Raw genomic sequence first — 48,685 nt, forward strand, 5'->3', positions numbered from 1 at the left:
GCGCGCGGCGCCGCGCGACAGGGCTCCGGGGGAGGCCTAGGGCCGCCGGATCGGGACGGCGGTCGCGCAGCAGCCGCGGCGCCGGGGCGCCCGGCGGGCGGCGTCCCGTCCGCCAGCCGACGCGGCGCCAGAGGCAGGGCACGAGAAACGCGGCCAGGGCGCCGGCGGCCACCGCCGCGGCATGGGTGGCGGGCCACCCCGCCAGCCCGATACCCAGCGCCAGCAAGGCGCATCCCGCGACCGCGCACGGGCTGATCTGGCGCATCCGTCCGGACATTCCGCTCTCCCCTGATCCCGGCAGCACAACACGTTTGCCGGGGCGAAGGCTCCCGTGGTTTGCGAAAATCGTCCCGCCGGGCCGCATTGGCGCGCCGCGGACGACAATCCGCGGCGTGACCCGGCCGGTGTTGCCGGGGCGGATACGGCCCTGCGCCGGGTGCGGCGCGAATCGCCGCGCCGCGGCGCCGGCGTCTCACTCGTCGAACAGGCCCTCGGGGGGATCGGCCACGATGGTGCCTGAGGCGAGGTCCACGGTCGGCACGGTGGCGCGGGTGAAGGGCAGCAGCACGGTCTCGCGGCGGCCCGCCACGGTCAGCTCCAGCAGGTCCGAGGCGCCATGGTTCTGCACCGCCTTGACCCGGCCCAGCACCGCCCCGCCGGTGTCGCGCACCGTCAGGCCAAGCAGGTCGGCATGGTAGAATTCGTCGTCGGGCAGCGAGGGCAGGCGGTCGCGCGGGGCGTAGAGGCGGGTGCCGCGCAGGGCGTCGGCCTCCTCCTTGCTGCGGATCCCCGTGAGGCGGGCGGCCAGCCCGCCCTTCACCGACCGGGTGATCTGCACGTCGAAGCTGCGGCGGCCGTCCTCGGTGCTGAGCGGCGCGTACTCGGCCAGGGCCGCGGGATCGGCGGTGAAGCTCTTCAGCCGCACCTCGCCGTGGACGCCGAAGGCGCCGGCGATGGCGCCCACGCAGATCTTCTTGTCGCTCTTCATGCCGCGCTCATAGCGCCGCCGGGCAGGGTTTGGCAATCGCCGCTGGGCGTGCGCTCAGCGGCCGAGCCGCACCGCGCGGGTGATCGCCAGGCGGGCGCCCCACTGATCCTGGCTGCCCTGCTGCACGATCGGGCTGTCGAGCGCGTCGTTGGTGAAGCGGTCCCAGCTCACCGCGCCCTCGACGCCCCAGACATCGGTGAGGCGGTAGCGCATGCCGAGTTCGAGCCCGGCCGAGAGCAGGCCGCCCTCGGGATCGTAGGCGGCGTAGCTGGGAGAGGCGGCGGCCTCGGCCGCCGAGACGCCGAAATAGGTGTCGGCGTAATCGTCGCTGCCGAAGAACATGCGCGGGCCGAAGGTCACCGCCAGCCGGTCGGAGGGCCGGGAGATGTAGTCGGCGCCGAGCTCCGCGACCCAGGCCTCGTGACCGCCGAAGCCGCGCCGCACGTCGAGCCAGATCGCGCTGTTCTGCTGGGTGTAGCCGAGCCCGAGGCCGAGCTCGAGCGCGGCGTCGATGTCGTCGAGGTTCTCCAGCTCGGAAAACTCCCCGGAATCGCGCTCGGGGATGTAGCGCAGCGACCCGCGCGGCGCCAGGCCCTGGCGCGCCGCCCAGGGGTCGGGGTCGCCGAACTCGAAGCGGCCGAAGCGCAGGTAGGACGGGCTGAAGCCCAGATCCGGACCCACCGTGTAGCTGTCGGCGCCGAAATAGTCGGGCGCGGTGGCGACGCCGCCGCGCAGGGTGAAGGCGAGCGCCGGCCCACCGGCGGATTGCGTCGACAGGACCGGCGCGGGGGTCGCGCTCTCGGCCGCGGCGAAGGCCGGTGCGAGAGCCAGGGCGGCGGCGGCGAGCAGGGCGAGGCGCGAGGTCATCGGCGGCATCCTTTATGCGGCGGGAGCATTGGCGGTGAGTGTTAGGCCATGCTGCCGCAGCGGCAAGAGCGCGGGGTGAGACAGGCCGTGGGCGCGGCATTCGGGAAACAGGTGCGCGGCCCGCCGGGGCGGTGGCCGCGCCTGCCGCGGCCGGGGCCCCGGGGGCGGCGCGGGGCCGCCGGACAGGCGCGGCGCAAAGGCAAACGGGCGCGCCGGGGGTCCGGCGCGCCCGTCGTCATCGCGGCACGGGTTTGATCACTCGGCCGAGGCTTCCTCGGCGGCCTTGGCCTTCTCGGCGCGCGCGGCGGCGCGCTCCTGGGCGGCCTTGCCCGGGGTGCCCTTCTTGGGGTTGCTGCGCTCGGTCTTCTGCGCGGCGCCGGCATTCTCGAGGAAGCGGCGGATGCGGTCGGTGGGCTGGGCGCCCTGGCTCAGCCAGTACTGCACGCGCTCGACATTCATCACCACGCGGCGCTCGTCGTCCTTGGCGAGCAGCGGGTTGTAGGTGCCGAGCTTCTCGATGAAGCGGCCGTCGCGCGGCATGCGGCTGTCGGTGGCGACGATGGCATAGTGCGGGCGCTTCTTGGAACCGCCGCGGGCGAGCCGGATCTTCATGGCCATGGGGGTGTCTCCTTAGTGTCTTCTGGGTTGCGGGCGGGGCGGCTCAGCCGTCCTGGCCCTGGTGCTTCTCGTGGTGCTTGATGACTTCCTGAATGATGAAGTTCAGGAATTGCCGGGCGAAGGCGGGGTCGAGATCGGCCTCCTTCGCCAGGGTTTCGAGCCGCGCGATCTGGGCGGCCTCGCGGGCCGGATCGGACGGCGGCAGGTCGTGCTGCGCCTTCAGGACGCCGACGGCCTGGGTGTGCTTGAAGCGCTCCGCCAGCGTGAAGACGAGGATCGCGTCGAGCCGGTCGATCGATTCGCGGTGCCGGACCAGCAGGTCGGCGGCGCGCGCGGTGGCATCGGTTTGCGGCGGCAGAGCGGTGTCAGTCATGGGCGGTGCCTTTCGCAAGGGGCGGCGTCTCGCCGGTCTCGCCGGTCTCCCCGGTCACCTCGGGGTGGCGGAAGACCAGCACCGGACGGTGGCGCAGGGTGGTCTCGGTCTCGAAGCTGGCGCCCAGCCGCTCGGCCAGGCGCAGGGAGCGGAAATTGTCCGGCGCGATGAACGAGGCCGGGCGGCGGATGCCGTAACGCTCGGCCGCGGCGCGCCGCGCCGCGATGGCGGCCTCGCGGGCATAGCCCTTGCCCTCCCAGCCGGCGAAGATCGAGAAGGCGAGCTCGGGCTCCGGCCAGTCGAAATGGTGCACGATGCCGGCATGGCCGATGGGTTCGCCGGTGACGGCGCGCGCCACCACCCAGAGCCCGTAGCCGCGCAGCTGCCAGTGCCCGGCCACGCGCAGCAGCCAGGTCCAGGTCTCGGCGCGGTCGAGCGGGCCGCCGACGAAGCGCGAGCGCTCCTCGGAGTAGAACCGCGCGAAGGCGTCGAGGTCGGAGCTGCGGGCCTCGCGCAGGCAGAGCCGGTCGGTGCGGATCCCGGGCACGGCGACGGTCATGCGAGATCCTCCGGGCCGGGATGGCGGTAGAGCATCTCGGCGCCCATCATGACGTTGTCGTAGGTTCGCTCGTGCACCGCGCCGAGCCGTTCGGCCAGCCGCACCGAGCGGGTGTTGCCGGGCACGATGTTGGAGGTCAGCGTGGTCATGCCGAGCGCCGCGTAGGCCCAGGAGCGGGCGCGCTCGGCCGCCTCACGGGCCAGGCCCCGGCCCTCGTAGCCCTCGTAGACCACCCAGCCGACCTCGGGCTCGGGCCAGCCCTCGGGGTTCCAGATGCCGCAGAGCCCGCAGGCCGCCCCGGTCTCCTTCGCCTCGACGCTGAAATAGCCGTAACCGCGGATGTGCCAATGGCCGATATTCGAGGCCCACCAGCGCCAGGCCTCGTCGCGGCGGTAGACCGGGCCGAAGCCCAGGCAGCGCGCGGGATCGGCGTGGAAGGCGGCGAAGGCGTCGAAATCGCGCATCTCGGGGCCGCGCAGCACCAGCCGCGCGGTCTCGAGCCGCGGCGCGGGCACCAGCGCCGCGGCGGGCGCGGCCGGATATGCCGGCGCGCGGCTCATTTCTTCTTGCCGAAGCCCGACAGGCCGGCGGGCAGGCCGCCGCCGCCCATGCCGCCGAGACCGCCCATGCCGCCGGGCAGCTTGCCGCCCATGGCGCGGGCCGCCGCCTCGAGCTGCTTGGGATCCATCTGCGACGGGTCCATGCCGGCCGGCGCGCCGCCCTTGCCGAACATGCCCGACATGGCCTGCTTGAGCATGCCGCCCTTGCCCATCTTGCCCATCTTCTTCATCACGTCGCTCATCTGGCGCTGCATCTTCAGCAGCTTGTTGAGCTCCGCGACCTCGAGACCGGCGCCCGCGGCGATGCGCTTCTTGCGGCTCGCCTGCAGAAGCTGCGGGTTGGCGCGCTCCTTCTTGGTCATCGAGTTGATCAGCGCCACCTGGCGGGCCAGCATCTTGTCGTCGATGCCGGCGCCGTCCATCTGCTTGGCCATCTTCTGGGCGCCGGGCAGCATCGCCATCATGCCCTGCATGCCGCCCATCTTGGCCATCTGCTCGAGCTGCATCTTCAGGTCGTTCATGTTGAACTGACCCTTCTGGAAGCGCTTCATCATGCGCTCGGCCTGTTCGGCCTCGAGCGTCTCCTGCGCCTTCTCGACCAGCGCCACGATGTCGCCCATGCCGAGGATGCGGCCGGCGATGCGCTCGGGCTCGAAGGTCTCGAGCGCGTCCATCTTCTCGCCCAGGCCGACGAACTTGATCGGCTTGCCGGTGACCTGGCGCATCGACAGCGCGGCGCCGCCGCGGCCGTCGCCGTCCATCCGGGTCAGCACCACGCCGGAGACCCCGATCTTGTCGTCGAACTCGGTGGCGACGTTGACCGCGTCCTGGCCGGTCAGGCCGTCGACCACCAGGAGCGTCTCGCGCGGGGTGACCGCGTCGCGCACCGCGGCGGCCTGGGCGATCAGTTCCTGGTCGATGTGCAGCCGGCCGGCGGTGTCGAGCAGGTAGACGTCGTAGCCGCCGAGGCTGGCCTGGGTCTTGGCGCGCCGGGCGATGGTCACCGGGTCCTCGCCCTTGACGATCGGCAGAGTGTCGACGCCGATCTGCTGGCCGAGGATCTGCAGCTGCTCCATCGCCGCCGGGCGGTTGACGTCGAGCGACGCCATCAGGACCTTCTTCTTGTCGCGCTCCTTCAGCCGGCGCGCCAGCTTGGCGGTGGTGGTGGTCTTGCCCGAGCCCTGCAGGCCGACCATCAGGATCGGCGCCGGGGCCTGGTCGATCTTCAGCGCGCCGGGCTCGCCCTCGCCCGACAGCGTGGCGATCAGCTCGTCATGGACGATCTTGACCACCTGCTGGCCGGGGGTCACCGACTTGGTCACCGCCTGGCCGGTGGCCTTCTTCTCCACCGCCTTGACGAAGCTGCGCGCCACCGGCAGCGAGACATCGGCCTCGAGCAGCGCCACCCGGACCTCGCGCAGGGCGGTGCGGACATCGTCCTCGCTCAGCGCGCCCTGCTTGGTCAGACGGTCGAAGACGCCGCCCAGCCGGTCGGAAAGGTTCTCGAACATGGTCCGGCCTCCTTCGCCAGTATGGTTGCCCCCAAGGTAGGCACGGGGACGCGGCGTCACAAACGTTCCGGGCCAAGCGGTGACGCCCCCGTGGGCGCAACGCGCTGACGGAGGGCGATCCCGGGCACAGCCCATGGGACCGGAAGCGGTGAGACTCCCGGAGATCGTCCGGCGCCTAGACGGCCGGGGCCGCGGAGTCAAGGGGGTGGAGCGGGGAGGGGAAGCGGCTGCTTGAGGGCGGACTGGCAAAAGATGGCAGGGGGAGGGGGCTGTCTGCCCCCTCTGCGGGCCCGGGGCCCGCATTCACCCCCGAGGATATTTCGGCTCAGGAAAAGGCCGGGGCGGGCGCCTGGGCGCCCGGGAGGGCGTCAGGCGGCGAGGCGGTCGACCTGGGCCTCGGCGTCCTTGAGCGTCGCCTCGGCGTCGAGGGCCAGGCGATCGGCGGTGATCACCTCGACCTCGGTCAGGCCGAGGAAGCCCAGCACGTGGCGCACGTAGCCGGTGGCGAAGTCGAGCGTCGAGCCGACCTCGGTGCCGCCCGAGGCGGCGACCAGGATCACCCGCTTGCCGGTGACCAGGCCCTCGGGGCCGGCCTCGCTGTAGCGGAAGGTGACGCCGGCCCGGGCCACCAGGTCGATCCAGGCCTTGAAGCCGGCGGGCACGCCGAAATTGTAGATCGGCAGGCCGATGACCAGGGTGTCGGCCGCTTCGAGCTCGGCGATCAGCCGATCGGAGAGCGCCAGCGCGGCGCGCTGGGCCTCGTCGCGCTCGGCCGCGGGGGTGAAGTTGGCGCCGATCCAGGCCTCGTCGATGAGCGGCAGCGGCTCGGCGAGATCGCGGCGGATCAGCTGCGACGGCGCCAGCCGCTCGATCACCCGGTCGGTGAGCTGGCGGGAGACGGAGCCGTCGCGGCGGGCGGAGGCGTCAATGCGCAGAACGGTTCGGGACATGCGGAACTCCTGAGAGCATGGTCGATGGCGGCAAGATGGCCCTTGCAGCGGCGCACGCAATTGCCGCAAGAAAACATGAGCTGTGGGAATTCGCACAGGAGAGGGGAGTCGGGATGGCGACGCAGAACTGGGACGAGATCCGCACTGCCTTCCAGGTGGCGCGGCTGGGCACGGTGTCGGGCGCCGCCGAGGCGCTGGGCGTGCACCATGCCACGGTGATCCGGCATATCGACGCGCTCGAGGCGCGGCTCGGGGTCAAGCTGTTCCAGCGCCACGCGCGGGGCTACACGCCGACCGAGGCCGGCGAGGACCTGTTCCGGGTGGCGCAGGCCACCGACGACCAGTTCCAGCAGCTGGTCGGCCGCATCAAGGGGCGCGGCTCGGAGGTGTCGGGCGAGCTGCTGGTGACCTCGCTGGTGGGCTACGCCCCGCTCATGGTGCCGGCGCTGGTGAGCTTCCATGCCCGCCATCCCGAGGTGCGGCTGCGCTATCTCACCGACGACCGCATCTACCGGCTGGAATACGGCGAGGCGCATGTGGCGCTCCGGGCCGGCGCGGCGCCGCAGGAGCTCGACAACGTGGTGCAGAAGTTCGGCGAGGACCGCATCGCGCTCTACGCCACCCGGGACTACGTGGCGCGCCAGGGACGGCCGGCGGGCGAGACCGCGGAGGCCTTTGCCGGGCATTGCTTCGTGGGGCCCGACACCACCGAGAGCCGGGCGCCGTTCTTCCGCTGGCTGCGCGACACCGTGCCGGCGGAATGCATCGTCTTCCGCAGCAACGATTCGCGGGTCCAGGAACAGGCCATGCTGAGCGGCATCGGCATGGGGTTCCTGCGCGAACGCGAGGCGCGGCGGCGCTCCGACCTGGTCGAGATCATCCCCCCCAAGGAGGACTGGATGGCGCCGCTCTGGCTGGTCACCCATGTCGATCTGCACCGCACCGCCAAGGTGCAGGCCTTCCTGAAGCACCTGCGGCAATTTGCCGAGGACAGCGGCCTGTGCTGAGCGAGCCGGCCCGCGGCCACGCCGCGATGCTGGGCTTTTCCGGGCTGGTGGCGGGATCCTTCGCGCTGGGCCGGCTGGCGGCGCCGCACATCCCGCCGGACGTGTTCAACGCGCTGCGCTTCGTGATCGCCGCGGCCAGCGTCTGGGCGCTGGTGGCGCTGACCGGCGCCCCGGTGGCGGCGGCGCGCGCGGCGCCCTGGCGCCACGTCGTTCTGGGCGGCGTCTTCGCCTTCTACTTCGTCGCCATGTTCGAGGCGCTGAAGACCGCCGGCGCGGTCAGCCTGGCCGCGGTCTTCACCCTGACCCCGGTGATGAGCGCGGCCTTCGGCTACTGGCTGCTGCGCCAGATCACCACGGCGCGGATCGCGCTGGCGCTCAGCATCGGCGCGGCGGGAGCGCTCTGGGTGGTGTTCCGCGGCGACGTGGCGGCGCTGATGGCCTTCGACCTCGGCCGCGGCGAGGCGATCTACCTCGTGGGCAGCGCCGCCCACGCGCTCTACACGCCCTTGCTGCGCCGGCTCAGCCGGGGCGAGCCGGCGCTGGTCGCCAACGCCGCGATCCACAGCGCCGGCGCCGGGCTGCTGCTGCTGATCGCGGCGCCGCGGCTCGGGGCCGTCGACTGGACCGCGCTGCCGGGCATCGTCTGGCTGGCGCTGCTCTACACGGCGCTCGCCGCCTCGGCGCTGACCCTGGCGCTCTTGCGCTACGCGACGCTGCGGCTGCCTTCCTCGAAGGTCATGGCCTATACCTACTTGGTGCCGAGCTGGGTGCTGATCTGGGAGGCCGGGCTGGGCCACGGGCTGCCCTCGCTCAGCGTCCTCGCCGGGGTGGCGCTGACCGCGGGGGCGCTGGTGCTGCTGGTCCGGGACTAGCCGCCCGGGGCCGTCACTCGGGCGCCGGATCGGGCGCCAGTTCGGGCGCCAGTTCGCGTTCCAGAAAGCGCTCGAAGGCGTCGAGATGGACCGGTTCGAACTGGCCGAAGCCCTGCATCCAGACGCTGGCGGCGCGCAGCGAATCGGGCTCCAGCCGGCACCAGCGCAGGCGGCCGCGCTGCTCCCGGCTGATCAGCCCGGCCTGGGCCAGGATGGCCAGGTGCCGCGACACCGCGGCCAGCGAGATCTCGAAGGCGCAGGCCACGTCGGTGACCGCCATGTCGTCCTCGAGCAGCAGCGCCAGGATGCGGCGCCGGGTCGGATCGGCCAGGGCCGCGAAAATGCGGTCGAGATCGCCCTCAGCCATGCGCGCGGCCGCGGCGGAGACCGGCCCCGCGGCGCCCGCGCCGCGGCCCCGCGATGCCCGCGAAAGTGGCAGGCTGGGCAACTTTCCGCGCAGCGCTGTGACTATATTCGCACATTCGAGACATTCCTCGGCGGACAGGGCTCACCCCTTGTCCTTCGGGACATTTACATAGTTACTGTCTCACACGTCCCGGGCGATTGATCCAGCGGGATCGAATCGAACGGACCCGGACCGAAATTTAAGGGAATTGCCACGATGAAGCTTATCAAGGGTGTCCTCGCCGCTGCTGCGACCGCCGTGACCTTCGCGTCGCCCGCCGCTGCCCAGACGGCGCAATGCGGCGTCTACGTCTTCTTCAACAGCGGTCAGGCGGTGCTCGGCCAGCAGGCGGCCGACGTGCTGCGGGAATACGCGCGCAACAACCCCGGTGCCGAGGTCCGCATCGCGGGCTACAGCGATGCCAGCGGCAGCACCGCGGCAAACCAGGCGCTGTCGCTGCAGCGCGCGCAATCGGTTGCGGCAGCCCTCGCCGGGACCCAGATCATCGAGGTCGCAGGCGTCGGTGAAGCGGTGCGTCCGGGCGCGTCCGGTCCGCTCGACCCGTCCAACCGTCGCGTCGAGGTTGTGCGCCAGAACTGCGTCGGCGGCATCGCCCGCATGGACAATACCGGTCTCGCAATCGGCGCCGGCGTCGGTGCGCTGGCCCTGGCGGCGCTGCTGGCCGGCGACGGCGACGAGAGCGGCACCACCACCACCACCACCACGCCGTAATCTCCGGCCCTCCGGGGTCAAGGTTGCAAGGGGGCGCATCCCGGGATGCGCCCCTTTTTCGTGCCCGCGGCGCGGCCCCGGACCGGCGGGGGCGCTGTCGTTCAACGATCCTGTTGAACGATGCCGGACCGCGCCGCGCCGCGGTGTCGCAGCTCCCCGACGCACCACCCTTCCAGAAAACCCCTTAATATCAGCGCGTTTGGGCTGGTATCTCCCGACTCCACCGCGCCTTGACAGCGGCGGGGGGAGCGCATAGCACCCATGCCGACGACCCGACTGGGGCTGCCGAGTGACCGATCCCGACGACAAGCGGCGGATGGCCGAACTGACGGACCGGATCGCCCGCGCCAAAGGCGCCAAGGCGCCGGCGAAGCGCCACCAGGAGGAGCATTACAGTCAGGCGCAGCTGGCCTGGCGCATGGTGGTCGAACTGGTGGCCGGTCTCGGCATCGGGTTCGGCATTGGATACGGGCTCGACCTGCTGCTCGGCACCGCACCGGTGCTGATGGTGGTGTTCGCGCTTTTGGGCTTCGTGGCGGGCGTGCAGACGATGGTGCGCTCGGCGCGCGAGATCCAGACGGATTGGGAGGCCCGCGCGGCCTCCGAGGACGAGGGGAAGAACGGCGATGGCAACGGAAACGCAGGCGGCTGAGGCGGCGGGTCACGCGGAGGAGGGCGCTCTGGTCTTCCACCCGATGGACCAGTTCATCGTGAAGCCGCTCTTCGGCGCGGACAGCGTCGGCATGTTCACCGTCACCAACGTGACGCTGTGGCTGGCGATCTCGGTGCTCTGCGTGATCGCGCTGATGGTGCTCGGCACCTCGCGGCGCTCGATCGTGCCGGGCCGGGTGCAGTCGGTCGCGGAACTGGCCTACGGCTTCGTCTACAAGATGGTCGAGGACGTCTCGGGCAAGGACGGCGTGAAGTACTTCCCCTACATCATGACCCTGTTCATGTTCATCGTCTTCGCCAACTTCCTCGGCCTGCTGCCGATGGCCTTCACCACGACCTCGCATTTCGCAGTCACCGTGGTGCTGGCGCTGGCGGTGTTCCTGACCGTGACGGTGCTGGGCTTCGTGCTGCACGGCAAGAAGTTCCTCGAGCTCTTCTGGGTCGCCTCGGCGCCGCTGGCGCTGCGCCCGATCCTGGCCATCATCGAGGTCATCTCGTACTTCGTGCGGCCGGTCAGCCACTCCATCCGTCTTGCCGGCAACCTGATGGCCGGCCACGCGGTGATCAAGGTCTTCGCGGGCTTCGCCGCCATCGCCGCGGTCTCGCCGATCTCGGTCCTGGCGATCACCGCGATGTACGGGCTCGAGGTCCTGGTGGCCTTCATCCAGGCCTACGTCTTCACCATCCTGACCTGCGTCTATCTCAAGGACGCGCTGCACCCGCATCACTGATCCCGGCGGCCTCCGGGCCGTCCGGCGCGGCGCGCGCTCGCGCGCCGGCACAAGACGACGACACGCAAACTTCCAATTCGTAAGGAGAGATACCATGGAAGGCGATCTGGCAACCATCGGCGCAGGCCTGGCAGCAATCGGTTCCGGCGCGGCCGCAATCGGTGTGGGCAACGTGGCCGGCAACTTCCTGGCCGGCGCTCTGCGCAACCCCTCGGCCGCGGCGTCGCAGACCGCGACCCTGTTCATCGGCATCGCCTTCGCGGAAGCGCTGGGCATCTTCGCCTTCCTCGTCTCGCTGCTGCTGATGTTCGCGGTCTGAGCCAAGGCGCCCGACGATATCCTTACGTGCGGGCGGCGCCGGTCTGACCGGCCCCGCCCGTTTCAACTCAGATATCCAGCCGGAGGACGCCATGGCGACCGAAACCACCGGGGCCAATACGGCAAGCGCCTGCGTCGATGCGGGCGGCAGCGCCATCGGTATGCCCCAGCTCTGCGGCGACTGGGTCTGGAACCAGGTCTTCTGGCTGGTTCTGGCGCTGGTCGCGATCTACTTCGTGCTCTCGCGCGTGGCGCTGCCGCGCATCGCCGCGATCCTGGCCGAGCGCCAGGGCACCATCACCAATGACCTCGCCAAGGCCGAAGAGCTGAAGCGCGACGCCGAGGAGGCCGAGAAGGCCTATGACAAGGCGCTCGCCGATGCCCGGCTCGAGGCGCAGAAGATCGCCGACGAGACCCGCGAGGAGATCCGCGGCCAGGTCGGCGAGGCCCAGGCCGAGGCCGATGAGCGCATCGCCGCCAAGACCGCCGAATCCGAACGCGAGATCGCCGAGATCCGCGCCTCGGCGCTGGCCAATGTCGAGGCCGTCGCCAAGGACACCGCCGAGGCCCTGGTGGCCGCGCTGGGCGTCAGCGCCGACCGCGCGGCGATCGATGCCGCGGTCGATGAACGGTTGAAGGGATGAACATCATGCGTCACCTGACGATGGCCGCGCTGGCGGCCGTGATCGCGGCGCCGGCGCAGGCCGCCACCGGTCCGTTCTTCTCGCTCAACAACACCGACTTCATCGTGTTGCTGGCCTTCATCCTGTTCATCGCGGTGCTGATCTACTTCAACGTGCCGTCGATGCTGGCCAAGCTGCTCGACCGGCGCGCCGCCGGCATCCAGAGCGAACTGGACGAGGCCCGGGCGCTGCGCGAGGAGGCCCAGAGCCTGCTGGCCTCCTACGAGCGCCGCAGCCGCGAGGTCCAGAGCCAGGCCGACCGCATCGTCGCCCAGGCGCGCGAGGACGCGAAGGCCAATGCCGAGCAGGCCAAGGCCGATCTCGAGCGCTCCATCGAACGCCGTATCGCCGCCGCCGAGGACCAGATCGCCTCGGCCGAGGCAGCCGCCGTCAAGGAGGTCCGCGACCGGGCCATCGCGGTGGCGGTCAAGGCCGCGCAGGACGTCGTCGCCCGAGAGCTTGGCAGCGCCGACCGCTCCCGCCTGATCGACCAGTCGATCGACACGGTGGGGCAGAAGCTGCACTGAAGCGGTCCGCCGCGGGCCGCGCCCCGCGGGACCGTCGAACGGCCCGGCGCCCAGGCGCCGGGCCGTTTCGCGTTCGGAAACGGTCCCGGCAGCGGCGGCGCGGCGTGGAACCTGTTCACATCAGGGAAGTTTGTCTTTCCACAACGGGCCGGGACACGGGGTATTCTCGCAGGTCGCGGCCTCGACATCGGAGGAAGACAGACCATGAAGACCGTTCGTTCATTCGCCGCCATCTGTGCCCTCTCCGCCGCCGCCGCAACCGGCGCCGCCGCTCAGGACACGATGGTCCCCGTGACCGGCAGCGACAGCTACCTCGCCCTGACCTGCCTGGCCGGCGCGGAAAAGCTGTTCGGCGCCAGCAACGCCACCATCGTCGGCGCCAGCCCGATCCCCGGCGGCATGGCCTTCGACGTGGCGCTGCCCGGCCAGGCCGATCCGTGGTCCTGCCGGTCGATCCGCGGCGAAGCCTACGACTGAGCCCGGCCGCACCGGCATGATCCAAGACGCCAGGCGATAGGGCGGACCGGCGGGTCCGCCCTTGTCGCGCGCGGGATTTGCCGCCGCCCCGGCTTGCGATAGCCTCGCGGCCATGACCCTGCCGCCGGATTCCCGTCTCTCCACCCACGCCGTCGCCAACCAGCCCGAGAACGCGGTTCCGGGCGATCCCTGGACGGGCGACGGCGCCCTGCGCATGGCCGCGGCAGCGCTCCCCGGGGCCGACCAGGCGGCGCTTGCCGACTATGCCGGCACCCTGGAAGCGGCCCGCGGCGCGGGGCGCGAGGCCAATCGCTTCGCCCCGGAGCTGCGGCTCTTCGACCGCGCCGGCCGGCGCCTCGACGAGGTCGCCTACCATCCCGCCTACCACCAGTTCATGCAGATCTCGGCACAGGCGGGCTACGCGGCCCGCTCTTGGGAAGAGCAGGGTTCGCACCTCGCCCATGCCGCCATGGTCTACATGGCGAGTCAGGTCGAGCCGGGCCATTGCTGCCCCCTGACCATGAGCTATGCCGCGCTGCCGGTCCTCGACGCCGCGGGCGAGGGCATCGATCCGGTCTGGCGACGCGGCATCCTGGCGCGGGACTACGATCCGGGCGTGGCGCCGGCGGCGGCGAAGCGGGCGCTGACGCTGGGCATGGCGATGACCGAGAAGCAGGGCGGCTCCGACCTGCGGCAGACCGCCACGACGGCCGAGCCCGCGGAGGGCGCCTACCGGCTGACCGGGCACAAGTGGTTCTGCTCGGCGCCGATGTCGGACGGCTTCCTCACCCTGGCCCAGGCACCGGGCGGGCTGACCTGCTTCCTGGTGCCGCGCTGGACTGAGGCGGGACGCAACGGCATCCGGCTGATGCGGCTCAAGGACAAGCTCGGCAACCGCTCCAACGCCTCGGCGGAGATCGAGTACGAGGGCGCGCTGGCCTGGCGCATCGGCGAGGAGGGCGAGGGCGTGCGCCGGATCATCGCCATGGTTCACCACACCCGGCTCGACACCGCGCTGGCGCCCGCCGGTCTGATGCGCGCGGCGCTGGCCGAGGCGCTGCACTGGGTACGCCACCGCCGGGCCTTCGGGGCGCGGCTTGCCGACCAGCCGCTGATGGCGCAGGTGCTGGCCGACCTGGCGCTCGACCGGGAGGCGGCGCTGGCGCTGGGAATGCGGGTGGCGCGGGCCTTCGACGGCCGCGACGACGCGGCCCGCGCCTTCGCCCGGATCGGCGTGGCGCTGGGCAAGTTCCTCAACAACAAGCTCTGTCCGCCGCTGCTCGCCGAGGCGATGGAGGCGCTCGGCGGCATGGGCTATGTCGAGGACACGCCGCTGCCGCTGCTCTACCGCGAGGCGCCGCTGAACGGCATCTGGGAAGGCTCGGGCAACGTCATCTGCCTCGACATCCTGCGCGCGCTGGCGCGCGATCCGGGCTGCCGCGAGGCACTGGACGCGGCCCTCGCGGCGGCGCGCGGCTCCGATGCGGGATATGACGCGGCGCTCGAGGCCCATCGCCGGCGCTGGCGCGCCACGCCCGAGCCGGCCGCGGCCCGCGCCTATGCCACCGAGGCGGCGACGCTGCTGGCGGCGGCGAGCCTGATCGCGACCGCGCCCGCCGCCATCGCCGAGTCCTATGTCGCGGCGCGGCTCGGGGCCGGGCACGGTCGCCGCATCGCCGGCGCCGGCGACGCCATCGCCGCCGCGGCCCGGGGGGCGCTGTTCGCCCGCATCCTGCCGGACTAGCCGCGCCTCCCACGTGCCCTGCCGCGTCGGCGCGCCGCCGCGCCAGCCGCCCGGGCGGCGGTGACATCGCCCGGGCCGCGGGGTATTCTGGACGGCGCCGGGCACGGACCGGACGGACGGGGCAAGAGACGAGGCGCAGCGATGCCCGCACGGGAGGGCTGGGGGAGCAAGGCGACGCGGCTGGCGAACCGCTACCACGCCTGGCGCGCGGTGCGGGCCGGCGCCGTGCCGGACATCACCTGCCGGGTCGATCCGCGCAGCCTCGGCGAACCGGCCCGGGGCGCGCGGCTGCTGCGCGGCGAGATGCGCTTTGCCGGGCATGTGCTGGCCGCGCCGGGCACGTCGATCTGGGCGCTGCGCCCGCCGAGCCCGGCCTTTGCCCGCGAGATCCGGCGCTTCACCTGGCTGGACGACCTGGCGGCGCTGCAAGGCGCCCCGGCGCGCCGGCTGGCGCAGCGCTGGATCGCCGAATGGATCGGCGCCGAGGGGCGCGGCCGGGGCTGGGAGCCCGCCGGCGCCGGCAGCCGGGTGATTCGCCTGCTCCACCATGCCGGCTTCCTGACCCATGCCATGCCGGCCGCCGAGCTGCGCGCGCTGCGCGCCGCGCTGGGCGCCCAGGCGCGGTTCCTGGCCCGCCGCTGGGAGGCCGCGGCGCCGGGGCTCGACCGGCTCGAGGCGCTGACCGGGCTCACCTATGCAAGCCTCGCGCTCGCGGGTTTCGAAGGCCAGCGCGACCGCGCCCGCGAAGCGCTCGGCCGCGAGGCCGCGCGGCTCGTCGATGCCGAGGGCGGCGTGCCGACCCGGTCGCCGGAAGCGCTGCTGCGCATCTGCGCGCGCCTCGCCTGGAGCAAGCTGGCCTTCGAGGCGGCGCATTTGGAGCCGCATCCCGACCACGTCGCCGCCCTGCAGCGCGCCGCGCCGGTGCTGCGCAGCTTGGCCCATGCCGATGGCGGGCTGCCGCGCTTCCGTGGCGGCGACCGCGGCGCGCCGGGCACCCGCGACACCGTGCTCGCGGCCTCCGGCACCCGGCCGCGGCCGGGCAGCGCCCGCGCCATGGGATTCGCGCGGCTGGCGGCCGGCCGGACCAGCGTCATCGTCGATGCCGCGCCGCCGCCTGCGGGCCGGCATTCCGGCGATGCCCATGCCGCGACGCTGGGCTTCGAGCTGACGGTGGGGCGCCGCCCGGTGGTGGTGAGTTGCGGCCCCGGGGCCTGCTTCGGCCCGGAATGGCGCCGCGCCAGCCGCGCCACGCCGTCGCATTCCGCCCTCAGCCTCGACGGCTATTCCAGCGCCCGGCTGGGCCCGGCGCCCGCCGATGCCGCCGACCCGCATGAGCCGCTCGAGGACGCGCCCCGGCAGGTGCCGGTGGAGCTCGGCACCGGACCGGCCGGGCCGACGCTGGAGGCGGCGCATGACGGCTACGTGGCGAGCCACGGCCTGACCCATGCCCGCCAGCTCAAGCTCGCCGCGGATGGCCGGGCGCTGGCCGGGCGCGACGCGCTGCTGGCCATCGACCGCAAGGCGCGGGCGGCCTTCGATGCCCGCCACGACGCCGCCGGGCTGGCCGGCATCCCGTTCCAGATCCGCTTCCACCTGCACCCCGACGTCACCGCCGAGCCCGATCCTGACGGCGGTGGCGTGACGCTGTTTCTGCGCTCCGGCGAGACCTGGCAGTTCCGCCATGACGGGGTGGCCGAGATGCGGCTCGAGGCCTCGGTCTACCTGCAATCCGGGCAGTTGCGGCCGCGGGCCGCGCAACAAGTGGTTTTGTCCGGCCGGGCAATGGGCTATGCGACCCGCATCCGCTGGTCTCTGGCCCTGGCGCGCAGCACGGAGGCTGCCGTGCGCGACCTCGGCGAGGACCTTCTGGCCTTCGTGGACCCGGCGTGACCGGCCGCCTGTCGCGGCCCGGAGGGCGGCGGGCAGACCTGACAATCCGGGACCGACATTGCCGATGACCGACCACGTGAAGATCCGCCGCGCCCTGCTTTCCGTATCCGACAAGACCGGGCTGGAGGATCTCGCCCGCGCCCTCGCGGAGAGGGGGGTGGAGCTGGTCTCCACCGGTGGCACCGCCAAGGCGATGCGCGATGCCGGACTCGAGGTCCGCGACGTGGCCGAGCTCACCGGCTTTCCCGAGATGATGGACGGCCGGGTCAAGACGCTGCACCCGGCGGTGCATGGCGGCCTGCTGGCGCTGCGCGACGACGACGCCCACACCGCCGCGATGGAGGAGCGCGGCATCCAGGGCATCGACCTGCTGGTGGTCAACCTCTACCCGTTCGAGGACACCGTCGCCAAGGGCGCCGACTACGCCACGGCGATCGAGAACATCGACATCGGCGGGCCGGCGATGATCCGCGCCGCGGCGAAGAATCACGGCTTCGTGGCGGTGCTCACCGACACCGAGGATTACGCCGCGCTGCTCTCCGAGCTCGACGCCCGCGACGGCGCCACCTCCTACGCCTTCCGCCAGAAGCTGGCGCTGACCGCCTATGCCCGCACCGGCGCCTACGACGCCGCGGTCTCCACCTGGATGGCCCAGGCGCTGGGCGAGACCGCGCCGCGCCGCCGGGTGGTCGCGGGCCGGCTGGCCCAGACCCTGCGCTACGGCGAGAACCCGCACCAGGGGGCCGCCTTCTACACCGACGGCGCGGCCCGCCCGGGCATCGCCACGGCGCGCCAGCTGCAGGGCAAGGAGCTGAGCTACAACAACATCAACGACACCGATGCGGCCTTCGAGCTGGTCTCCGAGTTTGGCGCCGAGCGCGCCGCCTGCGCCATCATCAAGCGCGCCAATCCCTGCGGCGTGGCCACCGGGGCGAGCCTGGCCGAGGCCTATGCCCGGGCCTTCGACTGCGACCGCACCTCGGCCTTCGGCGGCATCGTGGCGCTGAACCGCGGGCTCGACGCCGAGACCGCCGAGGCGATCACCGAGATCTTCACCGAGGTGGTGATCGCGCCCGAGGCCGACGCCGCGGCGCGCGAGATCTTCGCCGCCAAGAAGAACCTGCGGCTGCTGCTGACCGGCGGACTGGCCGATCCGGCGGCGCAGGCGCTGGCCCTGCGCCAGGTCGCCGGCGGCTTTCTCGTGCAGGACCGCGACACCGGGCGGATCGGCCGCGACGACCTCAAGGTGGTGACCCAGCGGGCGCCCTCGGAGGACGAGCTGCGCGACCTCCTGATGGCCTGGACGGTGGCCAAGCACGTCAAGTCGAACGCCATCGTCTACGTCAAGGACGCCGCCACGGTGGGCATCGGCGCCGGCCAGATGAGCCGCATCGATTCGACCCGCATCGCCGCCCGCAAGAGCGCCGACATGGCCGAGACGCTGGGCCTCGGCGCGCCGCTGACGCAGGGCTCCGTGGTGGCGTCGGACGCCTTCTTCCCGTTCCCGGACGGGCTTCTCGCCGCCGCCGAGGCCGGCGCCACCGCGGTGATCCAGCCGGGCGGGGCGATGCGCGACGACGAGGTCATCGCCGCCGCCGACGCGGCCGGGCTGGCGATGGTCTTCACCGGCATGCGGCATTTCCGGCATTGACCGGGGCAGGGGACGGAACCGGATGCGCGACAGGCTGGCACGGCGCATCCCCCGCATCGGCCGCCGCCGCGGCCCGCGCCGCCGCACCGGGCTGGGGTCGCGCATGAAGCTGGTCTCGGCAATCGCGGCGCTGATCTTCGTGCTCGACCAGCTCAGCAAGTGGCTGGTGGTGCATGTCATGGAGCTCGACCGGCTCGGCCTGATCGAGGTCTGGCCGCCTTTCGTCAGCTTCCGCATGGCGTGGAATTACGGCATCAATTTCGGCCTTTTCGCGGGCCAGACCGGGCTCACCCGCTGGGTGCTGATCGCGGTGGCGCTGGGCATCGTGGCCTTCGTGGTGTTCTGGCTGCGCCGCGACCCGCCGGGCCGCGTCGGGCAGGTCGCCGGCGGGCTGCTGATCGGCGGCGCGCTGGGCAACGTCGTCGACCGCCTGCTCTACGGCGCGGTGGCGGATTTCCTCAACGTGACCTGCTGCGGCATCGCCAATCCCTACGCCTTCAACGTGGCCGATATCGCGATCTTCGCGGGCGCCGTGGGACTGGTCCTGTTCCCCTCGGCAAGGCCTTCGGGCGGCGGCAAAAACGGCGCGTGACGCTGCCGGGCGATTGGGCTAAGGCTGGGGCGCATGACCGGATGGAGAGGCAGAATGGGCTGGACCCGCATCGCTCTGACGATCGGATGCGCCGTGCTGGTGGCAGGCTGCGGCGAGCAGAGGCTGCGCGATCTGCGCACCTATCGCGGCACGCCCGAGGAATTCGCCATCGTGCCCAACAAGCCGCTCGCGACGCCGCCGGCGATGGCGGCGCTGCCGGCGCCGACGCCGGGCGGCGCCAACCGCGCCGACGTGACGCCGCTGCAGGATGCCGTGGCCGCCCTCGGCGGCGACCCGCGCCGGATGGCGGCGACCGGCGTGCCGGCCTCCGAGGCGGCGCTGGTGGCGGCGGCCGGCCGGCGCGGCATCGATGCCGGCATCCGCGGCCGGCTGGCATCCGAGGATGCCGGCTTCCGGCGCCGCAGCCAGGTCTTCAACTGGCGCATCGTGCGCAACGACGAATACAACCGCGCCTATCGCCGCCAGAGCCTCGACGGCGAGCGCGTGCTGGACGGCGTGCGGCGCCCCGGCAGCAACGTCCGCACCCCGTCGGCGCCGCCTCCGGGGCGCTGAACCCGGCGCACGGGCGGTGGTTCCGGGGCCGCCGTTTCCGGTCCGGCCGGAATTCGCCACTTTTCCTTACAATTGTGTCAAGCTCCTTGAATGGCAGGGGGGTTGCGGTATTTTCTACAGCAGCCCTTGGAGGAGGTTGTTCTGCATGACGAGACTGGCGACGGCGCTTGCCGCCACCGTGACTCTCGCCCTTCCTGCCGCTGTGTCCGCCGGCGCTCAAAGCGTCGATGACCTCGTGACGACGTTCACGCTGGACAATGGCATGGACGTGGTGGTGATCGAAAACCACCGCGCCCCCGTGGTGACCCACATGGTCTGGTACAAGGCCGGCGCCGCCGACGAGCCGGCCGGCGATTCCGGGGTCGCTCATTTCCTGGAGCACCTGCTCTTCAAGGGCACCGACACGCTCGAACCGGGCGAGTTCAGCCGCGTCGTGGCGGCCAATGGCGGCTCCGACAACGCCTTCACCAGCCAGGATCAGACGGCGTATTTCCAGCGCGTCGCCGCCGACCGGCTCGACACGATGATGGCGATGGAAGCCGACCGCATGGTCAACCTGCGCCTCACCGAGGAGGACATCGCGACCGAGCGCAACGTCATCCTCGAGGAGCGCAACCAGCGCACCGAGAACGAGCCCGGCGCGCTGTTCAACGAGGAGCGCTCGGCCGCGCTCTACCGCAACCATCCCTACGCCAACCCGGTGATCGGCTGGCGCCACGAGATCGAGGCGCTCGACCTCGAGGCGGCGCTGGAGTTTTACGAGGCGAATTACGCGCCCAACAACGCGGTTCTCGTGGTGGCGGGGGACGTCACGCCGGAGGCGGTCCGCGACCTCGCGGAGGAGCATTACGGCGCCATCCCCGCCAATTCCGAGATCGTCGAGCGGGTGCGCCCGCAGGAGCCGCCGCACCGCGCCGAGCGTCGCATCACCTTCCGCGACCCCCGCGTGGCCCAGCCCTACCTACTGCGCAGCTACGCCGCGCCGGAGCGCGATGCCGGGGCCCAGGACAAGGCCGCGGCGCTGGTGATCCTGTCGCAGCTCCTGGGCGGCGGCCAGACCTCGGTGCTGACCCGCGAGCTGCAATTCGAGACGCCGGCCGCGGTCTACACCTCGGCCTTCTACGACCCGACCTCGCTCGACGACACGGTGTTCGGACTGGTCGCGGTGCCGGCCGAGGGCGTCAGCCTGCGCGCCGTCGAGGACGAGCTCGACCGCGTGCTGCGCGACTTCCTCGAGGAGGGCGTCGATCAGGAGCACCTGGCGCGCATCAAGTTCCAGCTCAAGGCCAGCCAGGTCTACGAACTCGACAACACCGATGGCCTGGCGCGGCGCTACGGCGCGGCCCTGACCAGCGGCCTGACCGTCGAGGATGTGCGCGCCTGGCCGGAGGCCCTGCAGGCGGTGACCGAGGAGGACATCCTCGCCGCCGCGCGGGAGGTGCTGGTGCCGGAGGCCTCGGTCACCGGCTGGGTGATGGCCGAGGAGGAGGCCGGCCCCGCCGCCGTGCCGATGTCCGAAGCGCCCGAGGCGGCCAAGGCCCCGGCGGCGCCGATCTCGGCCGAGGCGGCGCGATGAAGCCTGCCCTGCTGCCCCTCGTCGCCGCGGGCCTGCTGGCCGCGGCCCCGCTTCACGCCGAGATCGACATCCAGGAAGTCACCACCGAGGACGGCTACGAGGCCTGGCTGGTCGAGGAGCCGTCGATCCCCTTCGTGGCGCTCGAGATCCGCTTCGAGGGCGGCGTGTCGCTCGACCCCGCGGGCAAGACCGGGGTGACAAACCTCATGGTCGGCCTGCTCGAGGAGGGCGCCGCGGACCGCGACGCACGCGCTTATGCCGCGGCGCAGGAAGACCTCGCCGCGTCCTTCTCCTTCGATGCCGGCTACGATTCGGTCTCGGTCTCGGCGCGCTTCCTCACCGAGAACCGCGACGAGGCGGTGGCGCTGCTGCGCGACGCCCTGGCCGAGCCGCGCTTCGACGAGACGGCGGTGGAACGGGTCCGTGGCCAGGTCCTGTCGGGCATCCGCTCGTCGCTGAACGACCCCGACGACATCGCCGAACGGCGCTCGTCAGAACTGTTGTTCGGCGACCATCCCTATGCCCGCCCGGTCTCCGGCACGGTCGAGACCGTGAGCGACCTCACCGTCGACGACATCCGCGCCGCGCACCGCGCCGCCCTGGCCCGCGACCGCGTGTTCATCGGCGCCGCCGGCGACATCTCGGCTGCGGAGCTGGGCGATCTCATCGACACCCTGATGGCCGACCTGCCGGAGACCGGCGCCGCGCTGCCCGAGGAGGCCCAGGTGCGCGCCGCCGGCGGCGTCGAGGTGGTGGAATTCGACACCCCGCAATCGGTGGCGATCTTCGCGCATGAGGGCATCGACCGCGACGATCCGGACTTCTTCGCGGCCTACGTGATGAACCAGATCCTCGGCGGCGGCGGCTTCGAGGCCCGGCTGATGGAGGAGGTGCGCGAGAAGCGCGGCCTGACCTACGGGGTCTATTCCTACCTCGCCAGCCGCGACCATGCCGACCTCATCATGGGCCGCGTCTCCTCCGCCAATGACCGCATCGCCGAGGCGATCGGGGTGATCCGCGACGAATGGGCCCGGCTGGCCGAGGAGGGCGTCACCCAGGAGGAGCTCGACGCGGCCAAGACCTACCTCACCGGGGCCTACCCGCTGCGCTTCGACGGCAATTCGGCGATCGCCAACATCCTCGTCGGCATGCAGATCCAGGGGCTGCCCACGAGCTACGTGACCGAGCGCAACGCCATGGTCGAGGCGGTGACCCGGGAGGACGTGAAGCGGGTGGCGGGCGAGCTTCTGCAGCCCGACGACCTGACTTTCGTGGTGGTGGGCAAGCCCACCGGGCTCGACCCCGCGCCCGGCCAGTAAGCCGGCCGCCGCGCGGCGCAGGCGTCCCCGATCGGGCGCGTCGGCGTGCGTGGGGTAGTGGGTGCGGGGCCTTGGAGTCAGCGCTCCCCTCTCGGGGCTTGACGAAGCTGCGGTAAGGAGGCGCCCGCTTCAAGGGTCTTCCTCCCGCGTCTTGAGAGCGGTCCACCCGCCAGCGGTGGCGCGCGCCGCGGTGCGTGATGCAAGGGGTGGCCGGCACCGGGACCCGGGGTGCGCCGCCCCGGACGCGGCCCGAACACGTTCGCACCCGGGTTCACCTCGCACCGGGGGCACCGGAGGCGGTCCGCCCCGTATTCCCGAAGCGACAACAGCGCCGGCACCGCAAATCGCGGTGCCCGGCCGGGGGATGCCGCGCCGAACGCCGTCCCCACCGCGGCTTCTCCCTGCGCTAGGCCTGCAGGCGCGGCCGAGCGTCTGGGCGTCAGGACCGCCGGGGCGGGCCCACCGCGCCCGCCCTCCGGCGCCCCGATGCGGGCCCGGCGCGGGTCAGGGCAGGGGATCGCGCAGCCGCTCGGGCGACAGGACCAGCACGGTGGGCCGGGCCGGCAGCGTCGCCAGCGACAGCTCGAAGGCCGCGCCCTCGGCCCGGTTGATGGCCCAGCGTTCCGGCATGCCGGCGAGGAAATCCTCCAGCGCCGCGGTCGAGAACCAGTGCATCGGGATCACCATCGTGGCCTGCAGCCGGTCGACCACCCGGATCATCGCCTCGCGCGCCATGGTGAAACCGCCATCCACCGGCACCATCAGCACGTCGGCACGGCCCAGCGCGGCGTATTGCGCGGCGTCGGGCTCGTGGTGGAGATGGCCGAGATGCACGATGCAGAGTCCCGCCACCTCGAAGACGAAGATCGAATTGCCGCGCGGCTCGACCCCGCCATAGGCCGAGCGGATGTCGGTCGAGACGTTGCGGATCAGCATGTCGCCGACCTCCCGGTGATGGCTGATGCCTTCGCCGAAGACCTCGCCCCAACCGGGCAGGACATGCGGGATCGCCGGGTCGGGAACCGGGGTCCAGTGGGTGCTGTGGGCGTGGTTCATCGTCACCGCGTCGGGGATCATCGCGGTGGTGCCGATGAAGCCGGTGAAATCGGTCACCGCGTTCACCCCGCCGGGGCTCTGGATCAGGAAGGAGGCGTGCTGGATGTAGTGGATGCGCGCGGTGTGGGCCGGCAGGGGATCGGACCAGGAGGCGCGGTGCAGGCGCGCCGGCGGCGGCGCCTCGGCCACCGCGATGCAGTGGCTGGGGCGGCGTGTCTCCTGCGCGTGGAGCGGTGCGGCGAAGATCGGGGCGAGCAGCGCGATCAGGGCGACGAGGCGTGTCGGCAGATGCATGGGGAACCTCCGGGCTGGCCGCAGGCTAGCAAGGCCGGGGCGGAGGGCGGCCATCACGACTTCGTGCATGCGCCGGAGCGCCCCGGCCGCGCCGGGCGATGCGGCCAGATCGCCGCCGCGCGGGGCGGGACGAGCCGGGGAGCCGTCAGCCGACCTGGGTGCGGCCGCGCCGGTCGAGACGCAGCGCGGCGTAGAGCACGTGGGTGCGCCAGCGGCCGTTGATCTGCAGGTAGCTCTGCGCCACGCCCTCGTACTTGAAGCCGGAGCGTTCCAGCAGGCTGCGCGAGGCGACGTTCTCGGGCAGGCAGGCGGCCTCGACCCGGCTCAGGTCGAGCCGCCCGAAGGCGTGGTGCACCATCGCGCCGATCGCCTCCAGCATGTAGCCCTGCCGCGCGAAGGGGGCGCCGATCCAGTAGCCCAGCGTCGCCGCCTGCGCCGGGCCGCGGCGGATGTTGTCGAGCGTGATGGCACCGATCAGCCGCTCGTCGGCGCGGCGGATCAGGAAGACCGGCACCGCGGTGCCCTGGGCGATGGCGCGGTTGGCCCAGTAGACCCGGTTGGTGAAGGCTCGGCGGGTCAGGTGATCGGCGGCCCAGCTGGGCTCCCAGGGCTTCAGGAAGCCCTCCGAGGCGGCCCTGAGCGAGGTCCAGGACGCGTAGTCGCTGTGCAGGGGCGGCCGCAGCGTGAGACGCTCGGTCTCGAGCCTCAGGCGCGGCCTCAGCCCCAGCATGTCAGGCCGCCCGGCGGGCGTTGAGCGCAGCCAGGTCGGGGGCGCCGCGGACCGGGCCGTAGAGCGCCAGCGCCGCCGGCGCCTCGGCCACGGTGCGGGCGGCGAAGCCGCGGACATCCGCGGCGGTCACCGCGTCGATCCGCGCCACGGTGTCCTCGAGGCTCGGCACCCGGTCCCAGATCTGGATCATCCGCGCGGCCCGCTCGGCCCGGGCCGAGGGGCTTTCCAGCCCCATCAGCAGCCCGGCCTTCATCTGCGCCCGGGCGCGGGCGATCTCGGCCTCGCTCATGTCCTCGGCGGCGCGCTTCATCTCGTCCACGGTGATGCGCGCCAGGTCGGCGACCTCGTCGCCCGAGGTGCCGGCATAGATCGTCGTCATGCCGGTATCGGCATAGGCCCCGGACTGGGCGAAGATGGTGTAGCACAGGCCGCGCTTCTCGCGGATCTCCTGGAACAGCCGCGAGGACATGCCGCCGCCCAGCGCGGTCGAGTAGATCTGCGCGGCGTAGAACGCGTCGTCGCGGTAGCCCGGCCCCTCGAAGGCCAGCGCCAGATGCGCCTGTTCGAGCTTCTTCTGCTTGCGGTACTCGCCGCCCCGGAAGCGCGCCGGCAGGGCGCTGTCGGCGCGCCGCGGCGCAAGGTCGCCGAACAGCGCCTCGGCCTGGCGCACGATGGCGTCGTGATCGACCGCGCCGGCGGCCGACAGGATCATCTGGTCGGGGCCGTAATGCTCCTCGACGAAGCCCGCGAGGTCGTCGCGCGAAAAGCCGGTGACGCGGTGCGCCTCGCCGAGGATGGCGCGGCCCAGCGGCTGGTCGGGATAGGCGCGTTCCTGCAGCCAGTCGAAGATGATGTCGTCCGGCGTGTCCTGGCTCTGGCCGATCTCCTGGAGGATGACGTGGCGCTCGGTCTCGATCTCCTTCGGGTCGAAGACCGGGTTGCGCAGGATGTCGGCGATGACGTCGAGCGCCAGGCCGGTATCGGCGGCCAGCACGCGGGCGTAATAGGCCGTCACCTCGCGCGAGGTATAGGCGTTGATGTAGCCGCCGACATCCTCGATCTCCTCGGCGATCTTCAGCGCCGAGCGGGTCGCGGTGCCCTTGAAGGCCATGTGTTCGAGGAAATGGGCGACGCCGTTCTGCTCGGGCCGCTCGTGGCGGCCGCCGGCGGAGACCCAGATGCCGAGGGCGGCGGATTTCAGGCCCGGCATGCGCTCGGTGACGATGCGGAAGCCGTTGGAGAGGGTGGCGGTCTGGACGGTCACGTGCGGATTCGGTCCTTGATGATCTGTTCGAGTTTGGCGAGGTCGTTGGGGGCGCGGGTGATGCGCTCCTCGCGGTCGAAGAGGTCGGCCATGCGCGGCGGCAGGCCGGGGCGGAGGCCGGTGGCGGCCTCCACCGCGTCGGGGAACTTGGCCGGGTGGGCGGTGGCGAGCGTCACCATGGGCACCGCCGGATCGCGCAGCTCGTCGGCGACCTTGACGCCCACGGCGCTGTGCGGGCAGAGCAGCTCGCCGGTCTCGGCGCGGATCCGGGCGATGGTCTCCGAGGTCTCGGCCTCGCTGGCGCGGCCCGAGGCGAAGACCTCGCGCAGCGCCTGCAGCGCGCCCTGGCTGACCCGGAAGCCGCCGGCTTTCAGCTCGTCCATGAGCTGCGCCACGGCGGCGCCGTCGCGGCCATAGGCGTCGAACAGCGCGCGCTCGAAGTTCGAGCTGACCTGGATGTCCATCGAGGGCGAGATCGACGGCGCGACCGCGTCCATGCGGTAGTCGCCGGAACGCATCGCCCGGTGCAGGATGTCGTTCTGGTTGGTGGCGATCACCAGCCGCTCGATCGGCAGGCCCATGCGGCGGGCGATGTAGCCGGCGAAGATGTCGCCGAAATTGCCCGTCGGCACGGTGAAGCTGACCTTGCGGTCCGGCGCGCCGAGCGCCACCGCGGAGGTGAAGTAGTAGACCACCTGGGCCAGAACCCGTGCCCAGTTGATCGAGTTCACGCCGGCCAGCCGGACCTCGTCGCGGAAGCCGAAGTCGTTGAACATGTCCTTGAGCCGCGCCTGGGCGTCGTCGAAATGGCCGTCGATGGCCAGCGCGTGGACATTGGCCTCGGCCGGCGTGGTCATCTGCCGGCGCTGCACCTCGGAGACCCGGCCATGCGGGTAGAGGATGAAGACGTCGACCGCGTCGAGCCCGCGGAACGCCTCGATCGCCGCCGAGCCGGTATCGCCCGAGGTCGCGCCGACGATGGTCACGCGCTCGCCGCGGCGGGTCAGCGCCTCCTCGAAGAGCTGGCCGATCAGCTGCATCGCGAAGTCCTTGAAGGCCAGGGTCGGGCCGTGGAACAGCTCGCAGAGGAAATGCCCCGGCGCCAGCTGCTTGAGCGGCGCGCGGGCCGCATGGCCGAAGCCGGCATAGGCCTTTCCGATCAGGTCGCCGAAGGTCGCCTCGGGGATCAGCCCGCCGGTGAAGGGGCGCATGACGCGGAACGCCACCTCCTCGTAGGACAGCCCGTGCAGGGCGCGGATCTCGTCCGCCGACCAGTGCGGCACGGTCTCGGGCACGTAGAGGCCGCCGTCGCGGGCGAGGCCCGACAGCATCGCCTCCTCGAAGCTGAGCGCCGGGGCCTGGCCCCTGGTGGAGACGTACATCATGGGCCGTTGCCTTTCTTCGCGATGCGGCCGCGGGCCAGCCACAGCCCCGTCATGGCGAGCCAGAGCACCGCCAGCGAGAACCAGGTGATCGCGTATTGCAGATGATCGTTGGGAATGCCTTCGGCGGAGACCGGCAGCGGCGTGATGCCCGGCGCCCCGGGCGCCGCCTCGCGCACCACCAGGAGCACCGGCTCGGTGTCCAGCGCCTCGGCCATCACCGGCACCTCCCGGGCGAACCAGATGTTGCCATCCCGATCGTTCTCGGGCGTGAAGTCGGAGCGTTCGGCGGGCCAGTGCAGGTTGCCCTCGAGCCGGGCCGGTCCGGCGGGCCGGTCGGCCGCCTTGTCCTCGGTCGGCACGAAGCCGCGGTCGATCAGGATGCGGCGGCCCGCCTCGGTCTCGAAGGGCGCGATGATGCGGTATCCGGCGCCGACCAGCTTGCGGCTGACGAGCACGTGCAGCTCGCCCGCGCCGATCTCGCCCGCGACCGCCACCGGCAGGAAGCGGTGCGCCCCGGCATCCGGCGTCTCCGGCAGGGGCTGCGGCGCGCCGGCGATCGTGGTCTCGATTTCCGAGAGGATGCCGCGTTTCCAGTCCAGACGCTGCACCTGCCAGAGGCCCAGCGCGACAAGGATCGCGGCGCCGACGAGGCCGATGGTGAGCGGGGCGAAATGGCGGGTCATGAATGCGGCGTCCGGGGCCTCTGCCAGCGGTCGATCCCGCGTGATGCGGGGCTGTGTCGCTTTATCGTTCCTCGGGGGGGCGGTTCAACCGGAAACGCCGCAGGGCCGGGCTTGTCGCGCCCGTTGGCCGGGGTGGTCGCGTGGGCCGGTGACCCGGTGGCCGGGCCGGTTGCGCGGGCCGGTGACCCGGGTTGTCGCATGTCGCTTGGTGGCTTCCCCCGGAGCGGACGGCACGGCGCGAAACACCAAGCGCGGAATCAAGGCCGCAGGCCGCCGCGCATCGCCGGGCCGCCCCCCGGCCCGGCGATCTGGTTGGGTTTGGCATTCAGCTTCGAGCGTCTTCGGACCTGGCCGGGATCAACCCAGGGATTCCCTGGTCGGGATCGCCGCGCCGCGGCCCGACGCTGCGCGGCTTCTCTCTGCAATGTAAAGGGTCGGCCCCGTGCGCTTGCAACATGACCTGCCCAGTGCCGCAAGAGTCCCTTGCTGGTGGCGTTCGAAGCTGGTGCCCTTGGTCACCTCCAGGGGAAGGAGCCACGCGGAGCAAAGGCCGCAGGCCGCCGCGCATCGCCGGGCCGCACCCGGGCCCGGCGATCTGGTGGGGCTGGGCGCGCAGCTTAGAACTACTTCGGACTTGGTTGGATAAACCAAGGGATTCTGCGGGCAGGCTCGCCGCGCCGCGGCCCGTCGCTGCGCGGCTCCGCTCTGCACCGCGGAGGGCCGGCCACTTTGGCTGGCAAAATAACGCGGGCGGTGCCGCGGGAGGCCCTTGGTGGTCTTGCCCGAAGCTGGTGCCCGTGGCTGCTTCCTGGCACGAGAGCCACGCGGGGCGCGGGGCCCCCGCGCGCAGCAAAGGCCGCCGGCCGCCGCATATCGCCGGCCGCGCGCGACCAAGCCCCCTTAACGCGAAAGCGCCCGCCGGGAGGGGCGGGCGCTTGCGGATTTCCGGTCGGGCCGCGGGCCGGGGCTCAGCCGCCCCAGATGTAGACCGCGGCGAAGAGGAACAGCCAGACCACGTCGACGAAGTGCCAGTACCAGGCCGCCGCCTCGAAGCCCACGTGCTTCTCCGGGGTGAAGTGGCCGCGCATCAGCCGCAGCAGGCAGACGAACAGGAAGATCGTGCCGATGATCACGTGCGCGCCGTGGAAGCCGGTCGCCATGAAGAAGTTGGCGCCGTAGATGTTGCCCGAGAAGCCGAAGGCGGCGTGGGTGTACTCGTAGGCCTGGAAGAAGGTGAAGAGCACGCCCAGGCCGATCGCTAGGATCAGGCCCCACTTCATGTCCTTGCGGTTGTTCTCGTGCACCAGCGCGTGGTGCGCCCAGGTCGCCGCGGCGCCCGAGCAGAGCAGGATCAGGGTGTTGATCAGCGGCAGGTGCCAGGGGTCGAAGGTCTCGATCCCGGCCGGCGGCCAGACGCCGTCGACCGCCGGGCTCTCGGGGCCCATCGGGTACATGGCGTGCTTGAAGAACGACCAGAACCAGGCGAAGAAGAACATCACCTCGGACATGATGAACAGGATGAAGCCGTAGCGCAGGCCGATCTGCACCACCGGGGTGTGATCGCCGGCCTTGCTTTCCTGGATCACCTCGGCCCACCAGGCGTACATGGTGTAGAGCACGCCGACGAGGCCGATGAGGAACATCCACGGCCCCATCTCCTTCATCCACAGCACAGCGCCGAAGAGCATGACGAAGCCCGAGACGGCGCCGATGAAGGGCCAGATGGAGGGGTTCAGGATGTGGTAGTCGTGGTTCTTTGCATGCGCCATTGGTCTGGTCCCTCGCTGCAGGCGTCAGTTCACGGAGGTTTCCGGGGCGGCCGGGGCCGCTGCGTCGGTGTCGGGGGCGGCCTGCGCGACGTCCTCGGGCAGGTCGATCTCGTAGAAGGTGTAGGACAGGGTGATCACGTTGGTGTGCTTGGCGTCGCGGTCCTCGACGATGGCCGGGTCGACGTAGAAGTAGACCGGCATCTCGACCCGTTCGCCGGGCTGCAGCACCTGTTCGGTGAAGCAGAAGCACTGCACCTTGGTGAAGTAGGAGCCGGCCACGAAGGGCGCGACATTGTAGCCCGCCTGGCCTGCGACCGGGCGGTCGGTGGGGTTGTAGGCCTCGTAATAGGCCAGCCCGTCCTGGCCGATCTTCAGCGTCATCTCGCGCTCGACCGGGCGGAACTCCCAGGGCATGCCGGCCTCGACATTGGCGTCGAAGCGCACGGTGATCTCGCGGTCGAGCACCACGTCCGAGGCGGCCTCGGCGGTGTTGGTGGTGCCGCCGTAGCCGGTCACCGCGCAGAACCAGTTGTAGAGCGGGATCGAGGCCCAGGCCATCGCGCCCATGAACACCACGACGCCGCCCAGCGCGGCCACGGTGCGTGTCTTCGGATCCATCGCCATCACTGCGTCTCCTCGACCGAGGTCCCGGCGCGCGGCGGCTCGTAGTCGCCGCGGGTGATCTTGACATAGGTCAGGCCGAAGACGATCGCGATCAGCCCGCCCAGCACCAGCGCCAGGCCGAGATTGCGGCCGAAGCGGCGCTTGTGCAGCTCGTGCGTCGGGCGCAGGCTCATGCCGCCCCCCACAGGATGCCGGCGCGGTCGAGACCGGCCTCGACCAGCAGGGCGCCGAAATGCGCGAAGAGGTAGAGCAGCGACAGCCTGAAGAAGCGGCGCTCGGGCGCGAAATTGTCGGCCTCGGCATCGCTCTCGTCGCGCCGCCAGATGGTCCAGGCGCCCTTGAGGAAGAGCGCGTTCAGCACCAAGGCCACGGCGAGGTAGAGGGGTCCGCCGGCGGCGGTGAAGCCGATCGCCAGCGCGAAGGCGGCGAGGATCAGCGTGTAGGCCAGGATATGCGCCCGGGTGGCCCGGCGGCCATGCGTGACGGTCAGCATCGGCACGCCGGCATCGTCGTAATCGGAGCGCATGAACAGCGCCAGCGCCCAGAAATGCGGCGGCGTCCAGAGGAAGGTCAGGCCGAACATCAGCACCGATTCGACCGACACGGTGCCGGTGGCGGCGGCCCAGCCGATCATCGGGGGGAAGGCGCCGGCGGCGCCGCCGATGACGATGTTCTGCGGCGTCGCCCGCTTCAGCCACATGGTGTAGACGACGACGTAGAAGAAGATGGTGAAGGCCAGCAGCCCGGCCGCGACCCAGTTGGTCGCGAGGCCGAGAAAGACCACCGAGAAGCCCGACAGGGCGAGGCCGAGGCCGCGCGCCTCCTCGGGGGTGACCCGGCCGGAGGGGATCGGCCGGCGCGCGGTGCGGCGCATCACCGCATCGATGTCGGCGTCCCACCACATGTTTAGCGCGCCCGAGGCGCCGCCGCCGATGGCGATGAACAGGATGGCGCAGAACGCCACGAAGGGATGCACCGGCACCGGCGCGGCCAGCAGGCCCACCAGTGCGGTGAACACCACGAGCGTCATCACCCGCGGTTTCAGGAGCGCGAAGTAATCGCCGAACTGGGCGTCGCTCTCGACCGGGCTCTGCATGGTGACGTCGCTCATGGCTTCTGTCCTAAGGCGGGAAGGGCAGGGCGGGGCCGCGCAGGGCGCCCCCGCCGGGTCGCGTCAGGCAGCGGGGCTCAGCCCCACTCCTCCTTCATTTCCGCGATCCAGGTGTCGTAGGCCTCCTGGCTCACCACCTTGACGGTGATCGGCATGTAGGCATGCGCGATCCCGCAGAGCTCGGAGCACTGGCCGAAATAGACGCCTTCGCGGTCGGCCTCGAACCACAGCTCGGCAAGGCGGCCGGGCACCCCGTCCTGCTTCACGCCGAAGGCCGGGATGGTCCAGGAATGGATCACGTCGCCGCCGGTGATCTGCATGACCACGGTGGCGCCGACCGGCACCACGACCGCGGTGTCGGTGGCGAGGCCGAAATGCTCGGGCTGGTAGCCGGCCTCGATCAGCTGCGCCTCGACCTCCTCGGTGCGCATGTTGTTGCCGCCGGTGGCGGGCGCGCCGATCATGTAGCTGTCATAGGCGAAGTCCTCGTCGAGGTACTCGTAGCCCCAGTACCACTGGTAGCCGGTCGCCTTGATGTAGACGTCGCCCTCGGGGATTTCCTGCTGGTTGAACAGCACCGGCAGCGAGAACGCCCCGATGAAGACCAGGATCAGGATCGGCCCGACGGTCCAGGCGATCTCCACCGGGGTGTTGTGGGTGAAGGCCTTGGGGTTGGGGTTCTTGCGGCGGCTATAGGCGACGATGCACCAGACGATCAGCGCCGTGACCAGGATCACGATGCCGAACATGATCACGTTGACCATGCCGTCGAGCCAGTGGATGTCGCGGGCGAGGTCGGTGGCCGCGGGCTGGAAGCCGATGGCGCCGTCGGTGGGCGCGCCGATCACCGGAAGGTCGCCTGTCTCCTGTGCGAGGGCCGGCGCCGTGAAGGCGGCGAGGAGCCCGGTCAGCATGGTCATCAATCGCATGGTCTACCCTGATCCGTTCCGTCAGTCATCGAACCGGGATGGCTCGGGCGGCGCTGGTCTCGCGGCGCACGGATCCCCCCGTTGAGTTGTCGCTGCGTCTAACCATATTCTCGGGACCAGATAAAGAACCAAGGCTTGCGGCAAACGGACGCTCGCCGCCTGCCGTCGCGGCGCCGTCTGCCGCGCTGTCCGCCCATACGCCTTGCCAGCCCGGAGCCCTGCATGACCGACGCGCCCTTCCGCCCCTTCGAGACCCATCTGGACCGCGCCGCGGCGCTGGCGCGGCTGCGCGAGACCCTGGCGGGCGCCGAGGACGGCGAGCTGTTCCTGGAGCGCAAGCGGTCCGAGGGGGTGCTGTTCGACGACGGCCGGGTCAAGACCGCAAGCTACGATGCCAGCGAGGGATTCGGCCTGCGGGCGGTGCGCGGCGAGGTGGCGGGCTATGCCCATGCCACCGAGATCAGCGAACGCGCGCTGAAGCGCGCCGGCGAGACCGCGCGGCTGGCGGTGGGCGATGGCGGCGGCGCGATGGCGCCGGGGCCTGCGCGCACCAACCGCGTGCTCTACAGCGATGCCGACCCGATCGCCGGCCGGCCCTTCGCCGCCAAGGTCGAGACCCTGGCCGAGATCGACGCCTTCCTGCGCGACCTCGATCCCCGGGTGGTGCAGGTCACCGCCTCGGTCGCGGCCTCGCTGCAGGAGGTGGCGATCCTGCGCGCCGACGATTCGCTGGTCACCGACACAAGGCCGATGACCCGGCTCAACGTCAGCGTCATCGTCGAGGAGAACGGTCGGCGTGAGAGCGGCTCGGCCGGCGGCGGCGGCCGGGTCGGGCTCGACGGGCTGCTCGATCCCGCCGACTGGCAGGGCAAGGCGCGCGAGGCGCTGCGCATCGCGCTGGTCAACCTGCGCGCCGAGCCGGCGCCGGCCGGCGTCTTCGACATCGTGCTCGGCCCCGGCTGGCCCGGCATCCTGCTGCACGAGGCGGTGGGCCACGGGCTCGAGGGCGATTTCAACCGCAAGGGCAGCTCGGCCTTTGCCGGGCTGATGGGCCAGCGCGTCGCCGCGCCCGGGGTCACGGTGCTCGACGACGGCACGATTCCCGACCGCCGCGGCTCGCTGACCATCGACGACGAGGGCACGCCCTCGGCGCGCAACGTGCTGATCGAGGACGGCATCCTGGTGGGCTACATGCAGGACCGGCAGAATGCCCGGCTGATGGGGGTGGCGCCAACCGGCAATGGCCGCCGCGAGAGCTACGCGCATATCCCGATGCCGCGGATGACCAACACCTACATGCTAGGCGGCACGGCGAAGCGCGAGGATCTGGTGGCGGAGCTGCGGGACGGCATCTACGCGGTGGGCTTCGGCGGCGGCCAGGTCGACATCACCAACGGCAAGTTCGTGTTCTCCTGCACCGAGGCCTACCGGGTGAAGAACGGCCAGATCGGCGCGCCGGTCAAGGGCGCCACGCTGATCGGCGACGGCGCCACCGCGCTGATGCAGATCCGCGGGCTCGCCGACGACATGGCGCTCGATCCCGGCATGGGCAATTGCGGCAAGCAGGGGCAATGGGTGCCGGTCGGGGTGGGCCAGCCCTCGGTGCTGATCGGCGGGCTGACCGTCGGCGGGGCGCAGGCGTGACGGATGAACGGCCGGGCGGCGATTTGTTGTTAAAAGTCGCGGCAAGATTCAGCCGGCGTTAACCCTGCGGGCGCTAGACCTGTCCCGGCAAGCGACGGGGCCGGGACGCATGATCGAAGATGACACTTCTTCCACTCACCCCCTACTCCCACCCACCACGGAAGAGGATCGTCTGTCCTGGCTCCGTCTCTTGCGCTGCCGCCGCGTGGGGATCGCCACCTTCTACCGCCTGATGGCGGCACATGGCAGCGCCCAGGCGGCGCTCGAGGCCTTGCCCGGCGTGGCCCGGGCGGCCGGCGTGGCGGAGTACCGCATCTGCCCCGAAGCCGTGGTGGCGGCGGAGATCCGCGCCGCCCGGCATGCCCGGGCGCGGATGATCTGCCGCGGCGATGCCGCCTATCCCGCCGCACTGCTCGGTCTCGACGACGCGCCGCCGATCCTCTGGGCGGTGGGCGAGACGGCCCTGCTCTCGCGTCCGCTGGTGGCGGTGGTGGGGGCGCGCAACGCCTCCTCGCTCGGCACCCGGATGGCCCGCGCCCTGGCCCGCGATCTCGGCGGCGCCGGCTGCGTCACCGTCTCCGGGCTGGCCCGCGGCATCGACGCGGCGGCCCATGCCGCGAGCCTCGGCAGCGGCACCGCGGCGGTGCTGGCCGGCGGCGTCGACGTGCTCTACCCGGCCGAGAACGCGCAGCTGGCCCAGGACATCGTCGCCGCCGGCGGCGTCCGGCTCTCGGAACAGCCGATGGGCCTGCAGCCCCAGGCCCGGCACTTCCCGCGCCGCAACCGCATCATCTCGGGCCTCGCCCGCGCCGTCGTGGTGGTGGAGGCCGCGGCCAAGTCGGGCTCGCTGATCACTGCGCGGCTGGCGCTCGACCAGGGTCGGGAGGTGATGGCGGTGCCCGGTCACCCGCTCGACGCCCGCGCCGGCGGCTGCAACCTGCTGATCCGCGACGGCGCCCGTCTGGTGCGCGGCGCCCAGGACGTGATCGAGGCGATGGAACTGCCCGCCGCGCCGGCCACCGCCCGGCGGCCGGGGCCGGGGGCCGACGCCCCGGCGGCCGCGGCGCTGGGGGCAGACGTGCCGCGACCCGCGCCGGGCCCGCCCGCGGAGCGCGCCGCGGACGGCGCCGCCGGCAGCACTCGGGCGCCCCGGCCGCTGCGCGAGATCGCCGCCCTGCACCGCCGCATTCTCGACCGGCTGGGACCCTCGCCGCTGGCCGAGGACCAGTTGATCCGCGATCTCGGCGCCTGTTCGGGCAGCATCGCGCCGGCGCTCACCGACCTGGAGCTCGACGGCAAGGTCCGGCGCCAGCCTGGCGGGCTCCTCGCGCGCATCGTGTGACGCGTCCCTGACCGCACAGCGCCTGCGGCGCCTATAATCGCGCGAACGCCGACGGCGCCCCTGACCACGCAGCGCCGGCGGCGCCACGCTGCACATCGGCGCGACGCTGCACAGCGGCGCCTCGCTGCACGGCGGCGCCATGCCGGACGAGAGGCGCGTCCGGCGGAGGCGCTCCCGGCACGCGCCGTGTCGCCGGGCCGGTTCAACGCCCGTCCAGGTCGCTCGACGCGCCTCCGCGCCTCCCCGCACCCTATTCCGTGCCCCGTGCCCCGTGCCCCGTGCCCCGTGCCCCGTGCCCCGTGCCCCGTGCCCCGTGCCCCGTGCCCCGTGTTTCCGTGCTCCCGCGCCTCCGCGTGGCTGCCGGGGCAAGCGGGAACCTCGGGATTGCCCCGGGCCAGGGTCGCGCTTGCGGGGCCCGATCCGCCGTGCCGGGGGCCGCATCCGCGCCGCCGGCAGGGGCGGGCCTGCCGCACCGCGCGGCGCGGACCCGGCCTCTGCGCCGGGCGGGCATCGGGCGGGTCCGACCCGGGGGCACTCGGCGGTGCTGCCGGCGGCGCGCGCCGGATCCCCGGGGGCGCAGACCCGCTTTTGCGGCCCGGGACCTCCCGGAGCGCGCGCAAAGCCGCCGCGCCGCATTGCCTTTCGGCCCGCCCCGTCGTTAGCTCCGGCGGACGCTCTCCGGCCGGCGCTGCCGGGGGCGGTGGCGTGCGGGACGGCAGGAAGGGGACGACATGGCGTCGATGGTCGAGATCCGCGGCGTCTCGAAGACCTATGCCGGTGGCGTCACCGCGCTGCGGGATGTTGACCTCGACATCGCGGATGGCGAGATCCTGGCACTGCTCGGGCCCAACGGCGCCGGCAAGACCACGCTGATCTCCTGCATCTGCGGCCTCGCCGTGCCGAGCGGCGGCAGCATCCGGGTGGGCGGGCACGATGTCGGCGCGGCCTACCGCGCGGCGCGCCGGCTGATCGGTCTGGTGCCGCAGGAAATCACCCTCGAACCCTTCGAGACGGTGTGGAACACGGTGCGCTTCTCGCGCGGCCTGTTCGGCTGCCGCCGCGACGATGCCCGGCTCGAGGCGATCCTGCGCCGGCTCAGCCTCTGGGACAAGCGCGGCGCCCGGATCAACGCGCTGTCGGGGGGCATGAAGCGGCGGGTGCTGATCGCCAAGGCGCTGGCCCACGATCCGCGGGTGCTGTTCCTCGACGAGCCGACCGCCGGCGTCGACGTGGAACTGCGCCGCGACATGTGGGAGATCGTCGCCGACCTGAAGCGCGAGGGCGTGACCATCATCCTGACCACGCATTACATCGAGGAGGCCGAGGCGATCGCCGACCGCATCGGGGTGATCACCGGCGGGCGGCTGCTGCTGGTGGAGGAGAAGGGCCCGCTGATGCGCCGGCTCGGGCGCAAGACCCTGCATATCGAGCTGGCCGCGCCGCTGGCGGCGCTGCCGGCGGGGCTCGAGGAGTTCGACCTCAGCCCCAGCGCCGACGGCCGGGCGCTGGTCTACCGCTACGACAGCGCCGCCGGCCGCAGCGGCATCGGGCGGCTGATGGCGGCGCTGTCGGGCGCCGGCGTGGCGCTGCGCGACCTGCACACGCGCCAGGATTCGCTCGAGGACATCTTCGTCGGGCTGGTGCGCGGCGACGGCGCATCGACGGGCGCCGCCGGCGGCGGCGCGGGCACGGGAGGGGCGGCATGAACGTCACCGCGATCTGGGCAATCTACCGCTTCGAGATGGCGCGGTTCTTCCGCACCTTCCTGCAGAGCTTCATCTCGCCGGTGATCTCGACCTCGCTCTATTTCGTGGTCTTCGGCGCCGCCATCGGCAGCCGCATCGACGCCGTCGAGGGGGTGAGCTACGGCGCCTTCATCGTGCCGGGGCTGGTGATGCTGGCGGTGATCACCCAGGCGATCTCCAATGCCTCTTTCGGCATCTACTTCCCGAAATTCATCGGCACGATCTACGAGCTGCTGTCGGCGCCGATCAGCTTTCTCGAGGTGGTGCTGGGCTATGTCGGCGCCGCCGCCACCAAGGCGCTGTTCATCGGGGCGGTGATCCTGGTCACCGCGGCGCTTTTTGTCGATGTCGAGATCCGCCACCCGGCGGCGATGCTGGCCTTCCTGCTGCTGACCTGCCTGAGCTTCGCGCTGCTGGGCTTCATCATCGGCATCTGGGCCGGCAATTTCGAGCAGCTGCAGCTGGTGCCGCTCCTGGTGGTGACGCCGCTGGTCTTTCTCGGCGGCGCCTTCTACTCGATCGCCATGCTGCCGCCGCTCTGGCAGAAGGTGGCGCTGCTCAACCCGGTGGTCTACCTGGTCTCGGGCTTCCGCTGGTCGTTCTACGGGCTGAGCGACGTGCCGGTGGCGGTGAGCCTGCTGGCGATCGGCGGCTTCACCGCGCTCTGCCTCGCCGCGATCTGGTGGATCTTCCGCACCGGCTGGCGCATCCGGGCCTGAGCGCCGGGGCCGGCGGTCGAAAGCGACGCCGGGGCGTCGGTTCCGGACGCGACCCGGGGCGCCGCGCGCCGCTAGCAGGGACGCAGTCGCCACCGCCAGGGAGGATCCGCCCATGCCCGTCGCCGCCGATCCCGCCGTCATGCTGTCGCAGCCCGGCGCCGCCGAGGCGCTAATGCTGGCGCTGCCGAGCATCGCCAATGCCGATCACGCGCCGCTCGAGGGCGGCGAGGATCCGGCCTTCGGCACGGTGCGCTGGCGCACCCTGTTCTCGGCCGACCGCACCCGCACCCAGGACCTGGTGCTGGGGGTGGCGGAGTTCGGCCCCTCGGGCACCCTGCACGCCCACCGCCACACGCCGTCGGAATTCTATTTCGGGCTGGCCGGCGACGGCGAGGTGACGATCGACGGCGTCGCGCACCGCATCGCCGCGGGGGTGGCGCTGTTCATCCCCGGCGAGGCCGAGCACGCGGTCGCCGCCGGCGCCGAGGGGCTGCGCTTTCTCTACGGCTTCGCGCGGCACCGCTTCTCGGATGTCGAATACCGCTTCAGCCCGGCCTGATCCGGCGGACGCCGCTGCCGCGGCGGCCGGTCTGGCCGGCCGGTCCGGGCGGACCGGCCGGCGGGCGAGGGGCGCCGCCCCTCTGGCGCGGCGAGGCCGCGCCATTCACCCCGGGTCCGGCGCCGGCCCGGGTCAATTGCCGAAGATGTCGCGCAGCACCTGGCCGACGAAATCGGCGACCGGGTCGCGCACCGGCTGGCGCTGCGGCTGCGGCGCCTGGCGCGGCTGCGCCACTTGCGGCTGCGATTGCGGCGCCGGCTGGTAGTCCGGCTCGGGCCGCTCGGGGATGGTCATCGGCAGCGGCCGCGGCTCCAGCCCCTCATGCACCCGCAGCATGGTCTCCTGCCAGATCTCCGCCGGCAGCCCGCCGCCGGTGACCCCGGTCAGCGGCGTGTTGTCGTCGTAGCCCATCCAGACCCCGGCGACGTAATCGGCGGTGAAGCCCACGAACCAGGCGTCGCGCTGCTCGTTCGAGGTGCCGGTCTTGCCGGCGGCCTCGCGGTCGGGGAGCCTGGCGCGGGTGCCGGTGCCCTCGGAGACGACCTTTTCCAGCATGAAGACCAGCTCGCGCGCCGCCTGTTCGCCGATCACCCGCTCGCCCATGCCGCCGCGCTGGCCGACCAGCGGCTCGTCGTCGCCCTTGATGCGCAGCTCGCTGATCCCGTAGGGCCGCACCGAGGAGCCGCCGTTGAGGATGCCGGCATAGGCGCCGGTCATCTCGAGCAGCGTCGCCTCGGAGACGCCGAGCGCCACCGACGGCGTGTCGACGACCCGCGAATCGATGCCGAAATCGGTCGCCACCTGGGCCACGAGGTCGCGCCCGGTCGCCTCGGAGACCTTCACCGCCGGGATGTTGAGCGAGCGCTTGAGCGCGTCGACCAGGGTCACCTGGCCGGCGAAGTCGCGGGTGTAGTTCTTCGGGCACCATTCGCCGGAGCCGGGGATCGACATGCAGAACGGCTCGTCCACCACCACGTCGTAGGGCGAGCGGCCGAGATCGAGCGCCGCGGCATAGACGAAGGGCTTGAAGGCCGAGCCGGTCTGGCGCCGCGCCTGGGCGGCGCGGTTGAACACCCCCGAGACGCCGGTCTTGCGACCGCCCACCATGGCGCGCACGGCGCCGTCGGCCGACATCACCACGATCGCCGCCTGGGCCTTGGAGCCGTCGCGCACCTTGGCCTCGAAGATGTCGCGCATGGCGCCCTCGGCGGCGCGCTGGATGCGCGGGTCGAGGGTGGTGCGGATGTCGACGTCCTGGCGGCTCTCGACCGAGACGAAGGGCGGCAGGGTGTCCATGACCCAGTCGGCGAAGTAGCCGCCGCGCCGCTCCTCGGCCTCCTCGGAGAGCGTGGCGGGGTCGGCGCGGGCCTGCTCGGCCTCGGCGCGCGACAGGTGGCCTTGCTCCTCCATCAGCCCGATCACCAGTTCGGCGCGGCGCTGCGAACGCTCGAGGTCGTTGGTCGGCGCCAGCGTCGTGGGGGCGGTCAGGAGGCCCGCCAGCATCGCCGCCTCGCCGGCGTCGAGGGCCGAGGCGGGCTTGCTGAAATAGCGCTGCGAGGCGGCCTCGGCGCCATAGGCGCCGCCGCCCATATAGGCGCGGTTGAGGTAGATCGAGAGGATGTCGTCCTTGGAGTATTTCAGCTCCATGGCGAGGGCGAAGATCGCCTCCTTGGCCTTGCGCGCCAGCGAGGTCTCGCGGCAATCGGACACGTAGGCCTGTTCGCTCTCCCATTCGTTGGGGTCGTATTCGACGCCGAGGCAGAGCAGCTTGGCGGTCTGCTGGGTGATGGTGGAGCCGCCATGGCCCTGGAACGGGCCGCGGCCCTCGCGCAGGTTGATGCGGATCGCCGAGGCGATGCCGCGGGGCGAGATGCCGGGATGCCAGTAGAAGCGCCGGTCCTCGGTGGCGATCACCGCGTTCTTCAGATGCGGGCTGACGCTGTCGGCGCGCACCGCGCCGCCGAACTGGTCGCCGCGCCAGGCGAAGACCCGGCCGTCGCGGTCATAGAGCGTGACCGAGCCCTGGGCGCGGCCATCGAGCAGCCGGGTCAGGTCGGGCAGGGTGGCATAGGTCATGGCGACCCAGCCGCCGACGATCAGCACGGCCACCAGCGCGACGCGGCTGACCACCACCCAGACCAGCCGGGCGAAGAAGCCGAACAGCCGCTGCAGCCAGCCGATCGGTCCGCCGCGGCGCGGCCGCCGCGGCCGGCCGCCGCCGCCCCCGCGGCGCCGGAACAGCCCGCGCCCGAACAGCCCGCGCCTGGGCGGCGGCGCCGCCTTGCGGCCGGCCCTGCGCGCCGTCTTCGCCTTGCCCGAATTGCGGCGGTCGGCCACCAGCCGTCCGCTTCCCTGCCGCTTGTCGCTCATTCCGCTGCTTCCGCTGCCGGCCTCGTGTGATTTGTCGCGCAACATAGTCCGTCGCGGCGGCGATGTGGACCGTCCCCGGCCGCCATCGCGCGTTTTTCATTTCGCCCAAAATTTGGGCGCGGCGTCTCGATTGTGCAAATTTTGTGCAATTCTGTCCGACTTGGCGCCTGCGAATGAGGCAGTTCGGCTTCCCTCGCGGCCCGGCGGGGGCCCTTCTGCGGCGGTGAGGCGCGGCGCCGGACGGGTCCCGCGCGAACCGGACAACCGAAAGGGACCGAGGTGAAATTTATCATTGCAACGATCAAGCCGTTCAAGCTGGAGGAGGTCCGCGAAGCCCTGACCGCCATCGGCGTCCGCGGCATGATGGTGACGGAGATCAAGGGGTTCGGCTCGCAGTCGGGTCACACGGAGATCTATCGCGGGGCCGAATACGCGGTGAACTTCGTGCCCAAGGTGAAGCTCGAGATCGCCGTCACCTCGGCGATGGCCGACCAGGTGGTGGAGACGCTGATGGCGACCGCCAAGACCGGCAAGATCGGCGACGGCAAGATCTTCGTGCTCGACGTGGCGCAGGCGGTCCGGGTGCGGACCGGCGAGACCGACGATGACGCGCTCTGACCGTCCGGCAGGGCCCATCCACGCATTCTCAGGGGAAACCGAACACATGACCTTCAAGCATACTCTCGCTCTGGCCGGGGCCTTGGCGCTGCTGGCCGCGCCGGGCCTGGCGCAGGAGGCCGAAGCGGCGGCAGAGAGCGCCGCGGCGGCGCCGGACGTGACGCCCTACATCTTCACCACGCTGCTGTTCCTGGTCGGCGGCTTCCTGGTGTTCTTCATGGCCGCGGGCTTTGCCATGCTCGAGGCCGGGCTGGTGCGCTCGAAGAACGTCACCATGCAGCTGACCAAGAACATCGCGCTCTTCTCGCTGGCCTCGATCATGTACTGGCTGGTCGGCTTCAACCTGATGTATCCCGGCGACGGCTGGACCATTGGCGGCTGGCTCGGCGCGCTGTTCGCGCCGACGGCGCTTGAGCCGGTGGGGCTCGCGGCCTCCGACGCGGCGCTCGACTACGCCTCGGTGGCCTCGGACTTCTTCTTCCAGCTGATGTTCTGCGGCGCCACCGCCTCGATCGTGTCGGGCACCGTGGCCGAGCGCATCAAGCTCGGGCCCTTCTTGATCTTCGTGGTCATCCTGACCGGCCTGATCTACCCGATCGAGGCGTCCTGGCAGTGGGGCGGCGGCTGGCTGTCGGAGATGGGCTTCTCGGACTTCGCCGGCTCCACCGTGGTGCATGCGGCGGGCGGCTTCGCGGCGCTGGCCGGGGCGATCATCCTCGGGCCGCGGATCGGCAAGTACACCCGCGACGGCCGCACCGTGCCGATGCCGGGCTCGAACCTGGCGCTGGCGACGCTCGGCACCTTCATCCTGTGGCTCGGCTGGTTCGGCTTCAACGGCGGCTCCCAGCTCGCGGCGGGCACCGTGGGCGACATCACCGATGTCGGCCGGATCTTCGCCAACACCAACATGGCGGCCTCGGCCGGCGCGGTGGCGGTGCTGATCCTGACCCAGGTGATGTACAAGAAGCCCGACCTCACCATGGTGCTGAACGGTGCGCTGGCGGGCCTTGTCTCGATCACCGCCGGGCCGCTCGACCCGACGCTGTTCGGGGCGCTCTGGATCGGCGCGGTGGGCGGTGCCATCGTGGTCTTCGCGGTGCCGATGCTCGACAAGCTGAAGATCGACGACGTGGTCGGCGCCATCCCGGTGCACCTGATCGCCGGGGTCTGGGGCACGCTGGTGGTGCCGGTCTACACCGCCGATGCCAGCTTCGTGACGCAGATCATCGGCATCGTGGCGATCGGCGGCTTCGTCTTCCTGGTCTCGGCGCTGGTCTGGACCGTGCTGAAGGCGACCACCGGGATCCGCGTCGCCGAAGAGGACGAGATCAACGGCCTCGACATGGCGGAGCTCGGCATGGAGGCCTATCCCGAGTTCTCCAAGGGCTGACCGCCTCCTCCCAGGGTCAGCCGAACCAGGCCCGGGCGTGCGCGCCCGGGCCTTCTGCTGTCCGGCTGCACCGGAACGAAGGCGGCCGGCCGCGCCGCGCGCGATCCCGGGCGCGGGGTGGGCGCGGCGCTGCGCGGCGGCGCTTCCGGGACCGCGCTCCCGGGACCGCGCCGGCGCCGGCGACCGGGGCGGCGAACCCGCCGAAGGAGGCGTGCCCGATGCCGCCCGTCCCTCGGTCCGGCCCCCGTGATGCCGCGCCCGGATCGAGAAACCGCAAATGCGGCTCTGCCACGGCCGGCCCGGCTTCGTGCACCCTGCGGGTTGCGCGCCGGGCCCGGGCGGGATCACATACGCGCCGACCGGCAGGTCGGAGCGGAAAGGAGATTGCATGCCCGAGATCACCCGTCGCCGTTTTCTTGCCACCACCGCCGGAGCCGCCGGAGCAACGATGCTGCACCCCTATTCGGCCCGCGCCGCCGAGGGCCAGGCGCATCTGCGCCTGATGAGCACCACCGACCTGCACGTGCACGTCTTTCCCTACGATTACTATGCCGACCGCACCTCCGACACGGTCGGACTGGCGCGCACCGCGGCGCATGTCCGGGCGATCCGGGCCGAGGCGCGCAACAGCCTGCTGCTCGACAACGGCGATTTCCTGCAGGGCAACCCGATGGGCGATTACGTGGCCTACGAGCAGGGGCTCGAGGGCGACGCGCTGCACCCGGTGATCGCGGCGATGAACGCGGTCGGGGTGGAGGCGGCGACGCTCGGCAACCACGAGTTCAATTACGGGCTCGACTTCCTCGACCGGGCGCTGAAGGGCGCGACCTTCCCGCTGGTCTCGGCCAACGTGGTCCGCAAGCAGGGCGACAGCCCGCGCGAGGACACCACGCTGCTGCCGCCCTACGTGATGCTCGACCGCGTGCTGCTCGACGGCAGCGGCGTGCCGCAGCCGATCCGCATCGGGGTGATCGGCTTCGTGCCGCCGCAGATCATGCTGTGGGACCGCCAGCATCTCGAGGGCCGGGTCACCGCGCGCGACATCGTCGAGACCGCCGAGGCCTGGGTGCCGCAGATCCGCGAGGCCGGCGCCGACCTCGTCGTGGCGCTCTGCCATTCCGGCATCGGCGCCGCCGAGCACGCGCCCGGGATGGAGAACGCGGCGGTGCCGCTGGCCCGGGTCGCGGGGCTCGACGCGGTGATCACCGGGCATTCCCACCTGGTCTTTCCGTCGCAGGATTTCGCCGGCCGCGACGAGGTCGATGTCGCGGCCGGCACGCTGGCCGGCACGCCGGCGGTGATGGCCGGGTTCTGGGGCAGCCATCTCGGCGTCATCGACCTGCTCCTGGAGCGCGACGGCAGCAGCTGGCGCGTGGTCTCGAGCGAAAGCGCGGCGCGGCCGATCTACGAACGCGCCCCCGACCGCTCGGTGACGCCGCTGGTCGAGAGCGTGCCGGAGGTGCTGGCCAGCGCCGAGGCGGCGCACCAGGCGACGCTCGACTATGTCCGCCGCGGCGTGGGCGAGAGCCGCGTGCCGCTGCATTCCTACTTCGCCCTGGTGGCCGACGACCCCTCGGTGCAGATCGTCGCCGAGGCGCAAGCCTGGTACCTGACGCAGATGCTCGAGGGCACGCCCGAGGGCGCGCTGCCGATCCTCTCGGCCGCGGCGCCGTTCAAGGCCGGCGGCCGCGGCGGGCCGGACTATTACACCGACGTGCCGGCGGGCGAGATCGCCATCAAGCACGTGGCCGACCTCTACCTCTATCCCAACACGGTGCGCGCGGTGCGGGTCACCGGCGCGGAAGTGCGGGAATGGCTGGAACGCTCGGCCGGGCTGTTCCAGCAGGTGACGCCGGGCGCGCAGGACGCGGAGCTGATCGACCCGGACTTCCCGTCCTACAATTTCGACGTCATCGACGGCGTCAGCTACGAGATCGACCTGGGCCAGCCGGCACGCTACGCCATCGACGGCAGCCTCGCCAATCCCGATGCGCGGCGCATCCGCGACCTGCGCCATGACGGGCTGCCGGTCGAGGACGCGGCCGAGTTCATCGTGGCGACGAACAATTACCGCGCCGGCGGCGGCGGCAGCTTCCCCGGCGCCAGCCCCGAGACCACGGTGTTCGAGGCGCCGGACACGAATCGCGACGTCATCGTCCGCTACATCCACGAGAAGGGCAGCGTGGCCCCCAGCGCCGACGGCAACTGGCGCTTCCGGCCGATGCCCGGGACCAGCGTGATCTTCGCCACCGGGCCGGGGGCGGAGCGCCACCTGTCGGATCTGGGCGGCCGCGACATCGCCCCCACCGGGGAGATGCGCGACGGCTTCGCGCTCTACCGCCTGACCCTCTGACGGGCAGAACGGGCGAGACATTGCCGCGGCGATTTGCTAGGCGACGGACGCGGGCAGGGCCCGCCGCGGCCCCGTGGCTCAACTGGATAGAGCAGCCCCCTCCTAAGGGGCAGGTTGCAGGTTCGAATCCTGCCGGGGTCGCCACGTCTCCCGCGTCTTCGGGTCAGGTGCTCTCGGCCAGCGGCGCCGGCGCGGCGCGGCGGTGGAAGAGCGCGAAGACCACCCCCGCCATCACCACCAGAAGGATCGCCGCCACCGCGAAGCCGGTGCCGTAGCCCTGCGCCGCGATCAGCGGCGTGGCGAGGATCGGCGACAGGAACTGGCCGAGAAAGATCGCCGTGGTCAGCGCGCCGGAGGCGAAGCCGCGGCGCTCGGGCGGGGCGATCTCCAGCGCCAGGCTGAAGAAGGTCGGCATGACGAGCCCGAACCCGGTGCCCACCAGCAGCGCCGCGACGGCGATCAGCGGCACGGCCTCGCCGGCCTCCAGCGTGGCGAACCCCGCCGCCATGGCGAGAAAGCCGAGGGCCGGCGTGATGCCGCGGCCCAGCCGGGCGCGGATCGGCCCGAAGGCGAGCCCCACCACGCCGCCCGACAGCATCACCATGGCCAGAACCTGCGCCGCCACCGCCGGCGCGTCATGGCCGAGCGAGACGAGGTAGAAGGGGATCTGCGTCGGCATCAGATAGAACAGCACGAAGCCCAGCCCGCTTAGCAGCGTCACCGCGGCGAGGGTGCCGCGCCAGCGCGGATCGCCGGGCGCCGCCGCGGGGGAAGCGGCCCTGGGAGCGGGCTGCGGGGATCGCGGCACGTCGCGGATCACCAGCCACAGGAAGGGCAGGATCAGCGCGCCGGCGGCGTAGATCAGGAACGGCGCCCGCGGCGACAGCCCGGCCAACCAGCCGGCGAGCGCGATGAAGGCGAAGCCGCCGAAATTCACCGCCCCAATCTGGAAGCCCATGAAACGGTCGCGGGCGCGGCCGGCGAAGTAGTCGCCGATCAGCGCCGCCTGCGCGGTCATCACCATGGCGAGCGCCACGCCGAGCGCCAGCCGGCTCAGCAGGATGCCGGTCAGGTCCGGCAGCACCAGCCCGGCGCATCCGGCGACGGCATAGAGCGTCACCCCGGTGAGCAGCAGCGGCCGGCGGCCCCAGCGGTCGGCGGCGAGCCCCGCCAGCCCCGCGGTCAGCGCCACCATCAGGCTCGGCGCGGTGACCAGCAGGCGGGTCAGGAAGGCAGCGTTGGGATCGTCGGGAAAGCTCGCCTCGAGCCCCGGCAGGGCCGGGCTGATCACCGTGTTGGACAGGATCGTCAGGGTCGCGGCGCAGAGCAGCGCCAGCGCCCGCGGGTCTTTCAGGAAGGCGATCATGCGCAGCCCCGGCTTTTTAGAATACCATAAGGTTTCCTAAATATGCCGCAGAGCCCGCGCGCAAGGGGGAGGGGGTGCACAGGCGCTGTGCGGGGCATGCGAAACCGGGGTTGCGCGCGCTCCGGCCCGCGCCGGCCCTGCGGGGCCTGCGGCGCGATCCCGGGAGCGGCGGCGCGGCGGCCCGGACGCGCGGTGCCGACAGGCGGGGGCGGCTTCCGGTGGCGCCGCGTGACGTCCCGCGGGCATGCCGGCGCCGGAGCAGAATCAGTCGGCGGCGCGGTACCAGCGCACCAGCGCCGCGCGCTCCTCCGCGCCCAGGTCGGTGACGTTGGCAGGCGGCATGGCGTGGCTGAGCCCGGCCTGCAGGTAGATCTCGCGGGCCTGGCCCGCGATGTCGCCCGGGGTCTCCAGCACCACCCCCTTGGGGGCCCAGCGGATGCCCTGCCAGGCCGGTTCGCGGGCGTGGCACATCGAGCAGCGCGAGATCACGATGTCATGCGCCTCCTCGAAGCCCGGGGCTTCGGCGAAGCGCGTCTCGTAGGCGGTGAGGGGCCGCTCGGACGCCTCCTCCCAGGTGTCGCCGCCGGGCACCGTGGAGAGCCAGGCGATGGCCACGAAGAGCGCCACGGTGACCGCCCAGGTCCAGCCCGGCGCCGGCTGCCCGGCATGCTTCGTGTTGAAGTAGTGCCGGATGGTGACCCCCATCAGGAAGACCAGCGCGGCGATGATCCAGGCGTATTCGGTGCCGAAGGCCAGCGGATAATGGTTCGACAGCATCAGGAAGACGACCGGCAGCGTGAGGTAGTTGTTGTGGGTCGAGCGCAGCTTGGCGATCTTGCCGTATTTCGGATCGGGGACGCGCCCGGCCTTGAGATCGGCCACCACGATGCGCTGGTTCGGCATGATGATGAAGAACACGTTGGCGGTCATGATGGTGGCGGTGAAGGCGCCGAGATGCAGCAGCGCGGCGCGCCCGGTGAAGACCTGGTTGTAGCCCCAGGACATCGCCACCAGGAGGCCGAAGAGCAGCAGCATCAGCAGCGTCGGGCGCTCGCCCAGCGGCGACTTGCAGAGCAGGTCGTAGACGATCCAGCCGACGGTCAGCGAGCCCGCCGAGAGCAGGATGCCCTGCCAGAGCGCGAGGTCGGCCTTGCCGGCATCGATCAGGTAGAGCTCGCCGCCGACCCAGTAGACGATGGCCAGCAGCGCCGCGCCCGAGAGCCAGGTCGCGTAGCTTTCCCATTTGAACCAGACCAGGTGCTCGGGCATGCGCTCGGGCGCCACCAGGAACTTGCGGATGTGGTAGAAGCCGCCGCCATGGACCTGCCATTCCTCGCCATGCGCGCCGGGCGGCAGGTCGGGGGCCTTCTTCAGCCCGAGATCGAGGGCGATGAAGTAGAAGGACGAGCCGATCCAGGCGATGGCGGTGATCACATGCAGCCAGCGCACCGCGAAGGCCAGCCAGTCCCACATGATGGCGAGGTCGTACATGGCGTGTCTCCCGAAATGGTCGGCGGCCAGACTATGCGGCGGCGCCGCCTTTTGGTATTGCCTGACAAATCCAAGCTCATTCAAAAAAATCGGAACAGTGTCCTATCTCGAGAACATCCGCACCTTCGTGCGCGTCTACGAACTGGGCAGCATGTCGGCGGCGGGCCGGGATCTGCGCATCTCGCCGGCGGTGACCTCGGCGCGGATCTCGCAGCTCGAGGATCATCTGGGCGTGCGGCTGTTCCAGCGCACCACCCGCAACCTGACCCCGACCGAGCAGGGCCGGGCGTTCTACGGCGGCGCCTGCGAGGTGCTCGAATCGGTGGAGAAGGCCGAGGCGCAGGTGGTCGAGCTGACCGAGAACCCGCGCGGTGCGCTCTACGTCGCGGCGCCGCTGGGCGTCGGACGGCGGCTGATCGCGCCCCTGGTGCCGGATTTCCTGGCGCTCTACCCCGAGGTCAGCCTTCGGCTCAGGCTCACCGACCGCAAGGTCGACCTGACCACCGAGGGGCTCGACCTGGCCTTCTTCCTCGGCCAGCCCGAGGACAGCAACCTGCGGATCCGCAAGATCGCCGATTGTCCGCGGGTGCTGGCGGCGGCGCCGGCCTATATCGCGGCGCGGGGCCGCCCGGCCTCGGGCGCGGCGCTGCTGCGCGACGGGCACGAATGCCTGAACCTGCGCTTCCCCGGCGCCACCGAGTTCCAGTGGCGGCTGCAGACCCCGGAGGGGGTGAAGCGCTTCGCGGTGAAGGGGCGCTACGAATCGGACGACGGCGACGTGCTGACCGACTGGGCGCTCGACGGGCACGGCATCGTGCTGAAGCCGGTCTTCGAGATCGCCGACCACCTGGATGCCGGGCGGCTGCTGCCGGTGGCGCAGGAGACCCCGCCCGAGCCGGTGCAGATGGCCTGCCTGTTCACCCATCGCCGGCGGCAGGATCCGAAGACCCGGCTGTTCATGGAATTCGTCATCGACCGGGTGGGCGAGGCGGTGCGGCGGGCGCCCGGCGCCTGAGCCCGGGCCGGCCCGCGTGCGGGCGCCGGCGC

Annotated in this window: 48 protein-coding genes and 1 tRNA gene; 26 read left to right on the plus strand and 23 right to left on the minus strand. The window is 71.8% G+C overall.

Annotated features, from left to right (window positions below; translation table 11 throughout):
* The 9 genes from ACXYMW_RS15090 to ACXYMW_RS15130 all read right to left on the minus strand — a co-directional run.
* On the minus strand, positions 1–265 hold a 265-nt coding region (locus ACXYMW_RS15090), incomplete at its 3' end, for a hypothetical protein (protein ID WP_459036155.1).
* Positions 266–472: 207 nt separating this feature from the next.
* Entirely contained in the window at positions 473–988 is a 516-nt protein-coding gene (rimM, locus tag ACXYMW_RS15095) for a ribosome maturation factor RimM (RefSeq protein ID WP_459036156.1), read from the minus strand.
* A 54-nt stretch (positions 989–1,042) separates the two neighbouring features.
* Positions 1,043–1,855, minus strand: a complete 813-nt coding sequence (locus ACXYMW_RS15100) for a MipA/OmpV family protein (protein WP_459036157.1) — start codon at positions 1,853–1,855, stop codon at positions 1,043–1,045.
* A gap of 255 nt (positions 1,856–2,110) precedes the next feature.
* Positions 2,111–2,473: a 30S ribosomal protein S16 gene (rpsP, locus tag ACXYMW_RS15105; RefSeq protein WP_459036158.1), complete on the minus strand. Its 363-nt coding sequence runs from the start codon at positions 2,471–2,473 to the stop codon at positions 2,111–2,113.
* A 43-nt stretch (positions 2,474–2,516) separates the two neighbouring features.
* On the minus strand, positions 2,517–2,846 hold the full coding sequence (locus ACXYMW_RS15110; RefSeq protein ID WP_459036159.1) for a chorismate mutase: 330 nt from the start codon (positions 2,844–2,846) through the stop codon (positions 2,517–2,519).
* Positions 2,839–3,405: a GNAT family N-acetyltransferase gene (locus ACXYMW_RS15115; protein WP_459036160.1), complete on the minus strand. Its 567-nt coding sequence runs from the start codon at positions 3,403–3,405 to the stop codon at positions 2,839–2,841. Before ACXYMW_RS15115 ends, ACXYMW_RS15110 begins: the two co-directional genes overlap by 8 nt.
* Positions 3,402–3,965 carry a GNAT family N-acetyltransferase gene (locus tag ACXYMW_RS15120; protein ID WP_459036161.1) on the minus strand — a complete coding sequence of 188 codons (564 nt, stop codon included), beginning with the start codon at positions 3,963–3,965 and terminating at the stop codon, positions 3,402–3,404. Before ACXYMW_RS15120 ends, ACXYMW_RS15115 begins: the two co-directional genes overlap by 4 nt.
* Positions 3,962–5,476, minus strand: a complete 1,515-nt coding sequence (gene ffh / locus ACXYMW_RS15125; RefSeq protein WP_459036162.1) for a signal recognition particle protein — start codon at positions 5,474–5,476, stop codon at positions 3,962–3,964. Before ffh ends, ACXYMW_RS15120 begins: the two co-directional genes overlap by 4 nt.
* A 368-nt stretch (positions 5,477–5,844) precedes the next feature.
* Complete coding sequence (locus ACXYMW_RS15130) at positions 5,845–6,426, minus strand: FMN-dependent NADH-azoreductase (RefSeq protein ID WP_459036163.1); 582 nt, start codon at positions 6,424–6,426, stop codon at positions 5,845–5,847.
* A gap of 113 nt (positions 6,427–6,539) precedes the next feature.
* Here ACXYMW_RS15130 and ACXYMW_RS15135 point away from each other — a divergent pair, with 113 nt between their 5' ends.
* Both ACXYMW_RS15135 and ACXYMW_RS15140 read left to right on the plus strand, forming a co-directional pair.
* A complete protein-coding gene (locus tag ACXYMW_RS15135; protein ID WP_459036164.1) occupies positions 6,540–7,433 on the plus strand; it encodes a LysR family transcriptional regulator in 894 nt (297 codons plus the stop codon).
* Entirely contained in the window at positions 7,427–8,305 is an 879-nt protein-coding gene (locus ACXYMW_RS15140; RefSeq protein ID WP_459036165.1) for a DMT family transporter, read from the plus strand. The genes ACXYMW_RS15135 and ACXYMW_RS15140 overlap by 7 nt, the downstream gene beginning before the upstream one ends.
* 13 nt (positions 8,306–8,318) lie before the next feature.
* On the opposite strand, the gene ACXYMW_RS15145 is transcribed toward ACXYMW_RS15140, so the two are convergent.
* Positions 8,319–8,672, minus strand: a complete 354-nt coding sequence (locus tag ACXYMW_RS15145) for an ArsR/SmtB family transcription factor (RefSeq protein ID WP_459036166.1) — start codon at positions 8,670–8,672, stop codon at positions 8,319–8,321.
* A gap of 255 nt (positions 8,673–8,927) precedes the next feature.
* Between ACXYMW_RS15145 and ACXYMW_RS15150 the strand changes: the two genes are divergently transcribed.
* From ACXYMW_RS15150 to ACXYMW_RS15215, 14 genes are all read left to right on the plus strand, one after another.
* Positions 8,928–9,443, plus strand: a complete 516-nt coding sequence (locus ACXYMW_RS15150; protein WP_459036167.1) for an OmpA family protein — start codon at positions 8,928–8,930, stop codon at positions 9,441–9,443.
* 289 nt (positions 9,444–9,732) lie between these two features.
* A complete protein-coding gene (locus tag ACXYMW_RS15155) occupies positions 9,733–10,095 on the plus strand; it encodes an AtpZ/AtpI family protein (RefSeq protein WP_459036168.1) in 363 nt (120 codons plus the stop codon).
* Entirely contained in the window at positions 10,070–10,846 is a 777-nt protein-coding gene (locus ACXYMW_RS15160; protein WP_459036169.1) for a F0F1 ATP synthase subunit A, read from the plus strand. The genes ACXYMW_RS15155 and ACXYMW_RS15160 overlap by 26 nt, the downstream gene beginning before the upstream one ends.
* Positions 10,847–10,940: 94 nt before the next feature.
* Complete coding sequence (locus ACXYMW_RS15165) at positions 10,941–11,165, plus strand: F0F1 ATP synthase subunit C (protein WP_459036170.1); 225 nt, start codon at positions 10,941–10,943, stop codon at positions 11,163–11,165.
* 91 nt (positions 11,166–11,256) lie between these two features.
* Positions 11,257–11,808, plus strand: coding sequence for a F0F1 ATP synthase subunit B' (locus ACXYMW_RS15170; RefSeq protein WP_459036171.1), 552 nt, complete (start codon positions 11,257–11,259; stop codon positions 11,806–11,808).
* 5 nt (positions 11,809–11,813) lie between these two features.
* Entirely contained in the window at positions 11,814–12,374 is a 561-nt protein-coding gene (locus ACXYMW_RS15175; protein WP_459036172.1) for a F0F1 ATP synthase subunit B, read from the plus strand.
* Positions 12,375–12,578: 204 nt separating this feature from the next.
* On the plus strand, positions 12,579–12,851 hold the full coding sequence (locus ACXYMW_RS15180; RefSeq protein WP_459036173.1) for a hypothetical protein: 273 nt from the start codon (positions 12,579–12,581) through the stop codon (positions 12,849–12,851).
* Between the two features lie 112 nt (positions 12,852–12,963).
* On the plus strand, positions 12,964–14,595 hold the full coding sequence (locus ACXYMW_RS15185; protein ID WP_459036174.1) for an acyl-CoA dehydrogenase family protein: 1,632 nt from the start codon (positions 12,964–12,966) through the stop codon (positions 14,593–14,595).
* 141 nt (positions 14,596–14,736) lie between these two features.
* Positions 14,737–16,485 carry a heparinase II/III family protein gene (locus tag ACXYMW_RS15190; RefSeq protein ID WP_459036175.1) on the plus strand — a complete coding sequence of 583 codons (1,749 nt, stop codon included), beginning with the start codon at positions 14,737–14,739 and terminating at the stop codon, positions 16,483–16,485.
* A 64-nt stretch (positions 16,486–16,549) separates the two neighbouring features.
* On the plus strand, positions 16,550–18,136 hold the full coding sequence (gene purH, locus ACXYMW_RS15195; RefSeq protein ID WP_459036176.1) for a bifunctional phosphoribosylaminoimidazolecarboxamide formyltransferase/IMP cyclohydrolase: 1,587 nt from the start codon (positions 16,550–16,552) through the stop codon (positions 18,134–18,136).
* 103 nt (positions 18,137–18,239) lie between these two features.
* The gene (lspA, locus tag ACXYMW_RS15200; protein WP_459036202.1) at positions 18,240–18,728 is read left to right on the plus strand and encodes a signal peptidase II; all 489 of its coding nucleotides are present in this window, start codon (positions 18,240–18,242) and stop codon (positions 18,726–18,728) included.
* 54 nt (positions 18,729–18,782) lie between these two features.
* Positions 18,783–19,301 carry a DUF3035 domain-containing protein gene (locus tag ACXYMW_RS15205; RefSeq protein ID WP_459036177.1) on the plus strand — a complete coding sequence of 173 codons (519 nt, stop codon included), beginning with the start codon at positions 18,783–18,785 and terminating at the stop codon, positions 19,299–19,301.
* A 145-nt stretch (positions 19,302–19,446) separates the two neighbouring features.
* Complete coding sequence (locus ACXYMW_RS15210) at positions 19,447–20,877, plus strand: M16 family metallopeptidase (RefSeq protein WP_459036178.1); 1,431 nt, start codon at positions 19,447–19,449, stop codon at positions 20,875–20,877.
* Entirely contained in the window at positions 20,874–22,196 is a 1,323-nt protein-coding gene (locus ACXYMW_RS15215) for a M16 family metallopeptidase (RefSeq protein ID WP_459036179.1), read from the plus strand. Before ACXYMW_RS15210 ends, ACXYMW_RS15215 begins: the two co-directional genes overlap by 4 nt.
* 504 nt (positions 22,197–22,700) lie before the next feature.
* Here ACXYMW_RS15215 and ACXYMW_RS15220 read toward each other — a convergent pair.
* The 10 genes from ACXYMW_RS15220 to coxB all read right to left on the minus strand — a co-directional run bounded on the left by ACXYMW_RS15220 (position 22,701) and on the right by coxB (position 32,041).
* The gene (locus ACXYMW_RS15220) at positions 22,701–23,546 is read right to left on the minus strand and encodes an MBL fold metallo-hydrolase (protein WP_459036180.1); all 846 of its coding nucleotides are present in this window, start codon (positions 23,544–23,546) and stop codon (positions 22,701–22,703) included.
* Positions 23,547–23,691: 145 nt separating this feature from the next.
* On the minus strand, positions 23,692–24,276 hold the full coding sequence (locus tag ACXYMW_RS15225) for a GNAT family N-acetyltransferase (protein WP_459036181.1): 585 nt from the start codon (positions 24,274–24,276) through the stop codon (positions 23,692–23,694).
* Between the two features lies 1 nt (position 24,277).
* On the minus strand, positions 24,278–25,540 hold the full coding sequence (locus ACXYMW_RS15230; protein ID WP_459036182.1) for a M16 family metallopeptidase: 1,263 nt from the start codon (positions 25,538–25,540) through the stop codon (positions 24,278–24,280).
* Positions 25,537–26,925 (minus strand): threonine synthase, encoded by a 1,389-nt coding sequence (thrC, locus tag ACXYMW_RS15235; protein ID WP_459036183.1) that lies wholly within the window; start codon positions 26,923–26,925, stop codon positions 25,537–25,539. Before thrC ends, ACXYMW_RS15230 begins: the two co-directional genes overlap by 4 nt.
* Complete coding sequence (locus ACXYMW_RS15240) at positions 26,922–27,608, minus strand: SURF1 family protein (protein WP_459036184.1); 687 nt, start codon at positions 27,606–27,608, stop codon at positions 26,922–26,924. Before ACXYMW_RS15240 ends, thrC begins: the two co-directional genes overlap by 4 nt.
* Before the next feature lie 968 nt (positions 27,609–28,576).
* A complete protein-coding gene (locus ACXYMW_RS15245) occupies positions 28,577–29,377 on the minus strand; it encodes a cytochrome c oxidase subunit 3 (protein WP_459036185.1) in 801 nt (266 codons plus the stop codon).
* Between the two features lie 24 nt (positions 29,378–29,401).
* The gene (locus tag ACXYMW_RS15250) at positions 29,402–30,001 is read right to left on the minus strand and encodes a cytochrome c oxidase assembly protein (protein WP_459036186.1); all 600 of its coding nucleotides are present in this window, start codon (positions 29,999–30,001) and stop codon (positions 29,402–29,404) included.
* Entirely contained in the window at positions 30,001–30,174 is a 174-nt protein-coding gene (locus ACXYMW_RS15255; RefSeq protein WP_459036187.1) for a hypothetical protein, read from the minus strand. The genes ACXYMW_RS15250 and ACXYMW_RS15255 overlap by 1 nt, the downstream gene beginning before the upstream one ends.
* Positions 30,171–31,112, minus strand: a complete 942-nt coding sequence (gene cyoE / locus ACXYMW_RS15260; RefSeq protein ID WP_459036188.1) for a heme o synthase — start codon at positions 31,110–31,112, stop codon at positions 30,171–30,173. The genes ACXYMW_RS15255 and cyoE overlap by 4 nt, the downstream gene beginning before the upstream one ends.
* 77 nt (positions 31,113–31,189) lie before the next feature.
* Complete coding sequence (gene coxB / locus ACXYMW_RS15265; RefSeq protein ID WP_459036189.1) at positions 31,190–32,041, minus strand: cytochrome c oxidase subunit II; 852 nt, start codon at positions 32,039–32,041, stop codon at positions 31,190–31,192.
* A 222-nt stretch (positions 32,042–32,263) separates the two neighbouring features.
* Between coxB and tldD the strand changes: the two genes are divergently transcribed.
* The 5 genes from tldD (at position 32,264) to ACXYMW_RS15290 (ending at position 38,050) form a co-directional block, all read left to right on the plus strand.
* Complete coding sequence (tldD, locus tag ACXYMW_RS15270; RefSeq protein WP_459036190.1) at positions 32,264–33,685, plus strand: metalloprotease TldD; 1,422 nt, start codon at positions 32,264–32,266, stop codon at positions 33,683–33,685.
* Positions 33,686–33,794: 109 nt separating this feature from the next.
* Complete coding sequence (gene dprA, locus ACXYMW_RS15275) at positions 33,795–35,027, plus strand: DNA-processing protein DprA (RefSeq protein WP_459036191.1); 1,233 nt, start codon at positions 33,795–33,797, stop codon at positions 35,025–35,027.
* Positions 35,028–35,758: 731 nt separating this feature from the next.
* Positions 35,759–36,733, plus strand: a complete 975-nt coding sequence (locus ACXYMW_RS15280) for an ABC transporter ATP-binding protein (protein ID WP_459036192.1) — start codon at positions 35,759–35,761, stop codon at positions 36,731–36,733.
* On the plus strand, positions 36,730–37,491 hold the full coding sequence (locus ACXYMW_RS15285; RefSeq protein WP_459036193.1) for an ABC transporter permease: 762 nt from the start codon (positions 36,730–36,732) through the stop codon (positions 37,489–37,491). Before ACXYMW_RS15280 ends, ACXYMW_RS15285 begins: the two co-directional genes overlap by 4 nt.
* Before the next feature lie 112 nt (positions 37,492–37,603).
* Entirely contained in the window at positions 37,604–38,050 is a 447-nt protein-coding gene (locus ACXYMW_RS15290; protein WP_459036194.1) for a cupin domain-containing protein, read from the plus strand.
* A 132-nt stretch (positions 38,051–38,182) separates the two neighbouring features.
* On the opposite strand, the gene ACXYMW_RS15295 is transcribed toward ACXYMW_RS15290, so the two are convergent.
* On the minus strand, positions 38,183–40,420 hold the full coding sequence (locus ACXYMW_RS15295; protein ID WP_459036195.1) for a transglycosylase domain-containing protein: 2,238 nt from the start codon (positions 40,418–40,420) through the stop codon (positions 38,183–38,185).
* Between the two features lie 279 nt (positions 40,421–40,699).
* Between ACXYMW_RS15295 and ACXYMW_RS15300 the strand changes: the two genes are divergently transcribed.
* The 4 genes from ACXYMW_RS15300 to ACXYMW_RS15315 all read left to right on the plus strand — a co-directional run bounded on the left by ACXYMW_RS15300 (position 40,700) and on the right by ACXYMW_RS15315 (position 44,925).
* Positions 40,700–41,038, plus strand: coding sequence for a P-II family nitrogen regulator (locus tag ACXYMW_RS15300; protein WP_459036196.1), 339 nt, complete (start codon positions 40,700–40,702; stop codon positions 41,036–41,038).
* 46 nt (positions 41,039–41,084) lie between these two features.
* Positions 41,085–42,428 (plus strand): ammonium transporter, encoded by a 1,344-nt coding sequence (locus ACXYMW_RS15305; RefSeq protein ID WP_459036197.1) that lies wholly within the window; start codon positions 41,085–41,087, stop codon positions 42,426–42,428.
* Between the two features lie 388 nt (positions 42,429–42,816).
* Positions 42,817–44,781 (plus strand): bifunctional 2',3'-cyclic-nucleotide 2'-phosphodiesterase/3'-nucleotidase, encoded by a 1,965-nt coding sequence (locus ACXYMW_RS15310; protein ID WP_459036198.1) that lies wholly within the window; start codon positions 42,817–42,819, stop codon positions 44,779–44,781.
* Between the two features lie 67 nt (positions 44,782–44,848).
* Positions 44,849–44,925 (plus strand) — tRNA-Arg (locus ACXYMW_RS15315).
* A 19-nt stretch (positions 44,926–44,944) separates the two neighbouring features.
* On the opposite strand, the gene ACXYMW_RS15320 is transcribed toward ACXYMW_RS15315, so the two are convergent.
* Together ACXYMW_RS15320 and ACXYMW_RS15325 are read right to left on the minus strand one after the other, a co-directional pair.
* Positions 44,945–46,147, minus strand: coding sequence for an MFS transporter (locus ACXYMW_RS15320; protein WP_459036199.1), 1,203 nt, complete (start codon positions 46,145–46,147; stop codon positions 44,945–44,947).
* Between the two features lie 264 nt (positions 46,148–46,411).
* Complete coding sequence (locus tag ACXYMW_RS15325) at positions 46,412–47,638, minus strand: urate hydroxylase PuuD (RefSeq protein ID WP_459036200.1); 1,227 nt, start codon at positions 47,636–47,638, stop codon at positions 46,412–46,414.
* 97 nt (positions 47,639–47,735) lie between these two features.
* Between ACXYMW_RS15325 and ACXYMW_RS15330 the strand changes: the two genes are divergently transcribed.
* Complete coding sequence (locus tag ACXYMW_RS15330; RefSeq protein ID WP_459036201.1) at positions 47,736–48,653, plus strand: LysR family transcriptional regulator; 918 nt, start codon at positions 47,736–47,738, stop codon at positions 48,651–48,653.
* Positions 48,654–48,685: the final 32 nt, after the last annotated feature.

The organism is Roseivivax sp. CAU 1761, assembly GCF_054482755.1.

Coding starts and splice junctions, on each gene's coding strand:
- rimM (WP_459036156.1), bottom strand. CDS start 988: ATGAAGAGCGACAAGAAGATCTGCGTGGGCGCCATCGCCGGCGCCTTC.
- ACXYMW_RS15100 (WP_459036157.1), bottom strand. CDS start 1,855: ATGACCTCGCGCCTCGCCCTGCTCGCCGCCGCCGCCCTGGCTCTCGCA.
- rpsP (WP_459036158.1), bottom strand. CDS start 2,473: ATGGCCATGAAGATCCGGCTCGCCCGCGGCGGTTCCAAGAAGCGCCCG.
- ACXYMW_RS15110 (WP_459036159.1), bottom strand. CDS start 2,846: ATGACTGACACCGCTCTGCCGCCGCAAACCGATGCCACCGCGCGCGCC.
- ACXYMW_RS15115 (WP_459036160.1), bottom strand. CDS start 3,405: ATGACCGTCGCCGTGCCCGGGATCCGCACCGACCGGCTCTGCCTGCGC.
- ACXYMW_RS15120 (WP_459036161.1), bottom strand. CDS start 3,965: ATGAGCCGCGCGCCGGCATATCCGGCCGCGCCCGCCGCGGCGCTGGTG.
- ffh (WP_459036162.1), bottom strand. CDS start 5,476: ATGTTCGAGAACCTTTCCGACCGGCTGGGCGGCGTCTTCGACCGTCTG.
- ACXYMW_RS15130 (WP_459036163.1), bottom strand. CDS start 6,426: ATGTCCCGAACCGTTCTGCGCATTGACGCCTCCGCCCGCCGCGACGGC.
- ACXYMW_RS15135 (WP_459036164.1), top strand. CDS start 6,540: ATGGCGACGCAGAACTGGGACGAGATCCGCACTGCCTTCCAGGTGGCG.
- ACXYMW_RS15145 (WP_459036166.1), bottom strand. CDS start 8,672: ATGGCTGAGGGCGATCTCGACCGCATTTTCGCGGCCCTGGCCGATCCG.
- ACXYMW_RS15150 (WP_459036167.1), top strand. CDS start 8,928: ATGAAGCTTATCAAGGGTGTCCTCGCCGCTGCTGCGACCGCCGTGACC.
- ACXYMW_RS15160 (WP_459036169.1), top strand. CDS start 10,070: ATGGCAACGGAAACGCAGGCGGCTGAGGCGGCGGGTCACGCGGAGGAG.
- ACXYMW_RS15165 (WP_459036170.1), top strand. CDS start 10,941: ATGGAAGGCGATCTGGCAACCATCGGCGCAGGCCTGGCAGCAATCGGT.
- ACXYMW_RS15170 (WP_459036171.1), top strand. CDS start 11,257: ATGGCGACCGAAACCACCGGGGCCAATACGGCAAGCGCCTGCGTCGAT.
- ACXYMW_RS15175 (WP_459036172.1), top strand. CDS start 11,814: ATGCGTCACCTGACGATGGCCGCGCTGGCGGCCGTGATCGCGGCGCCG.
- ACXYMW_RS15180 (WP_459036173.1), top strand. CDS start 12,579: ATGAAGACCGTTCGTTCATTCGCCGCCATCTGTGCCCTCTCCGCCGCC.
- ACXYMW_RS15185 (WP_459036174.1), top strand. CDS start 12,964: ATGACCCTGCCGCCGGATTCCCGTCTCTCCACCCACGCCGTCGCCAAC.
- ACXYMW_RS15190 (WP_459036175.1), top strand. CDS start 14,737: ATGCCCGCACGGGAGGGCTGGGGGAGCAAGGCGACGCGGCTGGCGAAC.
- purH (WP_459036176.1), top strand. CDS start 16,550: ATGACCGACCACGTGAAGATCCGCCGCGCCCTGCTTTCCGTATCCGAC.
- lspA (WP_459036202.1), top strand. CDS start 18,240: ATGAAGCTGGTCTCGGCAATCGCGGCGCTGATCTTCGTGCTCGACCAG.
- ACXYMW_RS15205 (WP_459036177.1), top strand. CDS start 18,783: ATGGGCTGGACCCGCATCGCTCTGACGATCGGATGCGCCGTGCTGGTG.
- ACXYMW_RS15210 (WP_459036178.1), top strand. CDS start 19,447: ATGACGAGACTGGCGACGGCGCTTGCCGCCACCGTGACTCTCGCCCTT.
- ACXYMW_RS15215 (WP_459036179.1), top strand. CDS start 20,874: ATGAAGCCTGCCCTGCTGCCCCTCGTCGCCGCGGGCCTGCTGGCCGCG.
- ACXYMW_RS15220 (WP_459036180.1), bottom strand. CDS start 23,546: ATGCATCTGCCGACACGCCTCGTCGCCCTGATCGCGCTGCTCGCCCCG.
- ACXYMW_RS15225 (WP_459036181.1), bottom strand. CDS start 24,276: ATGCTGGGGCTGAGGCCGCGCCTGAGGCTCGAGACCGAGCGTCTCACG.
- thrC (WP_459036183.1), bottom strand. CDS start 26,925: ATGATGTACGTCTCCACCAGGGGCCAGGCCCCGGCGCTCAGCTTCGAG.
- ACXYMW_RS15240 (WP_459036184.1), bottom strand. CDS start 27,608: ATGACCCGCCATTTCGCCCCGCTCACCATCGGCCTCGTCGGCGCCGCG.
- ACXYMW_RS15245 (WP_459036185.1), bottom strand. CDS start 29,377: ATGGCGCATGCAAAGAACCACGACTACCACATCCTGAACCCCTCCATC.
- ACXYMW_RS15250 (WP_459036186.1), bottom strand. CDS start 30,001: ATGGCGATGGATCCGAAGACACGCACCGTGGCCGCGCTGGGCGGCGTC.
- ACXYMW_RS15255 (WP_459036187.1), bottom strand. CDS start 30,174: ATGAGCCTGCGCCCGACGCACGAGCTGCACAAGCGCCGCTTCGGCCGC.
- cyoE (WP_459036188.1), bottom strand. CDS start 31,112: ATGAGCGACGTCACCATGCAGAGCCCGGTCGAGAGCGACGCCCAGTTC.
- coxB (WP_459036189.1), bottom strand. CDS start 32,041: ATGCGATTGATGACCATGCTGACCGGGCTCCTCGCCGCCTTCACGGCG.
- tldD (WP_459036190.1), top strand. CDS start 32,264: ATGACCGACGCGCCCTTCCGCCCCTTCGAGACCCATCTGGACCGCGCC.
- dprA (WP_459036191.1), top strand. CDS start 33,795: ATGATCGAAGATGACACTTCTTCCACTCACCCCCTACTCCCACCCACC.
- ACXYMW_RS15280 (WP_459036192.1), top strand. CDS start 35,759: ATGGCGTCGATGGTCGAGATCCGCGGCGTCTCGAAGACCTATGCCGGT.
- ACXYMW_RS15285 (WP_459036193.1), top strand. CDS start 36,730: ATGAACGTCACCGCGATCTGGGCAATCTACCGCTTCGAGATGGCGCGG.
- ACXYMW_RS15290 (WP_459036194.1), top strand. CDS start 37,604: ATGCCCGTCGCCGCCGATCCCGCCGTCATGCTGTCGCAGCCCGGCGCC.
- ACXYMW_RS15295 (WP_459036195.1), bottom strand. CDS start 40,420: ATGAGCGACAAGCGGCAGGGAAGCGGACGGCTGGTGGCCGACCGCCGC.
- ACXYMW_RS15305 (WP_459036197.1), top strand. CDS start 41,085: ATGACCTTCAAGCATACTCTCGCTCTGGCCGGGGCCTTGGCGCTGCTG.
- ACXYMW_RS15310 (WP_459036198.1), top strand. CDS start 42,817: ATGCCCGAGATCACCCGTCGCCGTTTTCTTGCCACCACCGCCGGAGCC.
- ACXYMW_RS15320 (WP_459036199.1), bottom strand. CDS start 46,147: ATGATCGCCTTCCTGAAAGACCCGCGGGCGCTGGCGCTGCTCTGCGCC.
- ACXYMW_RS15325 (WP_459036200.1), bottom strand. CDS start 47,638: ATGTACGACCTCGCCATCATGTGGGACTGGCTGGCCTTCGCGGTGCGC.